Origin of the sequence: Streptomyces sp. NPDC056628, from assembly GCF_042792555.1 — a bacterium.
GTDB lineage: Bacteria > Actinomycetota > Actinomycetes > Streptomycetales > Streptomycetaceae > Streptomyces.
The window spans coordinates 55662-112220 of sequence record NZ_JBHTWG010000003.1; the positions used below are offsets into that span (position 1 = coordinate 55662).

At 73.4% G+C, this 56559-nt stretch carries 51 protein-coding genes and 1 pseudogene (1 of these 52 cut by a window edge); 25 read left to right on the plus strand and 27 right to left on the minus strand.

All coding sequences use genetic code 11. From position 1 onward, the window contains the following. The first annotated feature begins 151 nt into the window (after positions 1-151). Positions 152-1948 (plus strand): S8 family serine peptidase, encoded by a 1797-nt coding sequence (locus ACFRAC_RS05890; RefSeq protein ID WP_382921326.1) that lies wholly within the window; start codon positions 152-154, stop codon positions 1946-1948. Between the two features lie 139 nt (positions 1949-2087). Here ACFRAC_RS05890 and ACFRAC_RS05895 read toward each other — a convergent pair whose 3' ends face one another. Continuing rightward, positions 2088-2750 (minus strand): ScbR family autoregulator-binding transcription factor, encoded by a 663-nt coding sequence (locus tag ACFRAC_RS05895; RefSeq protein WP_382921329.1) that lies wholly within the window; start codon positions 2748-2750, stop codon positions 2088-2090. A 190-nt stretch (positions 2751-2940) separates the two neighbouring features. Between ACFRAC_RS05895 and ACFRAC_RS05900 the strand changes: the two genes are divergently transcribed. The 4 genes from ACFRAC_RS05900 (at position 2941) to cyc2 (ending at position 8158) form a co-directional block, all read left to right on the plus strand. Then, positions 2941-3882 (plus strand): ScbA/BarX family gamma-butyrolactone biosynthesis protein, encoded by a 942-nt coding sequence (locus ACFRAC_RS05900; protein ID WP_382921332.1) that lies wholly within the window; start codon positions 2941-2943, stop codon positions 3880-3882. Positions 3883-3956: 74 nt separating this feature from the next. Further along, complete coding sequence (locus ACFRAC_RS05905) at positions 3957-4604, plus strand: ScbR family autoregulator-binding transcription factor (RefSeq protein WP_361351701.1); 648 nt, start codon at positions 3957-3959, stop codon at positions 4602-4604. A 22-nt stretch (positions 4605-4626) separates the two neighbouring features. Continuing rightward, positions 4627-5814 (plus strand): damage-control phosphatase ARMT1 family protein, encoded by a 1188-nt coding sequence (locus tag ACFRAC_RS05910; protein ID WP_382921336.1) that lies wholly within the window; start codon positions 4627-4629, stop codon positions 5812-5814. A gap of 184 nt (positions 5815-5998) precedes the next feature. After that, positions 5999-8158 carry a germacradienol/geosmin synthase Cyc2 gene (cyc2, locus tag ACFRAC_RS05915; protein ID WP_382921339.1) on the plus strand — a complete coding sequence of 720 codons (2160 nt, stop codon included), beginning with the start codon at positions 5999-6001 and terminating at the stop codon, positions 8156-8158. Between the two features lie 47 nt (positions 8159-8205). On the opposite strand, the gene ACFRAC_RS05920 is transcribed toward cyc2, so the two are convergent. Together ACFRAC_RS05920 and ACFRAC_RS05925 are read right to left on the minus strand one after the other, a co-directional pair. Then, complete coding sequence (locus ACFRAC_RS05920; protein WP_382922135.1) at positions 8206-8505, minus strand: hypothetical protein; 300 nt, start codon at positions 8503-8505, stop codon at positions 8206-8208. Further along, positions 8451-8654 (minus strand): hypothetical protein, encoded by a 204-nt coding sequence (locus tag ACFRAC_RS05925; protein ID WP_382921342.1) that lies wholly within the window; start codon positions 8652-8654, stop codon positions 8451-8453. The genes ACFRAC_RS05920 and ACFRAC_RS05925 overlap by 55 nt, the downstream gene beginning before the upstream one ends. Before the next feature lie 121 nt (positions 8655-8775). Between ACFRAC_RS05925 and ACFRAC_RS05930 the strand changes: the two genes are divergently transcribed. The 3 genes from ACFRAC_RS05930 to ACFRAC_RS05940 all read left to right on the plus strand — a co-directional run bounded on the left by ACFRAC_RS05930 (position 8776) and on the right by ACFRAC_RS05940 (position 11887). Further along, positions 8776-9348 (plus strand): PDZ domain-containing protein, encoded by a 573-nt coding sequence (locus ACFRAC_RS05930; RefSeq protein ID WP_382921345.1) that lies wholly within the window; start codon positions 8776-8778, stop codon positions 9346-9348. Positions 9349-9769: 421 nt separating this feature from the next. After that, positions 9770-10897, plus strand: a complete 1128-nt coding sequence (locus tag ACFRAC_RS05935) for an aminopeptidase P family protein (protein WP_382921348.1) — start codon at positions 9770-9772, stop codon at positions 10895-10897. A gap of 60 nt (positions 10898-10957) precedes the next feature. Continuing rightward, positions 10958-11887 carry a phosphotransferase family protein gene (locus ACFRAC_RS05940; protein WP_382921351.1) on the plus strand — a complete coding sequence of 310 codons (930 nt, stop codon included), beginning with the start codon at positions 10958-10960 and terminating at the stop codon, positions 11885-11887. 8 nt (positions 11888-11895) lie between these two features. Here the strand turns inward: ACFRAC_RS05940 and treZ are convergent, their stop codons facing one another. Continuing rightward, positions 11896-13641: a malto-oligosyltrehalose trehalohydrolase gene (treZ, locus tag ACFRAC_RS05945; RefSeq protein ID WP_382921354.1), complete on the minus strand. Its 1746-nt coding sequence runs from the start codon at positions 13639-13641 to the stop codon at positions 11896-11898. Between the two features lie 183 nt (positions 13642-13824). Between treZ and ACFRAC_RS05950 the strand changes: the two genes are divergently transcribed. The 3 genes from ACFRAC_RS05950 to ACFRAC_RS05960 all read left to right on the plus strand — a co-directional run bounded on the left by ACFRAC_RS05950 (position 13825) and on the right by ACFRAC_RS05960 (position 16285). Next, complete coding sequence (locus ACFRAC_RS05950) at positions 13825-14376, plus strand: FHA domain-containing protein (protein ID WP_382921357.1); 552 nt, start codon at positions 13825-13827, stop codon at positions 14374-14376. A gap of 143 nt (positions 14377-14519) precedes the next feature. Further along, positions 14520-15875, plus strand: a complete 1356-nt coding sequence (locus tag ACFRAC_RS05955; RefSeq protein ID WP_382922104.1) for a M14 family zinc carboxypeptidase — start codon at positions 14520-14522, stop codon at positions 15873-15875. Beyond that, the gene (locus ACFRAC_RS05960) at positions 15872-16285 is read left to right on the plus strand and encodes an SSI family serine proteinase inhibitor (RefSeq protein WP_382921360.1); all 414 of its coding nucleotides are present in this window, start codon (positions 15872-15874) and stop codon (positions 16283-16285) included. Before ACFRAC_RS05955 ends, ACFRAC_RS05960 begins: the two co-directional genes overlap by 4 nt. A gap of 37 nt (positions 16286-16322) precedes the next feature. Here the strand turns inward: ACFRAC_RS05960 and ACFRAC_RS05965 are convergent, their stop codons facing one another. The 3 genes from ACFRAC_RS05965 to glgX all read right to left on the minus strand — a co-directional run bounded on the left by ACFRAC_RS05965 (position 16323) and on the right by glgX (position 22308). After that, the gene (locus tag ACFRAC_RS05965; protein ID WP_382921363.1) at positions 16323-17573 is read right to left on the minus strand and encodes a M14 family zinc carboxypeptidase; all 1251 of its coding nucleotides are present in this window, start codon (positions 17571-17573) and stop codon (positions 16323-16325) included. Positions 17574-17703: 130 nt separating this feature from the next. Beyond that, entirely contained in the window at positions 17704-20055 is a 2352-nt protein-coding gene (gene treY / locus ACFRAC_RS05970) for a malto-oligosyltrehalose synthase (RefSeq protein WP_382921366.1), read from the minus strand. Positions 20056-20163: 108 nt separating this feature from the next. Further along, positions 20164-22308 carry a glycogen debranching protein GlgX gene (gene glgX, locus ACFRAC_RS05975; RefSeq protein WP_382921369.1) on the minus strand — a complete coding sequence of 715 codons (2145 nt, stop codon included), beginning with the start codon at positions 22306-22308 and terminating at the stop codon, positions 20164-20166. A 181-nt stretch (positions 22309-22489) separates the two neighbouring features. On the opposite strand from glgX, the gene ACFRAC_RS05980 reads away from it, so the two are divergent. From ACFRAC_RS05980 to ACFRAC_RS05995, 4 genes are all read left to right on the plus strand, one after another. Continuing rightward, on the plus strand, positions 22490-23311 hold the full coding sequence (locus ACFRAC_RS05980; protein ID WP_382921372.1) for a Tat pathway signal sequence domain protein: 822 nt from the start codon (positions 22490-22492) through the stop codon (positions 23309-23311). A gap of 88 nt (positions 23312-23399) precedes the next feature. Continuing rightward, positions 23400-24743 carry a copper amine oxidase gene (locus ACFRAC_RS05985; protein ID WP_382921375.1) on the plus strand — a complete coding sequence of 448 codons (1344 nt, stop codon included), beginning with the start codon at positions 23400-23402 and terminating at the stop codon, positions 24741-24743. A gap of 102 nt (positions 24744-24845) precedes the next feature. Beyond that, complete coding sequence (locus ACFRAC_RS05990) at positions 24846-26084, plus strand: SAV2148 family HEPN domain-containing protein (RefSeq protein ID WP_382921378.1); 1239 nt, start codon at positions 24846-24848, stop codon at positions 26082-26084. Positions 26085-26202: 118 nt separating this feature from the next. Further along, a complete protein-coding gene (locus ACFRAC_RS05995; RefSeq protein WP_382921381.1) occupies positions 26203-26985 on the plus strand; it encodes a 3'-5' exonuclease in 783 nt (260 codons plus the stop codon). A gap of 172 nt (positions 26986-27157) precedes the next feature. Here ACFRAC_RS05995 and ACFRAC_RS06000 read toward each other — a convergent pair whose 3' ends face one another. Beyond that, positions 27158-28021, minus strand: coding sequence for a phosphotransferase enzyme family protein (locus ACFRAC_RS06000; RefSeq protein ID WP_382921384.1), 864 nt, complete (start codon positions 28019-28021; stop codon positions 27158-27160). Between the two features lie 168 nt (positions 28022-28189). Between ACFRAC_RS06000 and ACFRAC_RS06005 the strand changes: the two genes are divergently transcribed. From ACFRAC_RS06005 to mgt, 4 genes and pseudogenes are all read left to right on the plus strand, one after another. Next, positions 28190-29125: a carbohydrate ABC transporter permease gene (locus ACFRAC_RS06005; RefSeq protein ID WP_382921386.1), complete on the plus strand. Its 936-nt coding sequence runs from the start codon at positions 28190-28192 to the stop codon at positions 29123-29125. Next, positions 29122-29955, plus strand: coding sequence for a carbohydrate ABC transporter permease (locus tag ACFRAC_RS06010; RefSeq protein WP_382921389.1), 834 nt, complete (start codon positions 29122-29124; stop codon positions 29953-29955). The genes ACFRAC_RS06005 and ACFRAC_RS06010 overlap by 4 nt, the downstream gene beginning before the upstream one ends. Further along, positions 29955-31229, plus strand: coding sequence for an ABC transporter substrate-binding protein (locus ACFRAC_RS06015; protein WP_382921392.1), 1275 nt, complete (start codon positions 29955-29957; stop codon positions 31227-31229). Before ACFRAC_RS06010 ends, ACFRAC_RS06015 begins: the two co-directional genes overlap by 1 nt. Positions 31230-31519: 290 nt before the next feature. Next, positions 31520-32819, plus strand: a pseudogene (gene mgt, locus ACFRAC_RS06020) (macrolide-inactivating glycosyltransferase). 60 nt (positions 32820-32879) lie between these two features. Here the strand turns inward: mgt and ACFRAC_RS06025 are convergent. Continuing rightward, entirely contained in the window at positions 32880-35147 is a 2268-nt protein-coding gene (locus ACFRAC_RS06025) for an MMPL family transporter (protein WP_382921396.1), read from the minus strand. A 354-nt stretch (positions 35148-35501) separates the two neighbouring features. Between ACFRAC_RS06025 and ACFRAC_RS06030 the strand changes: the two genes are divergently transcribed. Genes ACFRAC_RS06030 through ACFRAC_RS06040 form a run of 3 tightly spaced genes read left to right on the plus strand, consistent with a single transcriptional unit; the run spans position 35502 to position 37436 of the window. Continuing rightward, complete coding sequence (locus ACFRAC_RS06030) at positions 35502-36050, plus strand: DUF1697 domain-containing protein (protein WP_382921398.1); 549 nt, start codon at positions 35502-35504, stop codon at positions 36048-36050. Beyond that, positions 36043-36414: a DUF4440 domain-containing protein gene (locus tag ACFRAC_RS06035; protein WP_382921401.1), complete on the plus strand. Its 372-nt coding sequence runs from the start codon at positions 36043-36045 to the stop codon at positions 36412-36414. The genes ACFRAC_RS06030 and ACFRAC_RS06035 overlap by 8 nt, the downstream gene beginning before the upstream one ends. A gap of 2 nt (positions 36415-36416) precedes the next feature. Next, positions 36417-37436: a ketopantoate reductase family protein gene (locus tag ACFRAC_RS06040; protein WP_382922106.1), complete on the plus strand. Its 1020-nt coding sequence runs from the start codon at positions 36417-36419 to the stop codon at positions 37434-37436. A gap of 7 nt (positions 37437-37443) precedes the next feature. Here ACFRAC_RS06040 and ACFRAC_RS06045 read toward each other — a convergent pair whose 3' ends face one another. From ACFRAC_RS06045 to ACFRAC_RS06115, 15 genes are all read right to left on the minus strand, one after another. Next, positions 37444-38196 (minus strand): sirohydrochlorin chelatase, encoded by a 753-nt coding sequence (locus ACFRAC_RS06045; protein WP_382921404.1) that lies wholly within the window; start codon positions 38194-38196, stop codon positions 37444-37446. 6 nt (positions 38197-38202) lie between these two features. Continuing rightward, on the minus strand, positions 38203-39096 hold the full coding sequence (locus ACFRAC_RS06050; RefSeq protein ID WP_382921407.1) for an ABC transporter permease: 894 nt from the start codon (positions 39094-39096) through the stop codon (positions 38203-38205). Further along, complete coding sequence (locus ACFRAC_RS06055; RefSeq protein WP_382921410.1) at positions 39083-39871, minus strand: ABC transporter ATP-binding protein; 789 nt, start codon at positions 39869-39871, stop codon at positions 39083-39085. Before ACFRAC_RS06055 ends, ACFRAC_RS06050 begins: the two co-directional genes overlap by 14 nt. A 33-nt stretch (positions 39872-39904) precedes the next feature. Further along, complete coding sequence (locus tag ACFRAC_RS06060; RefSeq protein WP_382921412.1) at positions 39905-41017, minus strand: aliphatic sulfonate ABC transporter substrate-binding protein; 1113 nt, start codon at positions 41015-41017, stop codon at positions 39905-39907. Position 41018: 1 nt separating this feature from the next. Continuing rightward, positions 41019-42353, minus strand: a complete 1335-nt coding sequence (locus tag ACFRAC_RS06065) for a sulfate adenylyltransferase subunit 1 (protein ID WP_382921415.1) — start codon at positions 42351-42353, stop codon at positions 41019-41021. 2 nt (positions 42354-42355) lie between these two features. Then, entirely contained in the window at positions 42356-43294 is a 939-nt protein-coding gene (gene cysD, locus ACFRAC_RS06070) for a sulfate adenylyltransferase subunit CysD (RefSeq protein WP_382921418.1), read from the minus strand. Further along, a complete protein-coding gene (cysC, locus tag ACFRAC_RS06075; protein WP_382922108.1) occupies positions 43291-43827 on the minus strand; it encodes an adenylyl-sulfate kinase in 537 nt (178 codons plus the stop codon). The genes cysD and cysC overlap by 4 nt, the downstream gene beginning before the upstream one ends. A gap of 26 nt (positions 43828-43853) precedes the next feature. After that, a complete protein-coding gene (locus tag ACFRAC_RS06080; RefSeq protein ID WP_382921421.1) occupies positions 43854-44564 on the minus strand; it encodes a phosphoadenylyl-sulfate reductase in 711 nt (236 codons plus the stop codon). Further along, the gene (locus ACFRAC_RS06085) at positions 44561-44740 is read right to left on the minus strand and encodes a hypothetical protein (RefSeq protein WP_055624009.1); all 180 of its coding nucleotides are present in this window, start codon (positions 44738-44740) and stop codon (positions 44561-44563) included. Before ACFRAC_RS06085 ends, ACFRAC_RS06080 begins: the two co-directional genes overlap by 4 nt. Next, a complete protein-coding gene (locus ACFRAC_RS06090; RefSeq protein WP_382921425.1) occupies positions 44737-46437 on the minus strand; it encodes a nitrite/sulfite reductase in 1701 nt (566 codons plus the stop codon). The genes ACFRAC_RS06085 and ACFRAC_RS06090 overlap by 4 nt, the downstream gene beginning before the upstream one ends. Before the next feature lie 129 nt (positions 46438-46566). Then, entirely contained in the window at positions 46567-46650 is an 84-nt protein-coding gene (locus tag ACFRAC_RS06095) for a putative leader peptide (RefSeq protein WP_382922110.1), read from the minus strand. Positions 46651-46776: 126 nt separating this feature from the next. Next, on the minus strand, positions 46777-47349 hold the full coding sequence (locus ACFRAC_RS06100; protein WP_382921429.1) for a GNAT family N-acetyltransferase: 573 nt from the start codon (positions 47347-47349) through the stop codon (positions 46777-46779). 76 nt (positions 47350-47425) lie between these two features. Further along, positions 47426-48706 (minus strand): hypothetical protein, encoded by a 1281-nt coding sequence (locus tag ACFRAC_RS06105; RefSeq protein ID WP_382921432.1) that lies wholly within the window; start codon positions 48704-48706, stop codon positions 47426-47428. Positions 48707-48856: 150 nt separating this feature from the next. Further along, positions 48857-50149 carry a GAF domain-containing protein gene (locus ACFRAC_RS06110; protein WP_382921435.1) on the minus strand — a complete coding sequence of 431 codons (1293 nt, stop codon included), beginning with the start codon at positions 50147-50149 and terminating at the stop codon, positions 48857-48859. 263 nt (positions 50150-50412) lie between these two features. Then, on the minus strand, positions 50413-52047 hold the full coding sequence (locus ACFRAC_RS06115) for an acyl-CoA dehydrogenase family protein (protein WP_382921438.1): 1635 nt from the start codon (positions 52045-52047) through the stop codon (positions 50413-50415). A 113-nt stretch (positions 52048-52160) separates the two neighbouring features. Between ACFRAC_RS06115 and ACFRAC_RS06120 the strand changes: the two genes are divergently transcribed. Next, on the plus strand, positions 52161-53306 hold the full coding sequence (locus tag ACFRAC_RS06120) for a YihY/virulence factor BrkB family protein (RefSeq protein ID WP_382921441.1): 1146 nt from the start codon (positions 52161-52163) through the stop codon (positions 53304-53306). On the opposite strand, the gene ACFRAC_RS06125 is transcribed toward ACFRAC_RS06120, so the two are convergent. Further along, a complete protein-coding gene (locus ACFRAC_RS06125; protein WP_382921443.1) occupies positions 53303-54178 on the minus strand; it encodes an NmrA family transcriptional regulator in 876 nt (291 codons plus the stop codon). The two genes, ACFRAC_RS06120 and ACFRAC_RS06125, sit on opposite strands and share 4 nt — an antisense overlap. Before the next feature lie 80 nt (positions 54179-54258). Here ACFRAC_RS06125 and ACFRAC_RS06130 point away from each other — a divergent pair, with 80 nt between their 5' ends. Together ACFRAC_RS06130 and ACFRAC_RS06135 are read left to right on the plus strand one after the other, a co-directional pair. Continuing rightward, positions 54259-55218 carry a cupin domain-containing protein gene (locus ACFRAC_RS06130; protein ID WP_382921446.1) on the plus strand — a complete coding sequence of 320 codons (960 nt, stop codon included), beginning with the start codon at positions 54259-54261 and terminating at the stop codon, positions 55216-55218. After that, a complete protein-coding gene (locus ACFRAC_RS06135) occupies positions 55211-55894 on the plus strand; it encodes a helix-turn-helix domain-containing protein (RefSeq protein WP_382921449.1) in 684 nt (227 codons plus the stop codon). The genes ACFRAC_RS06130 and ACFRAC_RS06135 overlap by 8 nt, the downstream gene beginning before the upstream one ends. On the opposite strand, the gene ACFRAC_RS06140 is transcribed toward ACFRAC_RS06135, so the two are convergent. Continuing rightward, entirely contained in the window at positions 55880-56278 is a 399-nt protein-coding gene (locus ACFRAC_RS06140) for a VOC family protein (protein ID WP_382921452.1), read from the minus strand. The genes ACFRAC_RS06135 and ACFRAC_RS06140 overlap by 15 nt on opposite strands. A 75-nt stretch (positions 56279-56353) precedes the next feature. Next, positions 56354-56559, minus strand: partial view of a VOC family protein gene (locus tag ACFRAC_RS06145; protein WP_382921455.1) — the 3' end only. 427 nt of this gene lie beyond the right edge of the window; 206 of the gene's 633 nt are visible here — the last part of the coding sequence; the start codon falls outside the window, past its right edge; its stop codon occupies positions 56354-56356.

Sequence of the window (56559 nt, forward strand, 5' to 3'; positions counted from 1 at the left end):
GCTCCGCACGTCGCACCGCCCCCACCCGCGCCTTCCCTGCGCACCCCCCCACCCGCGCCTTCCCTGCGTACCCCCCGCCGCTTCGACGACGAAGCGACTCGACCGCCGCTCCGCGCTGCCCGGAGTACGGCCGGCCACGAAAGGCACTCCCTTGCGCACCTCTGCGTCCCTCAGACGGAAGCTGATATCCGTCGCCGCGGTCTCCGCGACCCTCCTCACGGCCGCCACCACCGTCGCCGCCGCCCAGGAACCCGCTCCGCCCGGCTCCGCCGCCGTCCCCACCGCCCAGACCGAGGCCGCGCCCGGCACCCCGGCCGAGCGCCTGATCGTCGGCTACCGGTCCGGTGCCGCCGAAGCCACGTCGAACGAGGCCGCCAAGGCCGACGCCGCCGCCAAGGGCGACAAGGCGGGCGAGAACCTCGACTTCGAGCGCCGCCTCGGCTCCGGCGCCGCCCTCGTCGGCCTCGGCGACGACGTCACCACGAAGGACGTCGCGGACGTCGTCGCCGCGTACCGGGCCGACCCGCAGGTCGCCTACGTCGTACCGGACCGGCTGAACAGGCCGCAGGCCACACCCGACGACCCCGAGTACGCCAAGCAGTGGGACCTGTTCGAGTCCACCGCGGGCATGCGGGTGCCGGGCGCCTGGGACGTCGCCACCGGCACCGGCGTGACCGTGGCCGTCATCGACACCGGCTACGTCGCCCACTCCGACCTCGCCGCGAACATCGTGCCCGGCTACGACTTCATCTCCGACGCCACCGTCGCCAACGACGGCAACGGCCGCGACGGCGACCCGGCCGACCCGGGCGACTGGACCGCCGCGAACGAGTGCCAGGCGGGCGACCCGGCGTACGGCTCCTCCTGGCACGGCACGCACGTCGCCGGCACCATCGCCGCCGTCACCGGCAACGGCAAGGGCGTCGCGGGCATCGCCCACGGCGCCAAGGTCTCCCCGCTGCGCGTCCTCGGCAAGTGCGGCGGCTACGACTCCGACATCATCGACGCGATCACCTGGGCGTCCGGCGGCACGGTCTCCGGCGTCCCGGCCAACGCCCACGTCGCCAAGGTCATCAACATGAGCCTGGGCGGCGGCGGTTCCTGCACCACCGCGACGCAGAGCGCGATCAACGCCGCCGTGAGCCGCGGCACCACGGTCGTCGTCGCCGCGGGCAACAGCAACGCCGACGCCGCGAACTACTCGCCGGCCTCCTGCGCCAACGTCGTCAGCGTGGCCGCCACGGACCGGCAGGGCAACCGCTCCTCCTACTCCAACTACGGCACGGTCGTCGACATCGCCGCACCCGGCGGCGAGACCAACTCGGTGACCGCGAACGGCATCCTGTCGACGCTGAACTCCGGCGCGCAGGGCCCGTCCGCCGAGAACTACGCCTACTACCAGGGCACCAGCATGGCCGCCCCGCACATCGCGGGCCTCGCCGCCCTGATGAAGTCGGCCGACACGTCGCTGACCCCCGCGCAGATCGAGTCCGCGATCAAGGCCAACGCCCGTGCGCTGCCCGGCACCTGCTCAGGGGGTTGCGGCGCCGGTCTCGCCGACGCGGCGAAGACGCTGCAGGCGGTGAGCGGCTCCACGGGGGGTGCCACCTTCACCAGCACCACCGCGCTGTCCATCCCGGACGCCGGCTCCGCGGTCGAGTCCCCGATCACGGTGACCGGCCGCGGCGGCAACGCCCCCTCGGCGCTGCGGGTCGGTGTGGACATCACCCACACCTACCGCGGTGACCTCGTCGTCGACCTCGTCGCCCCGGACGGGTCGGCGTACCGCCTGAAGTCCGCGAGCGGCTCGGACTCCGCGGACGACGTCAAGGCCACCTACACGGTGAACGCGTCCACCGAGACCGCCGACGGCACCTGGAAGCTGCGGGTCCGTGACACGGCCGCGCAGGACACGGGCCGGCTCAACAGCTGGAGCCTGACCTTCTGAGCCGACGTCCCCCGGGGGACCACATGAGCGGGCGGGCCGGCCGATGCGGATGGGGCATCGGCCGGCCCGCCGTCCGTCCCTGCCGCCCGGCGCCCCGCTCGGAAACCGTCACTCCGGTCCGAAGCGATCACGGTCCGTGTCAGGCGTGGCCCACGCCGACGGCCGTCGCGTCGAGGGCGGCGAGCACCCGCAGCCCGCGGTCGGGCTCCCGGTCGATGCCGGTCAAAAGGCCCGGCACCGCGATGCCCGGCAGCAGATGTCCCCACAACTGCGAGATGCGCTCCGCCAGATCCTCCCGGTCGGTCAGCGCCCGGGACATCAGCTGGATCCCGGTGAACGAGCCGACCAGCAGCTCCACCGTCTGCCGGGGCCGCACGGTGGGCAGCAACTCGCCTTGCGCCAAAGCCTGTTCCAGCACGACGACCAGCAGGTCCGCCCACTGCCGGAACGCTCCGGAGTGGTCGACGCCGGACGGCGCGCTCTGGTCCACGGCGAGCCGCACGCTCCCCTTGAGCAGGGGGTGGTGCCGCAGCCGCTGCCCGAACACGAAGGTCATGTCGACGACTTCCTGCAGCTTGCAGGGCTGCGGTGGCACCGCGCCGAACGAGATCTGCTCGTCCAGCACGGCCTGCGCGAGCGACTCCTTGGAAGGGAAGTGGAAGTACAGGGCGCCCTTGGTCACCGCGGCCCGCTCCAGGACCATCGAGATGGTGGTGGCGGCGTACCCGTGCTGGTCGAAGACCGCCCCGGCCGCATCCAGGATCACCTGCCGCGTTCTGATGGCGCGCTCCTGCCTCGCCATAACAGCCCCTTCGTCACCCCGAGTCGGCCTGTGCGCCCCGCCTCAGCCGGAGCGGTGGGGCACGAGCGAGTGACCCGCGGCCGCATTGAAAACAAACCGGTCGCCTCGTACTCTAACGCTCGCGGCACGGGCACCTCGCCGCCTGTTCAGCGCAACGCACGGGCACATACGGGGGACCCAAGGAGGGGACATGCCGCCTTCGCGGCCACTCGCCACGAGCCTGCTCGCCGGACTCCCCACGACGCCCGGCGGATTGACGGCCACGGTACCCCGCCAGCTCGTCCACCGGGCCTCGGTAGCCGAAACGTTTCTCACCGGGGCGGTCGCCACCGGCGCCGACTCCTTCGACGTCTTCGCCGAGTGGCCGCGCACCCATCAGCTGCTGGTCTCACCCGACCGGTCGGCCTATCAGCCGATGCTCGTCGCGGAGACCGTCCGCCAGGCCGGCACCCTGCTCGCCCACACCGCCTACGACGTCCCCCTCGGACACCACTTCGTGCTGCGGGAGTGGGACATCACCACCCGGCCCGACCTCCTGACCGTGGGGTCCTCACCCGCCGAGCCCCTGCTGCGCGTCACCGTCACCGACGTCACCCGCCGCGGCGGCCGGCCCGCCGGATTCCGCTACGAGGCCGACGTCCTGCTCGGCTCCACGAGCGTCGCGACCGCACGGGTGGCGGCGACCTGGACCAGCGAGGCCGTCTACCGGCGGCTGCGCGGCGGCCGTTCCGCCTCCACCGTCCCCGTCCTTCCCCTCCCGCCGGGCCTGCCGCCCGCCACCGTGGGCCGCGCCTCGGCCGCCGACGTCGTCCTGGCCCCGGCCGCCGCCCCCGGCCGCTGGCAGCTGCGCGTCGATACCGGGCATGCTGTTTTCTTCGATCATCCCCTCGACCACGTCCCCGGGATGCTCCTGCTGGAAGCCGCCTGCCAGGTCGTCGCCGCCGACCCCGCCGGCCGCGGACGGATCCCGGTCTCCTTCTCCTGCGTCTTCCACCGGTACGCCGAACTCGACCTGCCCACCTGGATGGTGCGCACCGGGACGGCAGGTCCGGGCGGCGACGGGGTGCGCGTCACGGCCCGTCAGAAAGACGCCACGGTATTCGAGTGTGGGGTGGGGACCGGGGAGCGCTGAGATATCGTGTGCAGGGACGAAGAAACAAACGGCATGTCCCGTTCTTTTCCGCCCCCTTCAGGAGTGTCCCCCCGATGGCGAGGCAGCTACGCGCCGAACAGACCCGCACCACGATCCTCACAGCCGCCGCCGAACTGTTCGACCGTCATGGCTACGAATCCACCAGTCTGAGCGACATCGTGGAACAGGCCCAGGTCACCAAGGGGGCCCTGTACTTCCACTTCGCGGCGAAGGAGGATCTCGCGCAGGCCATCATGGAGCTCCAGTCGCGGGCGTCCCGGCAGGTCGCCGCAGAGATGGAGGGCCGCGGCCACTCCTCCCTGGAGGCCCTGATACGCACGACGTTCGGCATCACCCGCCTGTCCGTCGAGGGCCCCATCCCGCGCGCCGGGCTGCGCCTGGCCACCGGGGGAGTGGTGATCCGCCCGCCCCTGCGGCACCCGTTCACCGAACTGCTGGACATCACCACCCGCCGGCTCGTGTGCGCCGCCCAGGAGTCCGACCTGCACCCGGACGTCGACGCCGAGGCCGCCGCGCACGCCCTGGTCTGCTTCTACATCGGCACCCGTGTCGTCGGCCGCTCCACGGAGAGCGTCGCCCGCCAGCCCCGCCGGGTGGCCGAGATGTGGCACCTGATGATCCGCGGGCTGGTCCCGGTGCCCCGCCGCGCCCGCTACCTCACCCTCGCGACACAGCTGGAACGGGAGATCAGAGCCGTATGACACGGGCGGTACGGTGAGGCGCATGCCCGCACGGTCCGACGCCCCGCTCCCGCCCGTCCTCCTCGCCGACGAGCCGGGCTCCTTCCCGCACGGCGTCCTCGCCGAACGGCACCCCGCGATCATCCGCCAGGTGCGGGACGCGTCCCCCTACGGACCCGAGCAGCGCCGCGCCCTGGACGCCCTGCTCGCGAACTGCCTCCACGGCGTGATCGAACCGCTGCCCGCCGACGCCCCCGACCGGGACCGCTGGACGGCCTGGGGTGCGGACACCCACACCGGACGGTCCTGGTTCGACGTGCCGTGGCTGTGGTCCGAGAGCTGGTTCTACCGCCGCCTCCTCGACGCCGTCGGCTACTTCACCCCCGGTCCCTGGCAGGGCGTCGACCCGTTCCGCCCGTCCAAGACGGCCGAACTCGACTCGTCCGAGACCGACGAGGAACTGGCCGCCCTCGACGCCCTCGCCGCTCTCCCCCCGGCCGAACAGGACCGGGCGCTGCTGCACGGCTCCCTGTGGGGCAATCGGGCCGACCTCAGTTTCCGGCTGGGGGCCGCGGGCGACCCGTCCGCCTCCGGCACCCCGCCCCTGGTGGCCGACGACAGCGACGTCCTCTGGTCGCTGCTCCCTCCCTCGGGCACGGCCACCCTCTGCCTGATCGCCGACAACGCCGGCCGTGAACTCGTCCCCGACCTGCTGCTCATCGCCCGGCTCCTCACCGAGGGGCGTGCCGCCCGGGTCCTGCTGCACGTGAAGCCGCATCCGTACTACGTCTCCGACGCCACGCACGCCGACGTGCTCGACGCCCTGCGCCGGCTCGTCACCGCGCCGGGTGCCGCCGCCGAGCACGGGCGCGTCCTGTGGGCGGCGCTGACCGACGGCCGCCTGAGCGTGCGCGCCCACCCCTTCTCCTGCGCCCCGCTGCCGTACGCGGACATGCCCGCCGACCTCCGCGGGGAACTGGCCTCGGCGACCCTGACCATCCTCAAGGGCGACCTCAACTACCGCCGTCTCGTGGGGGACCGGCGCTGGCCGCCCACGACCCCGTTCGCCGAGGTGACCGCCCACTTCCCCGGACCGGTCGCGGCCCTGCGGACCCTGAAGTCGGACGTGATCACCGGCCTGGACGCCCGCACGGAGACCGCGCTGGTGGCCGCCGAGGGGCAGAAGTGGCGGACGGCCGGGACGCACGCCCTGATCCAGGTGCGGACCTGACGGAGGCGGCGATCTGACGGAGGCGGCGGATCCGGCGGCCGGCGGGCCCGTCGTGTGCCGGCGACCGCCCCGGAACGCCATGACACCCCGCCCGGGACGCCCGCTTTCGCCCTCGTTTCACGCGATGGTGTGATCATGTGCGGCCCGGAGGATGCCCGCCGAAGGCCCTGGGTAGGGCCGGGCCATGACGCAGCAGCCCTTCGAACTCCCGCACTTCTACATGCCGTATCCCGCGCGGCTCAACCCGCACGTCGACGAGGCCCGCGCCCACTCGACGCGGTGGGCGCGCGAGATGGGCATGCTGGAGGGCTCCGGGATCTGGGAGCAGGCCGACCTCGACGCGCACGACTACGGCCTGCTCTGCGCCTACACCCACCCCGAGTGCGACGGACCCGCGCTGTCCCTCATCACCGACTGGTACGTGTGGGTATTCTTCTTCGACGACCACTTCCTGGAGACCTTCAAACGCACCCAGGACCGGGCCGGCGGCAAGGCGTACCTGGACCGGCTCCCCCTCTTCATGCCCCTGGACCCGGCCACCCCGACGCCGCGGCCGGAGAACCCGGTCGAGGCGGGCCTGGCCGACCTGTGGCAGCGCACCGTCCCCACGATGTCCGCCGGGTGGCGCCGCCGCTTCTCCGTGGCGACGGAGCATCTCCTCAACGAGTCCCTGTGGGAGCTGTCGAACATCAACGAGGGCCGGGTCTCCAACCCGGTCGAGTACATCGAGATGCGCCGCAAGGTGGGCGGGGCGCCCTGGTCCGCGGGGCTCGTCGAGTACGCCACCGCCGAGGTGCCCGCGGCCGTCGCCGGGACCAGGCCGCTGCGGGTCCTCATGGAGACGTTCTCCGACGCCGTGCACCTGCGCAACGACCTGTTCTCCTACCAGCGCGAGGTCGAGGACGAGGGCGAACTCTCCAACGGCGTCCTGGTGCTGGAGACCTTCTTCGGCTGCACCACCCAGGAGGCCGCCGACACCGTCAACGACGTCCTCACCTCCCGGCTCCACCAGTTCGAGCACACCGCCCTCACCGAGGTGCCCGCGGTGGCCCTGGAGAAGGGGCTCACCCCCGACGAGGTCGCCGCCGTCGCCGCGTACGCCCGGGGACTGCAGGACTGGCAGTCCGGCGGCCACGAATGGCACATGCGCTCCAGCCGGTACATGAACAAGCGCGCCGAACCGTCCACGCCCTGGCGGGGGCCGAGCGGTCCCGGCACCTCCGCCGCCGACGTTCGGGCGCTGCTCGCCTCGGCCGGCGCGGAGCGGCTGCGCGCCTCCACGCATGTGCCGTACCAGCGGGTCGGCCCGTCCCGGCTCCCCGACTTCTCCATGCCCTTCCCCCTGGAGCTGAGCCCGCACCTCGACGCGAGCCGGGTGCGGCTCGCCGAGTGGACGCGGGAGATGGGGATCCTGTCGGAGGGGGTCTGGGACGAGGACAGGCTGCGCTCCTGCGACCTGCCGCTGTGTGCGGCCGGACTCGACCCCGACGCCACCCCCGAGGCCCTGGACCTCAGTTCGTCGTGGCTGGCCTGGGGCACCTACGGCGACGACTACTACCCGCTCGTCTTCGGCCACCGCCGGGACCTCGCGGCCGCCCGGGCCACCACCCACCGGCTGTCGGCGTGCATGCCCCTGGAGGGCGAGCAGGCCGTCGTCCCGGTCAACGCCATGGAGCGCGCGCTGATCGACCTGTGGGCCCGCACGACCGCCGGGATGACGCCGGAGCAGCGGCGGTTCCTCAAGGACGCGGTGGACCTCATGACCGAGAGCTGGGTGTGGGAGCTGTCCAACCAGCTCCAGAACCGCGTCCCCGACCCGGTCGACTACCTGGAGATGCGCCGCGCCACCTTCGGCTCCGACCTCACCCTCAGCATGTGCCGGATGGGCCACGGGCCCGCCGTACCGCCGGAGGTGTACCGCAGCGGTCCGGTGCGCTCCCTGGAGAACGCGGCCGTCGACTACGCGTGCCTGCTCAACGACATCTTCTCGTATCAGAAGGAGGTCGAGTACGAGGGCGAGATCCACAACGCCGTCCTGGTCGTGCAGAATTTCTTCGGCATCGGCTACCCGGCCGCGCTGGACGTCGTCCATGACCTGATGACCCAGCGCATGCGGCAGTTCGAGCACGTCGCCGCGCACGAACTGCCTATCGTGTACGACGACTTCGGGCTGTCGGACGAGGCGCGGGACATCATGCGGGCCTATGTGACCGACCTGCAGAACTGGATGGCGGGCATCCTCAACTGGCACCGCCACGTGGACCGTTACAAGGCCGAGTACCTGGCCCGGCGCGCCCACGGCTTCCTGCCGGACCGGCCGCCCGCCGTGCCCGCCCTCGGCTGACCCTGCCTCCCCCTGCCCGGCCGCGTGCCGGGCAGGGGTGTCCGGCCTCAGTACTCCTCCCGATGGGGTGCGTCCCGCCACGCGTCGAACGGCCGTGTGCGGTCCGGCACTTCCAGCCGCTCCAGCGACAGCGGCCAGGGCATGCCGTCCCGCCGGGCGAACAGCTCGTGCGGGGCCGCGTCGTCGAAGCCGGCCGCCGCGGCGTCGTGCCGGCCGGCGCAGTGCACGACCCCTTCCGGGCGCGCCCGCAGGGCCGCGGTCAGGCACATCGGGCACGGCCCGCACGACACGATCAGCGCACAGCCCTCCGGCGAGGCGCTGCCCAGCTTCTCCCACGCGGCGCGCACACCTCGGCGTGCGCGCCGCGGTCGAGGGCGGTGGTGACACGGTTGGTGCCGGTGGCGACCACCTCACCGTCCCGGACGACCAGCGCGCCCAACGGGCCGCCGCCCTCGGCCACGCTCTCCGTGACCGGCGTGACGCCCGCCGCATCCACTCACGCGCGGCTCGCGTCGTCACGGTCACTCCTGGGGGTGAGGAGACGGCAGGTCAGTCTCACTCGATCGTGGCTCGTGGTGCGCCGGTGCGCCGGGTAGGCACCTGCCGGAGGCGATCCGATGGAACAGACTGCGTTGCGACCCAAGCCCATGCCTGGTCAGGGGCCCACCGACAAGGACCGGGCGGACGGAGGCGCCCGGCGCCCGCACGCCGCGCCCCTCCGGCGCGGGCGGCGCCTGGCGAACCTCGCCGCCGCGGTCCTCGCGGCCCTGGTTCTCGTCCTGGCGGGCGTCGGGCTCGGCACGCTCGGCAGCACGGTGATCGGCATGAGGGAGCTCGCCGCACTCCAGCGCCGGAGCGGCCCCGGCCCCACCGCCACCCGGCCCGCCGCCCCGGCACCGGCCACCGCGTCGCCCGCGCCGGCCACCGGCGCGACGCTCGGAGTGGAGGCCGTCGACACACGGGGGCCGGGGGCCCTGGTCGTCGCCGTCCATGTCCCCGGCCCCGGCTACACGGCCGGCCTGGTCCGCGGGGACGTCGTCCTCGCCCTCGGCCGGTCCCGCGTCGACGACGCGGCATCCCTCGCCCGAGCGGTCTCGCGCGCCCGCCCCGGCCGCGAGATCACGCTGACGGTCCGCCACGGCAACGGCACCCGCCAGCGCCTGACGGCCGTCCCGGGCATCACGACCTGACCACCCACACGGCGGACCCACGCGGCGCCACCGGACGCGTGACGCCATGTCCGCGCGGCGTCCGCGCCCGGCTCCCCGCGTCCCGCCCCCGGTGCGGGGTTCACGGTCTCCGGGAGCGCCGTGCGGCCCGAGCCGTGCTCGCCGGACGGGCGGACACCCGGCCCACGGCCGTGCGGGCGTCACGCTGGGGCCGTCCGCGCCCGCGGGGTTCCGGCGCCGCCGCCCGTGCGACGGGACGGGGCGTACGCCGTGTCCCCGTGGCGTCCGCACCCGCGCCGGCCTCCCCGGCACCCCCGCGTCCCGCCCCCGGTGTGCGGCGTCCGTGAACCGGTGACAGGGGTTCCCCTGACCGGCTCGCGTCCGTCCTCCCGGGCGGGCAGGATGCTGCCCGTACTCCTTTCACGTGACCTGGGAGGCCCGGATGAGCGGCACCGCGCCCGCGCCCTTCACCGCCGACGACTACCGGGCCCGGATGGAGCGCGCCGTCGGCGCGGCCTCCGGCGCCGGTCTCGCCGGGCTCCTGGTGGCCCCCGGCCCCGACATGGTGTGGCTCACCGGGTACTCCCCGCCCGCCGACACCGAGCGGCTCACCCTGCTGGTCCTCACCGCGGACCACGGGCCCGTCCTCGTCGTCCCCGCCCTGGAGGCCCCGGACGCCGCGAAGGCCACCGGCGCGCCCGCGCTGACCCTGCGTGACTGGACCGACGGCCAGGACCCCTACGCCGCCACCGCCGCCCTCCTGGACGCGAGCGGCCGGTTCGGCATCAGCGACAACGCCTGGGCGATGCACCTGCTCGCCCTCCAGCGGGCCCTGCTTGGCACCTCGTACGCCTCCCTCACCGACGCCCTGCCGATGCTGCGGGCCGTCAAGGACGCGGCCGAGCTGGAGCTGCTGGCCGCCGCGGCCGCCGCCGCGGACGCGGCGTTCGAGGAGATCCGCAAGGTGCCCTTCGGCGGGCGCCGGGAGTCCGAGGTGGCCGCCGACCTCGCCGGGCTGCTGCGGCGCTTCGGGCACTCCCAGGTCGACTTCACCATCGTCGCCTCCGGCCCGAACGGCGCCGACCCGCACCACGAGGCCGGTGACCGGCGGATCGAGCGGGGCGACATGGTCGTCCTCGACTTCGGCGGCCTGAAGGACGGCTACGGCTCCGACACCTCCCGCACGGTCCACGTCGGACCGCCCACCGACGAGGAGCGCCGCGTCCACGACCTGGTGCGGGCGGCCCAGGAGGCCGGGTACCGGGCCGTCCGGCCGGGCGCGGCCTGCCAGGACGTCGACCGGGCCGCCCGCGCCGTCATCGAGGAGGCCGGCTACGGCGACCGCTTCATCCACCGCACCGGCCACGGCATCGGCGTCACCACGCACGAGCCGCCGTACATGATCGAGGGCGAGGAACGGCCCCTGGTGCCCGGCATGTGCTTCTCCGTCGAGCCGGGTGTCTACCTGCCCGGCCGCTTCGGTGTGCGCATCGAGGACATCGTCACCGTCACCGAGGACGGCGCCCGGCGCCTGAACGACACCACCCGGCAGATGGTCATGGTCGACTGACCGGTGACCCGCCCCGGAGCACGGAGCCCCCGTCCACCCCCGAGCGACAACGGCGCGACCATGACCCAGGCACCGACACCCACCGAGGACACCGTCCGCCGGCTGGTCCGTTCCCTGCTCAAGGACGGCACCGGCGACGCGGCCGGCCCCGAGATCCGGCCCGCCTCCCCGGGCGCCGACCCCATCACCTGGCTGGTCGGGACCCGCCATGTGCTGCGGCTCGCCCCCGACCGGGAGGCGGCCGTCCGCCAGCGCCGCGAACTGCGGCTGCGCGAGCTGGTGCGCCCGCACGTGCCCGTCGCCGTGCCGACGAGCGTCGCCCACGGCGAGTGGGCCCCCGGTCTGACCTACACCCTCGACACCCGGATGCCCGGCGCCCCGGGCACCGAGAACAAGGTGTCCGCCATCGGTGAGGCCGACCTGTCCGGGCTGCTCACCGGGCTGCACCAGATCTCCGTACGGCAGGCCGAGACGCTCGGCGTGCCGCGCGCCGCCCCCCGCTCGCTGGAGGCCCTGCGCCGCACCGCCGAGGGGGCCGCGGCCCGGCTGGCCGCCGCCGAGGAGTTCGACGCCGGGCGTCTGCGCCAGCTGACCCGGCCCGCGGCCGTGCAGCTCGGGGCGCAGCCGGGCGCGGCCGTCCTCGTCCATCACGCCCTCACCGGCGACCACCTCGTCGTCAGCGCCGACGGCCGGGTGCGCGGCGTCCTCGGCTGGGACGGCACCGTGGTCGGCGACCCCGCCGAGGACATCGCGGGGCTCGCGCTCGCCGTGGGCTCACCGGCCGCCGTCCGCGCCGCCACCCTCGCCGGGTACGGCGCCCGCCCCTGCCTGCGCGGCCTCTGGCTGGCCCGCTGCGACGCGATCGTCCGCCTGGCGGCCCGCCTGGACGGGCAGGGCACGACGCCCCTGCCCGTGCTGCGCTCCTGGCTGCGCAACGCCTGGGAGGCGATCCTGCTGGAGCGGGTCACGGACGACGCCCCCGAGCCGTGAGATCCGGTTCAGGACTGGAGCAGGACCACTGCCGACTCGCCCGGCACGTGCAGCACCCCGTCCGCCCCCGGTGACTCCACCGGCTCCCACGCGGCCAGGACCTCCGCCTCGCGCGGGCCCAGCGGGATCGCCGCGGGGCGGTCGGAGAGGTTCACCGCCACCCGGACGTCCCCGCGCCGGAAGGCGAGCCAGCGGGCCTGCTCGTCGTAGGCGACCTTGGTGTCGGCGAGGTCGGGGTCGGTGAGGTCGGGTTGTTCGTGGCGCAGGGCGATCAGGCGCCGGTACCAGGCGAGCACGCGCGCGTGCGGCTCGCGGCCGGGTTCGGACCAGTCCAGGCAGGAGCGCTCCCGGGTCGCCGGGTCCTGCGGGTCCGGCACGTCCTCCTCGGCCCAGCCGTGCGGCGCGAACTCCCGCCGCCTGCCCCGCCGTACCGCCTCGGCGAGCTCGGGGTCGGTGTGGTCGGTGAAGAACTGCCAGGGCGTGCCCGCCGCCCACTCCTCGCCCTGGAACAGCATCGGCGTGAACGGCGCCGTCAGCGTCAGTGTGGCCGCGCAGGCCAGCAGGCCGGGGGAGAGGGAGGCGGCGAGCCGGTCGCCCTGGGCGCGGTTGCCGACCTGGTCGTGGGTCTGGCTGTAGCCGAGCAGCCGGTGCCCGCCCACGCGCGTACGGTCCAGGGGGCGTCCGTGACCGCGGCCCCGGAAGCTGGAGTAGGTGCCGTCGTGGAAGTAGCCGCCGGTCAGGGTCTTGGCCACGGCGGCGAGGGGCGCCCGCGCGAAGTCGGCGTAGTAGCCCTGGGACTCGCCGGTCACGGCCGTGTGCAGGGCGTGGTGGAAGTCGTCGTTCCACTGGGCGTGCAGCCCGAGCCCGCCGTCCTCGCGCGCGGTGATCAGCCGCGGGTCGTTCAGGTCCGTCTCCGCGATCAGCGACAGCGGCCGGCCCAACTCGGCGGCGAGGGCGTCGACGGCCGTCGACAGCTCCTCCAGGAAGTGGCACGCGCGCGTGTCCACCAGCGCGTGCACCGCGTCGAGGCGCAGCCCGTCGAGCCGGTGGTCCCGCAGCCAGGCCAGGGCGCTGCCGACGAGGTAGGCGCGCACCTCGTCCGAGCCGGGCGCGTCCAGGTTGACGGCGGCGCCCCAGGGCGTCTGGTGCCGGTCGGTCAGGTACGGCCCGAAGGCGGGCAGGTGGTTGCCGGACGGGCCGAAGTGGTTGTGGACCACGTCCAGCACCACGCCGAGCCCCAGCGCGTGCGCCCGGTCGACGAAGCGTTTCAGCGCCTCGGGGCCGCCGTACGGCTCGTGCACGGCCCACAGCGAGACCCCCTCGTATCCCCAGCCGTGCCGGCCGGGGAAGGGGGTCAGGGGCATCAACTCGACGTGTGTGACGCCCAGTTCGGCGAGGTGCCCGAGCCGGTCGGCGGCGGCGTCCAGGGTGCCCTCGCGGGTGTACGTGCCCACGTGCAGCTCGTACAGGACCGCGCCGGGCAGCGGCCTGCCCGCCCACTCGGTGCGCCACTCGTAGCGGGCGTGGTCGACGACCGCGCTCAGCCCGTCCGGGCCGTCCGGCTGCCGCCGCGACCGCGGATCGGGCAGCACCGGCCCGTCGTCCAGTGCGAAGCCGTACCGGCTGCCGTCCCGCGCGTCCGCATCCCCCCGCCACCATCCCGCACGCTCCGGATCGGGCTCCAACGCGCTTGTGGCGCCGTCGCAATGGAGCGTGACCCGGTCGGCCTGTGGTGCCCACACCTCGAACTGCACGGACGGTTCCCCTTCGTCTGTCCACGGTGACGTAGCCCGTCCCATGGTGCTCCACCAGAGATCGATCCGCTGGGGGATCCACCCTTTCGCGGTGGGCGGCGTGCCGCACGGCACGCCGCCCACCCCGGCGGCCGTTTCCCCGTTTTCTGGACAGCCGGGACGCCCTGACCGACAATCAGCACCGTGACGTCGTCCTTCGAGTTCCACACGTACCCCGCGCGGCTGTCCGACGCGGAGCGCGACAAGGCGCTGAAGGTGCTCCGCGACGGCGTCGCCATGGGCCGGCTGTCGCACGACACGTTCGTCCGGCGCATGGAGCTGGCCCTCGCCGCCCGCCGCGCGGACGAACTCCTCGCGCTCACCGCGGACCTGCCCTCGCAAGGGCGGCTGTCCCGCGTGGTGTTCGGCACCGTGGAGGCGGTCTCCGGCTTCACCGTGCGGCTGCGCCGCGCCTGGCAGGCCGAGCGGCTGCCCAAGCTGCTGCTGCCCCACCCCGCGACCGGGCATCCGCTGCGCATAGGCCGCGATCCCGCCAACGGGCTGCGGCTCACGCACGAGACGGTGTCCCGCGTGCACGCCGAACTGAGCCACCAGGCCGGTCTGTGGGTGCTGCGCGACCTCGGCTCCACCAACGGCACCACGGTCAACGGCCGTCGTGTCATCGGTGCCGTCGTCGTCCGGGAGGGCGACCAGATCGGCTTCGGGCGGATGGCGTTCCGTCTCGCCGCGCACTGACGGGAAACCGCCTCCGGCCCGGGCGGGGTGACTCAAGTCGGCTTGGCCGTCGCGGTGTTGACGTACATCCCAAGTCGTGACTGACTGTGCGTACACCATGCACATCAGGTGAACCGACGGCACCAGATTCGTGGAGGTGTGCCCTGCCGCCCCTCCTGCGCTATCCGACCGTCGACGAGCTCGGGGCGCGAGCGGCCTCGCTCGTCGCCCGCCATCCCCGGCAGACGCGGCTGCGCCGGGTCGGGACCTCACGGGCAGGTACGCCCCTGTGGTTGCTGTCCGTCGGCCACGGCGGCCGCCAGGCCCTCGTCGTGGCCGGGCCGCACGCCAACGAGCCGGTGGGCGGCGCCACCGTCCTGCGGCTCGCCGAGCGGGTGCTGGCCGACCCCCGGCTCCACGAGGGCGCCGACGCCACGTGGAACCTCCTGCTCTGCCTCGACCCCGACGGCCTGCGCCGCAACGAGGGCTGGCTGCGGGGCCCGTACGCCCTCGGCGACTACTTCCGGCGGTTCTTCCGGCCCGGCTTCCTGGAGCAGCCCGAGTGGCTGCCCGACGGCGCCGAGGCTGTGACGCTCCCCGAGACCCGCGCCCTGCTCGCGCTCCAGGACGAACTGCGGCCCTTCCTGCAGTGCTCGCTGCACGGCGTCGACGTCGGCGGCGGCTTCGTCGAGCTGACCCACGACCTGCCCGGCCTCGCCCAGCGCGTCGCGAGCAGCGCCGCCCGCCTGGGCATCCCGCGCGAGCTCGGGCCCTACGACACCCTGTACTGGCCGGAGCTGGGCCCCGCCGTCTACCGGATCCCGCGGCCCCGGCGCGGCGACCTGGCCGCCGCCATCACCGAGGCGGCCGTGGAGTCGACCTGGTTCCACCCGCACCGGTACGGCACCGTCACGGCGGTCGTCGAGGCGCCCATGTGGGGTGTCGCGGCGGTGGAGGACGGTGCCCCGCCCACCGACGAGGAAACGGTTTTGCGCCGGGTGAGCCACACCCTGCGCGACGACACCCGGGTCCTGGAACGGCTGCTGGACCGCCTGCGCCCCCATCTGCCGGCCGGCCCCGAGACGGCCCGTCTGCTCGCCCCCGTCGACGACTACTTACTGGTCTGCCCGGGCCTCGCCGACACCTGGGACCCCGACGTCCCGGACCCCGTGGGCACCCACCCGCTGCCCCTGCTCAGCACCGCCCATCTGGCCGCCCTGCGCATCGCCGGACGGCGTCTCGCCCTGCGCACCGCCGGACTGCTGCACCAGCTCGTCACCGGCGCGGGCCACGATCCGGCGGGCGTGCTGCCCGAGCTGGAGCGGTGGCTCGACACCTGGTGCGACGACTACCGCGACGGGTGCGGGGCCCGCTGGATACCGGTCGCCCGCCAGGTCGAGTACCAGTCGCGCGTGGTGCTCTCCGCGTTCGAACTCGCCCACCGGCACGCGTCCGGACGCTCCCGTTCGGGTGAGTCGGGCTGGAACACCGGGGCCACCGTGCCGATGCATCGGGAATGACCCGACGCACCACACTCGTACGAGGCGGTCTGCTCGCGGCCGCCGCCGCCCTGGCCCTCGGCGCCGCCGCACCCCACGCGACGGCCCGGCAGGCGGACTCCGGCAACTGGCTCTTCGTCACCGTCACCCATGGCGACGGCCGGCACGGCGAACGGCCCGGCCGGCTCCTGCTCTGCGACCCGCCGCAGGGCCACGCCAAGGCGGCCGAGGCCTGCGCACAGCTGGACGCGGTGGACGGCGACATCCGCAGACTCGAACGGCGCGACACCTACTGCCCCATGGTCTACGCGCCCGTCACCGCCCACGCGCGCGGCGAGTGGAACGGCCACCCTGTGGACTACCGCGAGACCTTCGCCAACGGCTGCGGGATGGCGGCCCGCACCGGCGCGGTCTTCGCCGTGGACGACTGACCTGACGGCCCGCGCGGCACGCGCGCGTACCGGCGGCTCAGTCCGGCCGGTCGCGCGCGTGCCGCGCCGCCGCCAGGACCGTGCGGGACTGGTGCTCGACCTGGTGCTCCAACGGCACCCAGCGGGCCTGGAACCGCTCGGCGAACGCCTCGCTCCAGGCCGCCACCAGCTGGTCCAGACGCTGCGCCCCCGGGTCCTCGGTCTCCCGCAGGACCCGCAGCAGCATAGCGGCCGCCCGCAGCGGCAGCCGGCGCCCGAACGCGTCCACGCTCCCGATGTACGCCATGGTGCCGTCGGCGGGCGGGGTGCGCGTCCAGTCCGCCGCCAGCCCCGGCACCAGCTCCAGCGCCCACTGCGCCGCCCGCAGCAGCGGCCCGTCGACGCCCGCCAGCCGGGGCCGCGCCTGCGCCAGCACCCGCTCCACCTCCCGCGCGTCCCGCAGCAGCCGGGCCGCTAGACGCCGCATCGCCCGGTCCGGCGCCGGGTGCGGGGCCGGGTCGTCCACCAGGTCGCTGGCCCACATCGGCACCTCCACCACGGCGGTCAGCCCGCCGTAGCGGTGCACGTGGTACCAGGTGCTGCTGCGCGCGTCGTCCGGCATGCTCGGATACGCCGCCCGCGCGTCCGGCGCCGGCATCACATGCACCCCGGGACCGGACGCCGGCCAGCCCACCGCGTCCGACGCGCCGGTCTCCACCGGGATGTGCAGCTCGGCCGCCGACTTCGCGAACGGCTCGGCGAGCCCGGGGACGTCCCGGGTCAGCTGCACCCAGCTGCCGCCCAGATCGGTGCCGTGCAGGGTCACCTGGAGGTAGGGCCGCAGCTCGTCGATGACCGCGGTCAGCACCCGGGTCTCGGGGGGCAGCAGGCCGGGCGGCAGCGTCGCCGGCGCCCACTCCGGCTGCTCCGGGGCCGCGGGCCGGAAGAACCCGCGGTGGTAGTCGTACAGGCTCCGCGGGGCCGGGGTGACGTGCAGGCTCGCCCCGTCGGGGTCCGCGCACAGCAGGAAGTGCCAGGAGACGTCCGCCCGCAACTCCCGCTCCATCAGCACCCGTTCGGCGACCGCGAGCACCGCGGGGCCGCCGGAGGGCTCGTTGGCGTGGGCGCCCGCGACCACCAGGACGGCCCGCGCCGCGTGGCCGATCGACAGCAGGTGCAGGGGTCTGCCCGCCCGGGAGGCCCCCACCTGCCGCAGCCTGCACAGTGCGGGGCGGTGGGCGGCCAGCGAGCGGGCCGACCGCACCAGCTCGGCAGGAGTGGGGTAGCGCAGCTCCGTCAGGGAACTCACCCCCGTCACGTCCGCCCGGCGTCGCCTTCCGCAGTACCCCACGGACTCATTGAGCTGTCAAGGAGCACACGGGGAGTCCGCCGGGGGCGCCCGGAGGCACCGCCGGCCGGCGGCGCCCCGGGCCCGCCCGTCACTCCCCGGCGCGTTCCAGCAGCGCCACCGGCAGCCGCTCGAAAAGCTGCTCCACACGCGCGTGCCCGGTGTACTCCCGCTCCGGGTCCAGCACGTCGACCCAGCGGCCCGGCGGCAGTTCGAGCTTGGTGTCCCGCCAGCCGCCGTCCCGCGTCAGCCGCAGCGACAGCCGGGTGGCGGCGGTCAGCACCTCACCGGACCGCACGAACGCCACACAGTGCTCCGCCGCCGGGCCCTCGGCGGCGAGCGGCTCGTACGACGCCGCGTCGCCGAAGACCTCCGGGCGCCGCCGGCGCAGCCGCAGCGCCGCCGCCGTCACCCGGCCCTTGTCGCCCGGGTCGGCGGGCGGGAACGCCGCGGCCCGGCGGTTGTCCGGGTCCACCAGCGCCCGGTACTCGCCCTCGGTGCCCTGGTAGACGTCCGGCACGCCCGGCATCGTCAGCTGCGTCAGGGCCATGCCGAGCACATTGGCCCGGACATGGGGCTCCAGGCCGCGTCGGAAGGCCGTCACGCGCTCTCCCGGCACCCCGCACGGCCCCGCGGCCACGAAGGCGGCCACCGCCTCCTCGTACGGCGGCTCCTGCTCCGTCCAGCTGGTGAAGAGGCCCGCCTCCCGGACGTGCTTGAGCAGGGCCCCCTGGACGCGGTCGGTGTCCGCCTCGCCCAGTCCGAACACCGTCTGCCAGGCCGCCCACGCCAGCTGCGCGTCCGGGACGCCCTCGCCGTCCCGGGTCACCTCCGCCACGACGTCCGCCCAGTCCCGCGGGCACTCGGTGAGCACGGCCAGCGCGGCCCGCACGTCGGCGCTGCGCTTGGTGTCGTGCGTGGAGACCACCGTCCCGGTCAGCGGCCAGTCCCGCTGCAGGCGCGCGCAGTAGGCGTGGAACCGGTCCGGCGACACGGAGGGGCTGCCCGGGTCGCCGCCCACCTCCGTCGCCGACAGCAGCGCCACATGCCGGTAGAACGCCGTGTCCTCCACCGACTTGGCCCGCAGCGCCGACGACGTCTGCGCGAACCGCGTCCGGAACTCGACGGCGGCCGGCCCGTCCCCGGCGCGCCCGAGCACCAGGTCGCGCACCACGTCCACGGCGTCCGCCTCCTCGGGCACGGCGAAGGCCCGCCGCGCCTCGGCGGCGGCCTCCTCGGTGAGCACGAGGGAGGCGTCGGCCGAGGCGTACGGCCGGTAGACGTCCATCCGGACCAGCAGCTCCTGGAGGGCGGTGCGCAGCGCCCAGGGCGCCCGGTCGCGCAGCGCGGGGTCGGGAGAGGTGTCGCAGACCCGGTGCGCCGCCCGCGTCAGCCGGTCGACCTCCGCGGCCAGCTCATGGGTGAGCACCTTGTACCCGGCCCGCCGCACCGTGGCGTCCCAGTCGCCGCCCCGGTCGGTCTGCGGGGCCGCGAACCGCCGGTAGGCGCCCAGCAGTTCCCCGTACCCGGCCGGGTCGGTGAACAGGCCGTCGACGTGCCGCAGGGCGTCGTAGCCGGTGGTGCCGGCGACCGGCCAGGCGGCCGGCAGATGCTCCCGGTCGGACAGGATCTTCTCCACCACGGTCCAGCGCCCGCCGGTCGCCTCGTGCAGCCGCCGCAGGTATCCGTCGGGGTCGGCGAGGCCGTCGGGGTGGTCGACGCGCAGCCCGTCGACCACGCCCTCGTGGAGCAGCTGGAGGATCTTGCCGTGGGTGGCCTCGAACACCTCGGGGTCCTCTACCCGCACCCCGATCAGCTCCGAGATGGAGAAGAACCGCCGGTAGTTCAGCTCGGTCCGGGCCAGCCGCCACCATGCCAGCCGGTACCACTGGGCGTCGAGCAGCCGGGGCAGCGGCAGGTCCCCGGTGCCCTCGCGCAGCGGGAACACATGGTCGTGGTAGCGCAGGACGTCGCCGTCCACGACCAGGTCGTCCAGCTCCTGACCGAGCGGGCCGCCGAGCACCGGGAGCAGCACCCGGCCGTCCTGCGCCTCCCAGTCGATGTCGAACCAGCGCGCGTACCGGGACGCGGAGCCCTCGCGCAGCACCTCCCACAGGGCGCGGTTGTGGCGCGGGGCCATCGCCATGTGGTTCGGCACGATGTCCAGCACCAGACCCAGGCCGTGCTTCCGGGCGGTGCGCGAAAGGGCCCGCAGCCCGTCCTCGCCGCCCAGTTCCTCGCGCACGCGCGCGTGGTCCACGACGTCGTAGCCGTGCCCCGACCCCGCAACCGCCTCCAGGACGGGGGACAGGTGCAGATGCGAGACGCCGAGCGAGGACAGGTACGGCACGGCCTCGGCCGCGGCCGAGAACGGGAACGAGGGCTGCAGCTGCAGCCGGTAGGTGGCAGTCGGCACCATGGGGTCGGATCGCTCAGGTGTCATGCAGACCTACGTACCCCCTTTTGCCGCCCTTCGTGTCATCACCCGCCGCCACGTGGGCCCACGCGCGGGTGCGGCCCCGGTCGCCGCGGACCGCACCCGCGCCGCGGCCTACACCGGCCGCTGCAGCACCGTCAGGCTGCGGTCCACCAGCGTCAGCCGTTCCCCGGCCTGCACCTTGGGCCCCGTGCCGGGCGGCACCCCGTCCGGGCGCGCGGTGTCCACCACCACCTGCCACTGCCGGCCGTGGTCGACCGGTACGACGAAGTCCAGTGTCTTCGGCGAGGCGTTGAACATCAGCAGGAACGAGTCGTCCGCGATCCGCTCCCCGCGCGGACCGGGCTCGGAGATCGCGTTGCCGTTGAGGAACACCGTCAGCGCCGACGCCTGCGCCCGGTCCCAGTCCCGCTGGGCCATCTCCTTGCCCTCCGGGGTGAACCAGGCGATGTCCGACAGGTCGTCGTGGGTGCCCTCCACGGGCCGCCCGTGGAAGAAGCGGCGCCTGCGGAAGACGGGGTGGTCCCGGCGCATGCCCACCATCGCGCGCGTGAAGGCGAGAAGCTCCCGCGACGGGCTTCCTCCGGCCCCGTCCCCCTCTTCCTCACCGGGCTGCGGCCACCGCACCCACGAGAGCTCGCTGTCCTGGCAATAGGCGTTGTTGTTGCCCTGCTGGGTGCGGGCGAACTCGTCGCCGTGACTGATCATCGGCACGCCCTGGGACAGCATGAGCGTGGCGATGAAGTTGCGCATCTGCCGGGCCCGCAGCGCCAGCACGTCCGGGTCGTCGGTCTCGCCCTCCGCGCCGCAGTTCCAGGACCGGTTGTGGCTCTCGCCGTCGCGGTTGTCCTCGCCGTTGGCGTCGTTGTGCTTGTCGTTGTACGCCACGAGGTCGTGGAGGGAGAAACCGTCGTGGCAGGTCACGAAGTTGATCGAGGCCAGCGGGCGGCGCCCGTCGTCCTGGTACAGGTCGGAGGAACCGGTCAGCCGGGAGGCGAACTCCGCGAGCGTGCGCGGCTCGCCCCGCCACAGGTCCCGCACGGTGTCGCGGTACTTGCCGTTCCACTCGGTCCACAGGGGCGGGAAGTTGCCCACCTGGTAGCCGCCCTCGCCGACGTCCCAGGGCTCGGCGATCAGCTTCACCTGGGAGACCACCGGGTCCTGCTGCACCAGGTCGAAGAACGACGACAACCGGTCCACCTCGTGGAACTGGCGTGCGAGCGTCGCCGCGAGGTCGAAGCGGAATCCGTCGACGTGCATCTCGGTGACCCAGTACCGCAGCGAGTCCATGATCAGCTGGAGCACGTGCGGGGACCGCATGAGCAGCGAGTTCCCGGTGCCGGTGGTGTCCATGTAGTACCGCGGGTCGTCCGTCAGCCGGTAGTACTGGGGGTTGTCCAGGCCCCGGAACGACAGTGTCGGCCCCAGGTGGTTCCCCTCGGCCGTGTGGTTGTAGACGACGTCGAGGATGACCTCGATACCGGCCTCGTGCAGCGCCCGCACCGCCGACTTGAACTCCAGGACCTGCTGGCCGCGGTCGCCCCAGGAGGCGTACGCGTTGTGCGGGGCGAAGAAGCCGATCGTGTTGTAGCCCCAGTAGTTGTTGAGCCCCATGTCGACCAGCCGGTGGTCGTTGACGAACTGGTGGACCGGCATCAGCTCCAGCGCCGTCACGCCCAGCTCGGTCAGGTGCTCGATCACCGCGGGGTGCGCGAGGCCCGCGTAGGTGCCGCGCAGCTCCTCCGGCAGCCCCGGGTGGCGCATCGTCAGGCCCTTCACATGGGCCTCGTAGATCACGGTGTGGTGGTACTCGGTGCGCGGGCGCCGGTCGTCGCCCCAGTCGAAGTACGGGTTCACCACGACGGACGACATCGTGTGCGGCGCCGAGTCGAGGTCGTTGCGCCGGTCGGGTTCGCCGAAGTGGTAGCCGTAGACCTCCTCGCCCCAGCGGATCGAGCCGCTGACCGCCTTCGCGTACGGGTCGAGGAGCAGCTTGGCGGAGTTGCAGCGCACCCCCCGCTCCGGGGCGTACGGTCCGTGCACCCGGAATCCGTACCGCTGTCCCGGCATGACGCCCGGCACGTACGCGTGGCGTACGAAGGCGTCGCTCTCCCGCAGTTCCACCGCCGTCTCCGAGCCGTCGTCGTGCAGCAGACACAGCTCTACTCGGTCCGCGGCCTCCGTGAAGACCGCGAAGTTGGTCCCGGCGCCGTCGTACGTGGCACCGAGTGGATATGCCTCTCCAGGCCAGACCTGCATGGACACGACTCTTTCAGCTCGACCCCGCCGACGGGGGCGCCTTGACGTCGAGTCTCCCCGAAAGTCATGGAACCACCCCCGACTTACGTCCCTCTTACCGGTCGACCAGTGCATACACCGTATGCCGAACGTGTGGGGCAATCACATACTCCCGATGACCTAGGGGGAGTAGGGGGAAGATGTGCGCGAGATAGTGCACCGCCATCTGGGGAAGGTGGTGGCCGGTGCGGCCATCGCGGTGGCGGGTACCGCCGTGATGGTCGGGATCACCCTGCCGGGCACGGCCGGGGCCGGCGAACAGGCGGGTGACACCGCGGGGCAGACCGCGGCCCGGCAGCAAGGGGCCGCGGGACAGGGCGCCGGCGCGGTGGCGCCGGGCGTCGTGGAGGAGGCCCCGGAAGAGGGCGACAAGGGCGTCGGCGACGACCCGCTGACCGACGACGAGACGGAGCGCGCGGCAGGGCTCGCGGCGAGCGGGCAGCTGCGCACCGCCGGGGAGAACGTGGCCGGGGACCGCGGCGCGCAGCGCCTCGGCGTCGAGCTCGCCGAGCCGGACGGCGACGGGACGGACCGCGCGGACGGGCCGCGCCGGGCCGAGGTGACGCTTTACGACTACAAGACGGACACGCTCGTCACCCGGACCGTCGACCTCGACACCGGCAAGGTCGAGCGGACCGTCACCGAGCACGGCGTCCAGCCGCCCCTGAGCCGGGCCGAGTACGCCGAGGCCGCGAAGCTGCTCATCGCCCACCCGCTGGGCGCGGGCATGAAGGCGGACTACAAGGACGCCACCGGCAAGGCGCTCACCTCACCGGACCAGCTGCTGCTCAACGGCGCCGTGTACCGGGCCACGCCGGGCGGGCAGCCCGCCGCGCTCGGCGAGTGCGGCGAGCACCGCTGCGTGCGGCTGTTCCCGAAGGTGAGGAACGGGCCCTGGATCGACGCCCGGTCCTTCGTGATCGACCTCAGCGCCCGCCAGATCGCCCGGCTCGACCCGCGCTGAGCCCGGCCAGGCCGCTCCACCTCTCCACCGGGCCCGACCCGCCCGGACACCACGTACTCGCATCTCCTGCAAGAGGAGTCACCTCGTCATGCGTGCAAACAGTTCGACCAGCGGTTCCCGCCCGAGGAGAAGGGGCCGGGCCCGCAGGGGCGCCGCCGTCGGCGTGTCCCTGGCCGCCCTGGCGGCCGGCGCCACGACCGGCGCGGGCACCGCCACCGCCCAGCCGCGGGCCGCCGCCGCGGCCGCCGCCGACTGCAGCGCCGCCTACCGCATCGAGCAGAAGCTCGGCAGCGGCACCACCTGGCGCATGTGCTGGCGCTACGACGGCAAGGCCGGGCTCGTCCTGGAGAAGATCTCCTACCAGCCCAAGGGCGAGACCAAGCCCATCAAGGTCCTCAACAGCGCCCGGCTCGGGCAGATCCACGTCCCGTACGACGACGGCAGCGTCGAGTACGACGACCTGACGGGCTTCGGCTTCGCGCAGGGCCTGATGCCCCTGAAGGCCACCGAGTGCCCCGGCGGCACGATCAAGACCGTCAAGGTCCCCGAGGCGTGGGACCCGCAGAACCCCGACGTCAAGGGCCTGTGCACCACGACCCGCGCGCGGGGCCACGCCTACCGGATGCAGGGCGACAGCGCGAACAAGGTCTACGCCGCGCAGGGCGAGGACCTGCTCGTGTACACCGTCAACCAGGTCGGCTGGTACGAGTACATGACCGAGTGGCGCTTCCAGGACGACGGCACCGTCACCATGAACGTCGGTGCCACCGGCAGCCTGTCGTACGACGACTACGACGCCGGGGACGGCCGGGGCTGGCCCATCGGCAAGGGCGACCGCGCCAAGGCCACCAGCCACAGCCACAACGTGTTCTGGCGCCTGGACTTCGCTTTGGACGGCTCCACCAAGAACCGCGTCGAGCAGTACGACTCGACGGTGACCGCGCCCGCTTCCGGCGACCACGCGCCGAAGACGAAGACCAGCGTCACCAAGGTCACCAAGGAGCTGGCCGGCGACGCCAAGGCGTACCGCTGGTGGCGGATGGTCAGCGCGACCGGCAAGAACGCGGACGGCCACGCCCGTTCGTACGAGATCGTCCCCGGCGTCAGCACCAAGTACCCGGGCCGCAGCTACACCAAGCACGACGTGTACGTCACCGAGTACGACAAGTGCGAGAAGTTCGCGACCCACAACACCGGTTGCGGCACCGGGCACCCCAAGTCCGTGGACAAGTGGGTGAGCGGGCAGACCCTCAAGCACCCGATCACCTGGATGAACGTCGGCTTCCACCACATCGCCCGCGACGAGGACCAGCAGCCCATGCCGGTCCACTGGCAGGGATTCTCCATCGTGCCGCGCGATGTGACGGCCATGAACCCGCTCACGCCGAGCGAGCTCGCGTGGCAGAACGGCCACTGGCAGCCGCGCAGTTGAGAAACGACCTGTCCATCCGGCTGCACCGCCCGCCGCTCCCGGAGTACCCTTCCTTGATCGTTGGGACGGGGAGTGCTCGGGGGAGCGGAAGGCGGTGCGCGGGTGGGCTCGGGAGGGCTGGAGTTGCCCCCTGGTGACGAGGGTCACGAGGGGAACTCCCCGGACGTCCCGCCCGGCACGGTGTCCCTGGCCCGGCCGATGGAGACCAGTTCCATCGGCCCGGAGCTGGACTGGGACCCCGAGGCGTGGCGCGAGGTGCGCACCCGCGCCCAGCGGGCCGGGCGCGCCTACATCTGGCTGAACCTCGTCGAACAGCGGCTGCGGGCCGTCGTGGCCGCCGTGCTGCGGCCCGTGTACGAACCCGTCCACGGGGACGACTGGGTGGTGGCGGCCGCCGGACCGGCCGGTCAGGAGTGGGTCCAGCGCGCGGTCGCCGTACGCGAGGTCAGCCGCCGCAAGGGCTACCTGCTCGACCCGGCCGACGACAACGTCCTGAGCTTCCTCACGCTGCCGCAGCTGCGCGAGCTGATGGTGCAGCACTGGCCGTGCTTCGAGCCGTATCTCGACGACCGGCGGGACGTCGAACTCGCCCTGGACGAGCTCGAGGTGACCCGGAACGTGGTCTCGCGCAACCGCGCCCTGTCCGAGGCCGTCCTCAACCAGGCCGAGCGGGCCTCCGCCCGCCTCCTGGAGGCGCTCGGCACGGGCGGGGACGTGCCGTCGGCCCGCCGGCTGCCCATCGACGCCGTCGAGGACCTGATCGGCGACCGCTACTCCGACGTCGTCGCCGTCCACTCCGACCGGGTGCGGCTGCTGCGCCGGTTCCCCGCCGAGGACATCTTCGGCGGCGCGCGCCGGCTCGACGCCCTCGGCATCGGCCTCAACCTGCTGGTGCAGAACTTCTCCGGGCGGCGGCTGGTCCGGCTCGCCGAGGCCGGCTGCCGGGTGCGGCTGCTGTTCCTCAACCCGGCCTCCAGCGCGGTCAAACGGCGCGAGCGCGAACTGGGCATCAGGCGGGGCGAGCTGAGCCGCGCGGTGGAGATGAACATCCTGCACATGCGCCGGGTGCGGTCGCGACTGCGCGACCCGGGCGCCTTCGAGATCCAGGTCTTCGACGAGACGCCCCGCTTCACGGCCTACCTCGTGGACGGCGACGGCGCCGACGGCATAGCGGTCGTGCAGAACTATCTGCGGCGCACCCGCGGCATGGAGGCGCCGGTCCTGGTGCTGCGCAACGGCAGCAGGGTCGTCAAGTCGGACGAGATCGACGAGGGCGGACTCTTCCCCACCTATCGCGAGGAGTTCGAGCTGATGTGGGCGGATTCGCGCCCTGTGTCCTGAACTGCCCCGCTGGGCGGGAAGTGTCCTGCCGGATCAGCGGAACGCGGTCGTCGGATTGTCAGTGGCCCATGGGAAGGTGGAGACCACTGGGGGACGCACCACAAGAAGGGGGACCGCCATGGGCTGGCACCGTGAGCTGCTGATCGGCTTCGACCTGGAGACGACCGGGACCGATCCGCGCGAGGCGCGCATCGTCACGGCCGCCGTCATCGAGGTCAGGGACGGCGAGCTCCTGGGGCACCGGCAGTGGCTGGCCGACCCGGGCGTCCCGATCCCGGCGGAGGCGGTCGCCGTCCACGGCATCAGCAACGAGCGCGCGGCCGCCGAGGGCCGCCCCGCCGACCAGGTCGCCGACGCCATCGCCGGCGTACTGGTGTCGTACTGGAAGGCGGGCGTCCCGGTCGTCGCCTACAACGCGGCGTTCGACCTGAGCCTGCTCTCCGCCGAGCTGCGCCGGCACGGCCTGCCGTCCCTGCGCGAGCGCCTCGGCGGCCTCGACCCGGCGCCGGTCGTCGACCCCTACACCATCGACCGCCGGGTCGACCGCTACCGACGCGGCAAGCGCACCCTCGAAGCGGTCTGCCGGGAGTACGGCGTGCAGCTCGCCTCCGCCCACGACGCCTTCGCCGACGCGCTCGCCGCCGCCCGCCTGGCCGGCGCGATAGCCGCCCGCCACCCCAAGATCGCCTCCCTCGGCCCGGCGGAGCTGCACCGCCGCCAGATCGAGTGGTACGCCGAGTGGGCGGCCGACTTCCAGACCTTCCTGCGCGGCAAGGGCGACCCGACGGCGGTCGTCGACGGCACCTGGCCGGTGCGGGAGCCGGAGACCCCGGTGGCGGGACCGGCCGTGGTCGGCCGCTCGGCCTCCGGCGAAGTCCAGATCCCGGCGGACCGGGCCTAGGTCTGGAACTGACAGACGTTATCGACAGGGGGTCTCCCGTCCCTAAAAGACCCCCATGACGGAACGCGAGCCCGCAGGACGGGCCCGGCACCGGCTCGCTGTGCTGTGCTGTGCCACGCGGAAGAGATGAGCGGGGCGCCCCCGCCCTGACGCCGGCGGGTCCGGCGAACCCTCAGAACGGGTACCAGCGCACCGTCTCGTCGCCGTCCCGCAGGGACGCCACCCGCCGCCGGAACTCCTCCAGCGCCTTCGGGTTGCCCGGCGCGTGCTGCGCCACCCACGCGCAGCTCGCCGTCTCCCGCGCCCCACGCAGCACCGCGCACCCGTCCCACTCGCGCACGTCCCAGCCGTACGTCTCCACGAACGCCGCGTAGGCCGCCGCGGGCAGCCCGTACCGGTCGCGGGAGAGCGCCATGACCACCAGGTCGTGCTCGCGCAGATCGGCGGAGAAGGTCTCCAGGTCGACCAGGACCGGCCCGTCCGGGCCCACGTGCACATTGCGCGGCAGCGCGTCCCCGTGGATCGGCCCCGGCGTCAGACGGGGCGTCAGACGCGCCGCGGCGTCGGCGAAGCCGTCCCGCCGCTCGCGCAGATACGCGGCGTCCGCCGGGTCGATCGCGTCGCCCGCCAGCCGCAGCCAGCGCTCCACACCGCCCAGCAGCTCACGCGGCGGCAGGGCGAACGGCGGTGCGGGCAGGGCGTGCACGACCCGCAGCAGCGCGGCCAGGTCCCGGGGCTCGGCGGGCCGTACCGCGTCGGCCAGCCGGTGCCACACCGTCACGGGGTGCCCCTCCACCAGCAGCGCCTCGGAGGCGGCGGCCCGGACGGCGGGGACCCCGGCCTCCGCCAGCCACACCGCGATCCGCAGTTCGCGCCGCGCCCGCTCCAGCAGCTCGGCGTCCCGGCCCACCTTGACGACCAGGTCGTCCGCGGCGAACACCGCGTTCTCCCCGAGGGACAGCAGCCGCGCGTCCCCGGCCGGGACGGGCAGGACCCCCGCCACCGCCAGTACCTCGCGCGCCCGTGCCTCGTCCATCGCCCGCCTCCGTGGGGTCGTACGCCTTCGTGAACGGCAGGCGCATACCCGCCATTCGCGCCCAGTCTCGCATTTCCACAGGTCGGCCGCGTGCGGGCGGTCTTGACGGGGTACCGCGCCTTCACGACCATGACGGGGCCGTCCGAGCCGTGCGAAGGGGCTGATGCCGTGACCTCGGTGACCGAGGCCGAGAGGCCGGCCGCCCGCGCGCCCCGCGTCGGCGGGGACCGGCGGGTCACGGACCGCGGCGCGTGGTTCCTGGTGCTGCCCGCGCTCATCCCCATCCTGATCCTCAGCGTCGGCCCGCTCCTGTACGGCATCCTGCTGTCCTTCACCGACGCCCAGTCCGGACGCACCGAGGCCACCCGGTGGATCGGCGCGCTCAACTTCCGGGACCTGCTGCACGACACGCTGTTCTGGGAGTCGTTCCGCATCGGCCTGGTCTGGGCGGTCGCCGTCACCGTGCCGCAGTTCCTGCTGGCCCTGGGCCTCGCCCTGCTGCTGAACCAGGACCTGCGGCTGCGCTGGCTGGCCCGCGCCCTCGCGATCGTCCCGTGGGCCATGCCCGAGGTCGTCGTCGGCGTCATGTGGCGGCTGGTCTACGCCCCCGACGCCGGCATCCTCAACGAGACCCTGCGCGACCTGGGCCTCGGCGACGGCCGGGACTGGCTGAGCGGACTCGGCACGGCCCTGCCCGCGGTGGTCGTGGTCGGCGTCTGGGCCGGGATGCCCACCACCACGGTCGCCCTGCTCGCCGGCCTGCAGAACACCCCGCGCGAACTGCACGAGGCGGCCGCCGTGGACGGCGCCGGCGCCTGGCGCCGCTTCCGCACGGTCACCTGGCCCGCGCTGAGACCGGTGGCCCTGTCCGTCACCGCGCTCAACCTGATCTGGAACTTCAACTCCTTCGCCCTGGTCTACGTCCTCACCAGCGGAGGGCCGGGCGGCCGCACCCGGCTGCCGATGCTGTTCGCCTACGAAGAGGCGTTCCGCTACGGGCAGTTCGGCTACGCGGCGGCGATGGGATGCGTGATGGTCGCGGCGGTCTCGGTCCTGCTCGCGGTCTTCCTCGCCGGTCGGCTCCGGGGCGGTGACACGGCATGAGGACCAGCCGGACCGGCCGCGCCGGCCAGTACGCCGCCCTGCTCGCCTATCTCGTCTTCCTGGCGTTCCCCTTCCTGTGGCTGGTCTCCACCGCCTTCAAACCCCCGCGGGAGCTGGGCAGTCTGCACCCCACCTGGATCCCGAGGGACCCGACGCTCGCGAACTTCCGGCAGGCGTTCGACGAACAGCCCCTGCTGGACGCGGCCCTGAACTCCCTGGCCGCCGCGCTCGGCACCGCCGTGGTCGCCGTGCTCCTCGCGACCCCGATGGCGTACGTCATGGCGCGCCGCAGGACGCGCCTCGCGCGGGCCGCGACCGGCTGGGTGGTCGTCAGCCAGGCGTTCCCGCTGGTCCTGGTGATCATCCCGCTGTTCCTGGTGCTGAAGAACCTGCGGCTGATCGACTCGATGGCGGGGCTGGTCATGGTGTACGTGGTGTGGGCGCTGCCGTTCGCGCTGTGGATGCTCGTGGGATACGTCCGCGCGGTGCCGCGCGAGCTGGAGGAGGCGGCGGCGGTCGACGGGGCCGGGCGGCTGCGGACCCTGGTCTCGGTGACCGCGCCGCTGCTCGCGCCCGGCCTGGTGGCGACGGCCCTGTTCGCGTTCGTCACCGCGTGGAACGAGTTCTTCTTCGCGCTGGTGCTGCTGAAGACGCCGGAGAAGCAGACCCTCCCGGTCGTCCTCACCCACTTCATCGGCGCGGAGGGCGTCGCGGACCTCGGGCCGCTGGCCGCCGCCGCGTTCCTCGCGACGCTGCCGTCCCTGGTGGTGTTCGCGCTCATCCAGCGGCGGATCACGGGCGGCATGCTCACCGGGGCGGTGAAGAGCTGATGCGCGCGCGACTGCTGTGGGTGCTCGTCCTGGTCCTGCTGGCCGCCGGATGCGGCGGGGACGGCGACCCGGACGGACCGGTCACCCTGCGCTTCCAGTCCCTGGCCTGGCAGGAGGAGTCCGTCCGGGTCAACAAGGAGCTGGTGGCCGAGTGGAACGCCACCCACCCCGACGTCGAGGTCGAGTATGTCCAGGGCAGTTGGGACAGCGTCCACGACCAGCTCCTGACCTCCTTCGAGGGCGGTGAGGCGCCGGACATCATCCACGACGCCTCCGACGATCTCGCCGACTTCGCCTACGGCGGCTACCTCGCCGATCTGACCGGCCTCCTGCCCGAACGGCTCACCAAGGACATCCCGCGGCACAGCTGGGAGACGACGACCTTCGGGGACGGCGTCTACGGCGTGCCCTTCCTCCAGGAACCGCGGGTGCTCATCGCCAACGCCACCTGGCTCGACGAGGCGGGCGTGCGCATCCCCACCCCCGAACACCCCTGGACCTGGCGGGAGTTCCGCGAGATCACCGACCGGCTGAGCGGCGACGGCCGGTACGGGGTCGCCTGGCCGCTGAAGGAACCCGTCTCCGTCAGCCTCAACCTGTCGCTGTCGGCCGGCGGGCAGCTCTTCCACCGCGGCCCGGACGGCAAGGTGACCGTGCGCTTCGAGGCGGGCGACGCGGTGATGCCCCGCACCGTCCACGACCAGATCGCCACCGACCGCAGCGCCGCCCCGACCACCCTGGGCAGCGGCGGCTCCGACACCCTGCCGGGCTTCTTCGGCGGCCGGTACGCGATGGTGCCGCTGGGCTTCTCCTACCGGCAGCAGATCGTGCAGCAGGCGCCGGAGGGCTTCGACTGGCGGGTGCTGCCCGCCCCGGCCGGAGCCGACGGCCTCACCCAGGGCGTCAGCCCGCAGACGCTGTCCATCGCCGAGGACAGCCCGCACCGACGGGAGGCCGCCGCGTTCATCGACTTCCTGCTGCGGCCGGAGAACATGGTGCGGCTTGCGCTCGGCGACTGGATGCTGCCGACCGGCACCGAGGCCCTGAAGGACCCCGCTCTGCGCACCGCCGAGCACGACTGGGCCACCGGCACCGCCCTCGCCGGCCGACTGCGCCCGGCGCCCGCCCAGTCCGTGCGGGGCTACCCGGAGTTCAAGGACAAGGTCGCCACCCCGGCCTTCCAGGAGTACTACAGCGGCGCCATCGGCCTCGCGGAGTTGCGGACCCGCCTCGAACGCGACGGGAACCTGGTCCTCGCCCGCTACCAGCGCTGACGACATCCGGTGGGGCCCGCCGCACGACCCGGCTGACCGCGCCGACCTGGCCGCGGCACGAGCGGGGGCCGGCCGGACGGACGGGCCGGGCGCCGCGGCTTCCGGCCCGTACCCCGGGCGGACGCCGGGAGCGTCCGCGTCCAGCGGCGCCGGACCCCGCTCCCCGCTCCCGGCGCGTACGCGGGCCGGCGGGAGCCGGTCGAGCTCCGCTTCTCCTGGGCCGGCCGAGGCGGCGCGTGGACGCGGCCTTCCGCGCGGCGGGGTTCGACCGGGACGTCCTCGTGGGGGAGGTGCCGCCGTGGCATGGCTGCGGCTGCACGAGGTGCCGGCGCCATGAAAGGAGGTTGCACGAGACGTATCGTCTCGCCTAGGGTCGGGTCCATGACCAGTCCCGCGCACATCGCCATGTTCTCCATCGCCGCCCACGGCCATGTGAACCCCAGCCTCGAGGTGATCCGCGAACTCGTGGCGCGCGGGCACCGTGTCACCTACGCCGTCCCGCCGGTCTTCGCCGAGAAGGTCGCCGCGACCGGCGCCGAACCGAAGCGGTGGAACTCCACCCTGCCCGGCCCCGACGCCGACCCGGAGGCGTGGGGGAGCACCCTGCTGGACAACGTCGAGCCGTTCCTGGCCGACGCGATCCAGGCCCTCCCGCAGCTGACCGAGGCGTACGAGGGCGACGAGCCCGAACTCGTCCTGCACGACATCACCTCGTACCCGGCCCGCGTCCTCGCCCACCGCTGGGGCGTGCCCGCCGTCTCGCTGTCCCCGAACCTGGTCGCCTGGGAGGGCTACGAGGAGGAGGTCGCCGAACCCCTGTGGGCCGAACCGAAGAGGACCGAGCGCGGACAGGCGTACTACCGGCGCTTCGAGAACTGGCTGAAGGAGAACGGCGTCGAGCTGCACCCCGATCCGTTCGTCGGCCGGCCCGACCGCTCGATCGTCCTCATCCCGCGTGCCCTGCAGCCGCACGCCGACCGGGTCGACGAGCGGGTGCACTCCTTCGTCGGCTCCTGCCAGGGCGACCGCGGCGCCGAGGGCGACTGGCGGCGGCCCGCCGGCGCGGACAAGGTCGCGCTCGTCTCCCTCGGCTCGGCCTTCACCAAGCAGCCCGCGTTCTACCGGGAGTGCGTGCGGGCCTTCGCCGGACTGCCGGGCTGGCACCTGGTGCTCCAGGTCGGCCGGCACGTCGACCCCGCCGAACTCGGGGAGATCCCCGCGAACGTCGAGGTGCGCGACTGGGTCCCGCAGCTGACGATCCTGCGGCAGGCCGACCTGTTCGTCACCCACGCCGGCGCGGGCGGCAGCCAGGAAGGCCTGGCCACGGCCACCCCGATGATCGCCGTACCGCAGGCCGTGGACCAGTTCGGCAACGCCGACATGCTCCAGGCGCTCGGCGTCGCCCGGCACCTCCCGACCGGGGAGGCCACCGCAGAGGTGCTCCGCGAGACCGCCCTCGCGCTCACCGGCGACCCCGAGGTCGCCCGGCGCCTGAAGGACATCCAGGCCGAGATGGCCCAGGAGGGCGGCACCCGGCGGGCCGCCGACCTGATCGAGGCCGAACTGGACGCCGCCCGCGCCGGGGCCTGACGCGGCGGGGCCCGCCGGCTCCTGGGGGAGTCGGCGGGCCCCGGTGTCCGGCGGGCGGGGTCAGACGGGCACCCGCTCGCCCCGGTCGTCGTGCGACGCGTCCCGCGTCACGGCCTCCGGCGCCTCGTCGTGGGTCAGGTCCGGCAGCCGGTGCAGCCACTTCGGCAAGTACCAGTTGCGCTCGCCCAGCAGCGCCATCACCGCCGGGAGCAGCACGCCCCGGATGATCGTGGCGTCGATCAGGACCGCCGCCGCGAGGCCCACGCCCATCTGCTTCATGGACTGCATCGACAGGGTGCCGAAGATCGCGAAGACGGCGACCATGATGACCGCGGCGCTGGTGACGACGCCGGCCGTGGTGACCACGCCGTGCTCGATCGCGTCCTTCGTCGTCCGGCCGCGCAGCCGCGCCTCACGGATCCGCGAGACCACGAACACGTGGTAGTCCATCGACAGGCCGAACAGGATCACGAAGAGGAACAGCGGCAGCCAGGTGATGATGGCGCCCACGCCCTCCGCGCCCACCAGCGAGGCGCCCCAGCCGTGCTGGAAGACGGCGACGAGGATGCCGTACGCCGCGCCCACCGACAGCAGGTTGAGCACGATCGACGTGGCGGCGATCGTCAGGGACCGGAAGGACAGCAGCATCAGGCCGAAGGCGAAGACCACGACGAACGCGAAGACCGGGACGACCGCTCCGGCCAGCTGGTCGTTGAAGTCCTTCGACCCCGCGACCTGACCCGTGATCGGCGCCTCGAGACCGTCGACCTTGCCGAGCGTGGCCGGGCGGACCTCGTCGCGCAGCTTGTCCAGGCTCGCGCCCGCCTTGTCCAGGTCGGAGCCGCCGACCAGCGGGACGTACACGAAGGCGACGTTCCGCGCGTCGTGCAGCCGGATGTCGACCGGGCCGCGCGAGGCGCCCGAGCTGACCGCCCGCTCACGGAAGGCGGCGAGCGCGGACTTCACCTCGGGAGCGTTGATGTCGTCCGCCTTGACGACGACCTCGGCCGGCTCGGAACCGCCGGGGAAGGCCTCGTTGACCCGGTTGTACGTCTGCACGATGGGCAGCGAGTCGCCGAACTCCTGGTCCAGCGTGAGGTTCTGGGTCTTCATGCCGACCGCGGGCGCGGCGACGGCGAGCAGCGCGCCGGCGGCCACGACGACCGAGACGACCGGACGGGCCAGCACCGCCTTGAGCACGGCCGACCAGAAGCGGCTCTCCCGGTTCACCCGGCCCCGGTCGCGGCGCAGCCGGCTCTGCGGGTGCAGGAACGGGATCTTGCCCTTCTCGACGCGCTCGCCCAGCAGCGACAGCAGTGCCGGCAGCACGGTCACCGAGCCGACCATGGCGACCGCCACGACCATGAGCGAGGCCAGGCCCATCGCCTCGAACTCGGCGAGCCCGGTGAACAGCATGCCCGCCATCGCCACGCACACCGTGACACCCGAGACGATGATCGCGCGGCCGCTGGTGGCGGCGGCGACCCGCAGGGCCGTCTGCGGGTCCCGGCCGGCTTCCCGCTCCTCGCGCTCCCGGCGCAGGTAGAACAGGCAGTAGTCGACGCCGACGGCCAGACCGACCAGCAGCATCACGGAGTTGGCGGTGTCGGACATCGGCATGACGTGGCTGACGAGGCCCATCAGGCCCATCGTCGCCATGATCGCGGTGATGGCCAGCAGCACGGGCAGCAGGGCCGCCACGAGCGCGCCGAAGGCGATGAGCAGAATGCCGAGGGCCACCGGAACCGCGGAGTACTCGGCCTTCTGGAAGTCGTCCCCGAACGCGTCGTCGAACGTCTTCATCATGCTGGCGCCGCCGATCTCCTCGATCCGCAGCGAGCCGTGGTCCTTCTGGACCTCCTCGACGGCTTTCAGCACGGGCTCGACGCGCTCGCCGGCGGTGTCGGAGTCCCCGCGCATGTCGAACTGCACCAGGGCGCTGCGACCGTCCTCGGAGATGGTCTTCGTGTCGTACGGGGATGTCACGTCCCGGACCTCGCCGGTGCGTTCCACCGCCTTCACGACCGCGTCGACCGCGCCGCGGAACGCCGGGTCGGTGGCCTTCAGCGAGCCGTCCTTCGCCTGGATCAGGATGGTCTCACCGGCCGGCTCCTCGATGCCGGCGTCCTCGATGATCCGGGCGGCGGTGTGCGTCTCCCCCTTGAGCTGGTCGCTGTCCGTCACGTCGACCCGGCCCGCCGCGGAACCGAGGCCCATCGCCAGGACGACGAACAGCACCCAGATCCCGACGGCGGTCCATCGATGGCGGGCGCTCCAGCCGCCGGCGCGAGCGGCGAGCCCCCGCACTCGCGTCTTCGTGTTCCCCATGAGGGCCTGCCCCTTGTGGTCGCGGCGACGGCCCCCTGCCGTCACCTTTCGTCTCTCGACGGTATGAGCCGGGCGGAACAGTCTCGTCGTGCTGCCCGGTGAGGTGCGGCGGGCGGAACTCATCCCCGCGTACGCCGCGTTCTCCGCTCAGGGGAGGACGGCGGCCCCTTACATCTATCCCGGGCGGTCGGGGACACCGATCAGGGATGAGGTTCCGGGACGAGTGGGGACGACCGGGACGCCCGAGCTTGTGCTTCGTGCTGACCCGTAAGTAACTTACGGTTGCGGCCTTCGTGCCCACCCCCACGGGGCACGACGGCCGCCCACACGCCCGCACCGCCATAAGGTGGCCGGATGACGACGACGTACGCGGCGCTGCTGCGCGGAATCAACGTGGGCGGCAGCCGCAAGGTCCCCATGGCCGAGCTGCGCACCCTGCTGACCGGCCTCGGACTCGGCGGCGTCCGCACCCATCTCCAGAGCGGGCAGGCCGTGTTCAGCGCCGCCCACGGCGACGAGGACTCCCTCGCCGCGGACGTCACCCAGGCGATCGAGAAGCGCTTCGGCTTCCCGGTGGACGTGATCGTCCGCGACCACGCCTACCTGAAGGCCGTCGCCGACGCCTGCCCGTTCCCCGCGGACACGCTGGAGGGCAGACAGCTCCACGTCACCTACTTCTCCGCGCCCGTGGGCGCCGCGCGCTTCGCGGAGATCGACCCGGCCGCGTACCTGCCGGAGGAGTTCCGGCTCGGCGACCGCGCGCTGTACCTGTACGTCCCGGACGGCCTCGGCCGCTCCAAGCTCGCCGAAGCCCTGGCGCGCCCCCGGCTCACCAAGGGGCTGGTCGCCACCAGCCGGAACTGGAACACCGTGGTGAAACTCGTGGAGATGACCGGTGCCTGAGCGCGACCCCGCCGTCCAGGCGGCCATCGAGGGCGAGTTGCGACTGCTGGACCCCGAGGTCCGCCGCTCCCCGGAGATCCTCGGGGCGCTGCTGCACCCCGAGTTCCACGAGGTCGGCTCCTCCGGCCGGCGCTGGGACCGGGCGTCGACGATGGCCCGCGTGCCCCTGGACGCCGACCCGCACCGGTACGTCGTGAGCTCGCCCATCCACGGCGTCCGGCTCGCCCCCGACGTCGTCCACCTCGTCTTCGACACCGAGCGCGACGGGGTCCGCGCCCACCGCAGCTCGCTGTGGCGGCGGACGGACACCGGCTGGCAGATGTACTTCCACCAAGGGACGCCGTACGGCGAGGAAGGGGCATGAGAGTGCGCTACGTCATCATCGGGGCCGGAGCCGTCGGAGGCGTCGTCGGCGGGCGGCTCGCGGAGGCGGGACACGAGGTCGTCCTCGTGGCGCGCGGCGCCCACCACGACGCCCTGCGCGACCACGGTCTGCGGCTCAGGGTCCCCGAGGGGGAACTGACCCTGCCCGTACCCGTCGTCGACGGCCCGGACGCCCTCGGCGAACTCCTCCCCGACGACGTCCTCGTCCTCGCCGTGAAGACCCAGGACACCGAGGCGGCGCTGCGCGCCTGGGGCCCGATACCGGTCGCCGGCGGCGGTACGGCCGCCGAGCGGCTGCCCCTGGTCTGCGCGCAGAACGGCGTCGAGAGCCAGCGCCTGGCCCTGCGCCTGTTCCGGCGCGTGTACGGCGTCTGCGTCTGGCTGCCCTGCACCTACGTCGAACCCGGCGTGGTCTCCGCGGCCGGCACCCCCCTCACCGGCATCCTGCACCTCGGCCGCCATCCGCACGGCACCGACGAGACCGCCCGCCTCATCGCCGCCGACCTGGAGAAGTCCCACTTCGAGGCGCCGGTCGTGCCCGACGTGGCGCGCTGGCAGTACGCCAAGCTGCTGGCCAACCTCGTCAACGCGGTCGAGGCGCTGACCGGTCCCGTCGCCGGGGAGGAGGCGCGGGCCCTGCTGCGGCGCGTGCAGGAGGAGGGCACGGCCGTCCTGCGGGCCGCCGGGATCGCGTACACCACCCCCGAGGAACAGCGGGCCGCCCGCGGCGACAAGGTCACCCTCGTCCCCCTCGACGGCGTCCCGCGCGTCGGCGGCTCCTCCTGGCAGTCCCTCGCCCGGGGCACCGGCACGATCGAGTCCGACTACCTCAACGGCGAGATCGTCCTCCTGGGCCGTCTGCACGGCGTGCCGACGCCGCTGAACGAACTCCTCCAGCACCTCGCCGGCACCTTCGCGCGCGAGCGCAGGGAGCCGGGTTCGATGCCGGTGGCGGAACTGGTGCGGCGCGCGGACGAGGCGGTGGCCCGCACGGACCTCTGACCCGGCCTCAGGCGCCCAGCGCCGTCAGCACCGGCCTGCGGGCCGCGTCGTACCGGTGCAGCAGCAGCCGCGCCACCTCGGGCGCCGCCCCCAGCACGTCCGCCAGGACGTCCGCGCCGGCCGCGCCCCGCGCGATCCGGTCCGGCAGCCGGCCCGGCGCCAGCACGTACGGCGCCACGGCCACCCGCGCACAGCCGAGGGCCCGCAGCTCACGGACGGCGTCCTCGGTGCGCGGGACCCCTCCGGGAAACACGGCGGAGGCGAACGCAGGCCGCACGGCGCACCAACCGGTGTGCCGCCACTCCCGCGCGATGTCTGCGATCACTGCGATCGCCTCCGGGTCGGTGGACCCCGCCGAGGCCAGCACGACCCCGGTCGAGGACTTGTCGGCGGGCGTGAGACCCGCCTCGTACAGCCGCCGCTCCAGGGCCGCGAGGAGCAGCGGCGACGGGCCGAGCACCTCCGCCTGCCGGATCCGCAGCCTCGCCGGCGCCTCCCGCAGCACCGCCGGGATGTCGGCCTTCGCGTGGAAGGCGCGCGTCAGCAGCAGCGGCAGGGCCACGACGTCCCGGACGCCCTCGGCGGCCAGCGACTCCAGCACACCCCGCACGGACGGCACGTTGAAGTCCAGGAAGCCGGTCTCCACGCGCAGGTCCGGGCGCAGCGCGCGCACCCGCCGGACGAGGGCGTGCACGGTCGCGGCATGCCGCGGGTCACGGCTGCCGTGGGCGATGACGAGGAGGACCGGCTGGGTGGTCACGGGAGTTCAGCTCCTTGCCAGCAGACCGCGGCCGCGCAGCACCCGGCGCTCCAGCGGACTGAAGATCAGCAGGTCGATGGCGATGCCGACGACCAGGATGAGCAGGATGGCGAAGAAGACCATGGACATGGAGCTGGTGTTGCGGCCGTTCTCCAGGAGCTGGCCGAGGCCCACGCCCAGGTCGGGGGAGGAGGCGATGATCTCCGCGGCCATCAGCGACCGCCAGGAGAACGCCCAGCCCTGCTTCAGACCCGCCAGATAGCCGGGCAGCGCGGCCGGCATCACGACGTGCCAGGTGCCCTTCAGACCCGTCGCGCCCAGGGTGCGGCCGGCCCGCAGGAACAGCGGTGGCACCTGGTCGACGCCCGAGACCAGCCCGTTGGCGATCGACGGAACCGCGCCCAGCAGGATGACCGCGAACATCATCCGGTCGTTCAGGCCCAGCCAGATCACGGCCGGCGGGACCCAGGCCACGGACGGCAGCGACTGCAGTCCGGACAGGATCGGGCCGATCGCCGCGCGCACGAACCGCACCCGCGCCACCAGCAGTCCGAGCGGGGTGCCGATCGCGAGCGCCAGCAGGAAGCCGAGCAGACCGCGCGAGACCGATGTCCAGATGTACTGGTGGAGGGTGCCCTCCAGCCACGACGCGCGCAGCTCGTCCCACACGGCGGACGGCGGCGGCAGCTTGGTGGGGTCGGCGGCGATCCCGGAGGACACCAGGAACTGCCAGAGCGCCAGCACCAGCAGGACGGCGACGACCGGTGGCAGGACCTTCTGCGTCAGGGTCCTGCGGAACGGCGTACGGCCGCTGTCCACCGTCTCCAGGGCGTCCAGGCCCGCCTCGAGTCCGGCGAGATCGGTGCCGTCCTTGGCGGCGGTCGTCTCAGTGCTGGCCATGGCGGCGGATCTCCCCACGCAGTTCTTCGGTGATCTCCCGGGACAGTTCGGCGACCGCGGTGTCCTCGATGCGGCGGGGCTGCGGGATGTCGACCGTCCACTCCCGGGCGACGCGGCCGGGGCGGGAGGACAGCAGTACGACGCGCTGGGCGAGCCGTACGGCCTCACGGACGTTGTGCGTCACGAACAGCACGGACACGCCGGTCTCCCGCCAGATGCGGGTGAGTTCGTCGTGCAGGACGTCCCGGGTGATGGCGTCCAGCGCGGCGAACGGCTCGTCCATCAGGAGCAGGCGGCTGTCCTGGGCGAGGGCCCGTGCCAGGGCGACGCGCTGGCGCATGCCGCCGGACAGCTCGTGCACGCGCTTGCCGTACGCGCCCTTCAGGCGGACCAGCTCCAGCAGTTCCTCGGCGCGTTCGCGCCGCTGGGCCTTGGCCACGCCGCGGAGTTTGAGGGCGAGTTCGATGTTCTTGCCCGCGGTGAGCCAGGGGAACAGGGCGTGTTCCTGGAACATCAGGGCGGGGCGGCCGTCGGTGGTGAGGGTGCCCGCGCTGGGCCGGTCGAGGCCGGCGACCAGGTTGAGCAGGGTGGACTTGCCGCAGCCGGAGGCCCCGAGAAGCGTGACGAACTCGCCGGGGGCGACGTCGAGGGTGATGTCGTCGAGGACGAGCTGCTGCCCGGCCGGGCCGGCGAAGGACTTCGAGACGTGCTCGATCCGGGCGGCGTGCTCGACGGACGCGTCCGTGCCGGCGGCCGCGGCGAGGGCGGTGGCCATGGTCGTCACCTCCTGGGAACTCGATGGATGGGCTTACTCGGCGCCGAGACCGGCGTCGTCGACCGCGGGTGCGCCCTCGGCCTTCAGGACCTTGTTCAGCGGTCCCAGGTCGTAGATGCCGGTCAGGTCGGGCCGGTGGAGCAGGCCCGCCTGGACCGCGTGACCGGCCTGGGTGCGCAGGGTGGCCGCCAGCGGGTCGTCGGTGACCGCGAGGGACCGCCACGCCGGGTCCAGGACGGCGGCGGGCAGCGGCTTGCCCGTGTCGGCCTCCAGCTGGGCGTTGGCCGCGGCCTTCGCCCGCCCCTCGTGGGCGGTGATCCAGCGGTTCGCCTTCACGGAGGCGCGCAGGACGGCCTCGACGGCCTTCGGGTGCTCCTTCAAAAAGCGCTGCGACACCACGACGTTCGTGATCACGAACTTCTTGCCGGGCCACAGGCCGGACTCGTCGAGCAGCACCTTGCCGCCCTCGGCGACCAGCTTCGAAGCGGTCGGCTCCGGCACCCAGGCGCCGTCGACCGAACCGGACCTGTAGGCGTCCGGGGTGATCTTGTTGTCGGTGCGGACGACGGACACGTCACCCTTGCCGCTCTCGGCGTCGACCTTCCAGCCCTGCTCCGCAGCCCAGTTGAGGAACGCGACGTCCTGGGTGTTGCCGAGCTGCGGGGTCGCGATCCGCTTCCCCTTGACGTCCTTCAGGGACTTGATCTTCTTCGGGTCCACGACGAGCTTCACCCCGCCCGACGCCGAACCGGAGACGATCCGCAGATTCCCGCCCCGCGCCTTGACATAGCCGTTGACGGCGGGGGAGGGGCCGATCCAGCCGATGTCGACGGAACCGGAGTTCAGCGCCTCGATCTCCGACGGACCGGCGCTGAACGTGGCGTACTCCGCCCGCGTGCCGCCCAGCTCCTTCTGGAACAGGCCCTCGTGCCGGCCGACCAGGGCCGTGGCGTGGGTCAGGTTCCCGAAGTAGCCGATGCGCACCGCGTCCAGGCCGTCCACCTTGGCCGCCCCGGCGACGGCGTGCTCGCCGGAGTCCTTGGCCTGCGAGCCGTAGCCGCACGCCGCGAGGGCGAGCAGCGGCAGCGCGGCCAGGACGGCGAGCGTCCGGCGCGGGGCGCGGCGGGCGGACACGGAACGTGTCACGTCAGAAATCCCACCCGTCGTCCTCGGGCTCCTCCTTGACCGGCTCCGGGGAGGCGAAGGACTCGCCGACCATGCCCGCGGTGAGCGTGGTGCCGTCGCTCGGGTCGATCAGGATGAACGAGCCCGTGCGGCGGGAGTCGGCGTAGGAGTCGACCGGCAGCGGCTCGGCGGTGCGCACCTTGACGCGGCCGATGTCGTTGGCGACGAGCTGCCCGGGGTGCGGGTGCAGGGACAGGTCGGCGAGCGTGAGCCGGGACGGGATGTCCTTGACGATCGCCTTGACCGTCCGGGTGCCGTGCTTGAGCAGCACCCGGTGGCCGACCGTCAGCGGGGCGTCGGCGACGTGGCAGACCGTGGCCTCGATGTCCTGCGAGGTCGGGGGCGCGTCCGCGGTCGGCACGATCAGGTCGCCGCGCGAGACGTCGATGTCGTCCTCCAGCAGGACGGTCACCGACTGGGTGGTCCACGCGACGTCGACGGGCTCGCCGAGCAGGTCGATCCCCGAGATCCGCGACGTACGGCCGGAGGGCAGCACGGTCACCGGCTCGCCGACGCGGAACGAACCGGCGGCGATCTGGCCGGCGTAGCCCCGGTAGTCGGGGTGCTCGGCGCTCTGCGGCCGGATCACGTACTGCACGGGCAGCCGGGCGTGGCAGTGGCTCAGGTCGTGGCTGACCGGGACCGTCTCCAGGTGCTCCAGGAACGTCGGCCCGCCGTACCAGTCCATGTGCGCGGACGGGTCCACCACGTTGTCGCCGGCCAGCGCCGAGATGGGGATGGCGGTGATCTCCGGGACGCCCAGCTCCAGCGCGTACGCCGTGAACTCCTCGGCGATCGCGGCGAACACGGACTCCTGGTAGTCCACCAGGTCCATCTTGTTCACGGCGAGCACCACGTGCGGGACCCGCAGCAGGGCGGCGATGGCCGCGTGCCGCCGGGTCTGCTCGACCACGCCGTTGCGGGCGTCGACGAGGACCACGGTCAGCTCGGCGGTGGAGGCGCCGGTCACCATGTTGCGGGTGTACTGCACATGGCCCGGGGTGTCGGCGAGGATGAACCGGCGGCGCGGCGTGGCGAAGTAACGGTACGCCACGTCGATGGTGATGCCCTGCTCGCGCTCGGCGCGCAGGCCGTCGGTGAGCAGCGCGAGGTCGGGGGCGTCCTGACCGCGGTTGCGCGAGGCGTGCTCGACGGCCTCCAGCTGGTCGGCGAGCACCGACTTGGAGTCGTGCAGCAGCCGCCCGACCAGGGTGGACTTGCCGTCGTCGACGGAGCCCGCGGTGGCGAACCGCAGCAGGGTGGTGGCCGAGAGTTCCTCGGTCGTCGTGGTGCTCATGCTTAGAAGTACCCCTCGCGCTTGCGGTCTTCCATCGCGGCCTCGGAGAGCTTGTCGTCGGCGCGGGTGGCGCCGCGTTCGGTGAGCCGGGACGCGGCGATCTCGGTGATGACCTGCTCCAGGGTCACCGCGTCGGACTCCACGGCCCCGGTGCAGGACATGTCGCCGACGGTGCGGTAGCGCACGAGGCGCTTCTCGACGGTCTCGTCGTCCTTGGGGCCGCCCCACTCGCCGGCCGTCAGCCACATGCCGGCGCGCAGGAACACCTCGCGCTCGTGTGCGAAGTAGATCTGCGGCAGCTCGATGCCCTCGCGGGCGATGTACTGCCAGACGTCCAGCTCGGTCCAGTTGGACAGCGGGAAGACGCGGACGTGCTCGCCGGGCGCGTGCCGGCCGTTGTACAGGTTCCACAGCTCGGGGCGCTGGCGGCGCGGGTCCCACTGCGAGAACTCGTCGCGGAGGCTGAACACCCGCTCCTTGGCGCGGGCCTTCTCCTCGTCGCGGCGCCCGCCGCCGAAGACCGCGTCGAACTTCTCCGCCTGGATCCTCTCCGTCAGCGGCAGCGTCTGCAGCGGGTTGCGGGTGCCGTCCGGGCGCTCCTTGAGCGCACCCCGGTCGATGTATTCCTGTACCGAGGCGACGTGCAGCCGCAGCCGGTGCCGGTCGACCGTGCGGTCCCGGTACTCGATGACCTCGGGGAAGTTGTGGCCCGTGTCCACGTGCAGCAGCGAGAAGGGCACCGGCGCGGGCGCGAACGCCTTCAGCGCCAGATGCAGCATGACGATGGAGTCCTTGCCGCCGGAGAAGAGGATCACCGGCCGCTCGAACTCCCCGGCCACCTCACGGAAGATGTGGACGGCCTCGGACTCCAGGGAGTCCAGGTGCGACAGGGCGTACGGGCTGTCCGTACCCTCCTGCGGCGTCGCGACGGTCGTCGTCATGCCAGTCCCCTTTCGGTGAGCAGTGCGTACACGGACGCCGCGGACTCCTGCACGGTCTGGTGCTGCGACTCGATCCGCAGATCCGGCGACTCGGGCTCCTCGTACGGGTCGTCGACCCCGGTGAGCCCGGTCAGCTCACCCGCGGCCTGCTTGGCGTACAGACCCTTCACATCGCGGACGGAGCACACGTCGACCGGCGTGGCCACGTGCACCTCCAGATAGGGCGCCCCGCCCTCCTGGTGGCGCTTGCGGACCGCCTCGCGGCTGTCGGCGTAGGGCGCGATCACCGGGACGAGCGCCTTGACGCCGTTGCGGGCGAGCAGTTCGGCGACGAAGCCGATGCGCTGCACGTTGGTGTGCCGGTCCTCGCGGCCGAAGCCGAGGCCCGCCGAGATGAACTCGCGGATCTCGTCGCCGTCGAGGACCTCGACCCGGTGGCCCTCGGCCCGCAGCCGGCCGGCCAGTTCGTGGGCGATGGTGGTCTTGCCGGCGCTCGGCAGACCCGTGAGCCAGACGGTGGCTCCGGTCGTCACGTGGTTCTCCTGGGTCTGGGGGGTCGTCATCCGTGCAGTCCGCACTCGGTCTTGGAGCGGCCCGCCCAGCGGCCGGCGCGCGCGTCCTCGCCCGCGAGGACCCGGCGGGTGCACGGGGCGCAGCCCACGGAGGCGTAGCCGTCCGTCAGCAGCGGATTGGTCAGCACGCCGTGTTCGGCGACGTAGGCGTCCACGTCGTCCTGGGTCCAGCGGGCAATGGGGGAGACCTTCACCTTGCGCCGCTTCTCGTCCCAGCCGACCACCGGGGTGTTCGCCCGGGTCGGGGACTCGTCGCGGCGCAGCCCGGTCGCCCAGGCCACGTAGTCCGTGAGGCCCCGCTCCAGCGGCTCGACCTTGCGCAGAGCGCAGCACAGATCGGGGTCGCGGTCGTGCAGCTTCGGGCCGTACTCGGCGTCCTGCTCGGCGACCGTCTGCCGGGGGGTGAGGGTGATGACGTTGACGTCCATCACGGCCTCGACGGCGTCACGGGTGCCGATGGTCTCCTCGAAGTGGTAGCCGGTGTCGAGGAACACCACGTCGACGCCGGGCATCGCACGGGAGGCGAGGTGGGCGACGACCGCGTCCTCCATCGAGGAGGTTACGCAGAACCGCTCGCCGAAGGTCCCGGCCGCCCACTGGAGGATCTCCAGCGCGGAGGCGTCCTCCAGGTCGCGGCCCGCCTGCTCGGCGAGCGCCCGCAGCTCGTCCGTCGTGTGCTCGTGCCGAGTCGCCGTCATATCTCGTCTCCCCCGGTGTCGTCGTGCCGAAGGCCCCGTGCGAGCAGCCCGAGGAACTTCAGCCGGAAGGCGCGGTTGCACGCGGCGCACTCCCAGGCGCCGTGGCCCTCCTCGCTCGGGCGCAGGTCCTCGTCGCCGCAGTAGGGGCAGTAGAAGGGCGCGGCCCGCTCGCTCATGACAGGGCCTCCTGCGAAGCGCGCGCGGCCCAGGTCGCGAACCGCTCGCCCTCCTCACGCTCCGCCTGGAACCGCTTGAGGACCCGCTCGATGTAGTCGGGCAGTTCCTCGGAGGTGACCTTCAGGCCGCGGACCTTGCGGCCGAACCCGGCCTCCAGGCCGAGCGCGCCGCCGAGGTGCACCTGGTAGCCCTCGACCTGCTCGCCCCGGTCGTTCAGGACCAGCTGCCCCTTGAGACCGATGTCCGCCACCTGGATACGGGCGCAGGCGTTCGGGCAGCCGTTGAGGTTGATGGTCAGCGGCTCGGCGAAGTCGGGCAGGCGGCGCTCCAGTTCGTCGATCAGCTGGGAGCCGCGCTGCTTGGTCTCGACGATCGCGAGCTTGCAGAACTCGATGCCGGTGCAGGCCATGGTGCCGCGCCGGAAGGTGGACGGCCGCGCGGTCAGGTCCAGCGCCTCCAGGCCCTCGACCAGCGAGTCGACCCGGTCCTGCTCGACGTCGAGCACGATCATCTTCTGCTCGACGGTGGTGCGCACCCGGCCCGAGCCATGGGCCTCGGCCAGGTCGGCGATCTTCGTGAGCGTGCCGCCGTCGACGCGTCCCACGCGCGGGGCGAAGCCGACGTAGAAGCGGCCGTCCTGCTGCCGGTGCACGCCGATGTGGTCGCGCCACTGCTGGACGGGCTGCTCGGGCGCGGGCCCGTCGATCAGCTTGCGCCCGCCCAGGTACTCGTCCTCCAGCACCTGGCGGAACTTCTCCGCGCCCCAGTCGGCGACGAGGAACTTCAGCCGGGCCCGGTTGCGCAGCCGGCGGTAGCCGTAGTCGCGGAAGATCGAGATGACGCCCTCGTAGACGTCCGGCACCTCGTCGATCGGCACCCAGGCGCCGAGGCGGACACCCAGCTTGGGGTTGGTGGACAGGCCGCCGCCGACCCAGACGTCGAAGCCGGGACCGTGCTCGGGGTGCCGTACGCCGACGAACGCGACGTCGTTGATCTCGTGCACCACGTCCAGCACCGGGGATCCCGAGATGGCCGTCTTGAACTTGCGGGGCAGGTTCGAGTACGCCTTGTTGTTCAGGACGCGGCGCTTCATCTCCTCCAGCGCGGGGGTGGCGTCGATGATCTCGTCCTCGGCGATCCCGGCGACCGGCGAGCCGATCATCACGCGCGGGGTGTCGCCGCAGGCGGTGATCGTGGACAGCCCCACGCCCTCCAGCCGCTCCCAGATCGCGGGGACGTCCTCGATCCGGATCCAGTGGTACTGGATGTTCTGCCGGTCGGTGATGTCCGCGGTCCCGCGCGCGTACTCCTGCGAGATCTCGCCGATCACCCGCAGCTGCTGGGTGGTGAGCGCACCGCCGTCGATGCGGACGCGCAGCATGAAGTAGGAGTCGTCCAGCTCCTCCGGCTCCAGGACGGCCGTCTTGCCGCCGTCGATCCCGGGCTTGCGCTGGGTGTACAGACCCCACCAGCGCATGCGTCCGCGCAGGTCGTTGGGGTCGATGGAGTCGAAGCCGCGCTTGGAGTAGATCGTCTCAATGCGTGTCCGCACATTGAGACCGTCGTCGTCCTTCTTGAACTGCTCGTTGCCGTTCAGCGGGGTGTGGTGGCCCACGGCCCACTGACCCTCACCGCGGTGACGGCTCACCTTGCGGCGCGGAGTCGCGGCAGCAGGCTTCTGCGGGGTGGCGGCCATGGTTGATACGTCCTTCGGGACAGGCGGGAATGCGGCTCGACCTGCGCATACGGGCGCACGGGCAGAGGTGCGCGGCATCGCGCGGGACGGAAGCGGGAACGGAGAGCGGAGTCGGGCGCCGCAGGGCGGTCAGCGCACCGGACAGATGGCGCTGGACACGCGGCCCAGGTCGACGTGCCGCCGACTCACCAAGGCAATTCCAGTTCCAGGCATGACAGAAGCGTGTCACGACGATCTGAGACCAGTCCAGCTTCGTCCGAGATGCGGACACCCTTGTCCCGTAGAGTGAGACAAGGGTGTCGTCGGTCACATGACCCGATCGGGTCGTTTCCGGCCAGGTCAGCCAGGGTACGCCCCGGGCCACGGGCCGGGCGTCGCCACCTCGGCCTCCTCCTCGACCTTCGTGTCGAACAGCGTGAAGCCCCGGCGCTGGTAGTTCGCCATCGCGTGCTCCCCGTCCTTGCTGCACGTGTGCAGCCACACCCGCTTGGTCGGCGGCAGCTCCGGCCAGCGCTCGGCCAGGTCCCAGGCGCGGGCGGTGCCGTACGCCAGCAGGTGGCCGCCGATCCGCCGTCCGCGGAAGGCCGGGATCAGGCCGAAGTAGACGAGCTCCACGACCCCGCCGTCCTGCGCCTCGAGCTCCACATAGCCCGCCGGCGTCCCGCGGTCGTACGCCACCCAGGTCTCGACACCCGGACGCGCCAGCTGCTCCTGCCACCGCGCGAAGCTCCAGCCGAGCCGGTCCACCCAGCGGATGTCACCGCCGACGGACGCGTACAGGAAACGGCTGAACTCGGGCGAGGGGACCTCGGCGCGGACGACCCGCACGTCCCCGTCCGGCGCGGCGGCCGGGAGGAGATCGGCGGGGGAGGTCTGTTCCAGGGACCAGGTGGTCACGGCGATGTCGGGCATGCCGTCAGGCAATCATCCCGACGGCGGATCTGTCGATCGGCCCCCTGCCCCGGCCACCCCGGCCGGGGCCCGCCCCTCAGTCCAGGGCGGCGTCGATCGACCGCAGCGGCACCGCGAACAGCGTCCGCCCCGACTGCGACCACACCTCGCCGGTCGCCTCCCAGTACGACAGGGAACCGGCTCCCACGCCCCAGCACCTCGGGGCGCCCTCCGTGCCGCACCGCGTCGCCTCGGCGCCGTCGGTGTCCTGGCGCCACAGGCTGCCGTGCCGGTCCGTACGGGCCGGAGCGCGCCCCACGTACCAGCCGGCCCGGTCCGTCCCCGGTGCCCGGCGCGACAGCACGCCTTCGACGCCGGACGCCTCCGTCTCGTACGCCTCGACGGCGCGGACCACTCCGGTGCCGTCCGTGGCCAGCAGACCGGTGCGGGCCGGGTCCTTGCTGAACGCGTACCGCCACAGCCGGGCGTGCCCGTCGCCGTCCGCCGCGGTCCGCTCGCTCGCGACCAGGCTGTCCGGCGCCGTGCTGCGGTCCAGCGACACCGCCCCCAGCCGGGGCGCGTCCCGGCCGGTCAGCCGGTACGAGCCGACGGCCGGCAGCACGAAACCGAGGCCGTGCGCCGACCAGCCCGCGCCCACCCGGCCCACGGCGGCACTGTCGACCGTGGTGCGCTGGACGCGGTCCAGGTCGTACACGTACAGCCCGTCGCCCGCGGTGACCAGCAGCTTGTCCTGGTACCAGACCATGCCCGACAGACGGGACGTCATCGGGCGGTAGTCCCGTCCGCCGTCCACCGGGACGACGAGCAGCACCGAGGTGTACAGCAGCTGGTCCATGTCGGTGGCGTCCACGAACGACACCCGGGCCGGCCGGCCGGCGCCCTGGCTCCAGCCGGACAGGATCACCCGGTGGTCGTTCCACCAGCCGTCGTCGTCGGCGTCGCCCGAGGTGGTCACCGCTCCCGCCCGCCAGGACCGGGTGTCCCCGGCGTCCCAGCAGTACGCGCGGGTGGCCGCCGGGGCCACCGGCAGCCCGGTGCGCTCCCCGGCCGTGCAGTCGTCCGCGGCACGCAGCGTGTGCTCGGCGCCCTCCAGGACGGCGCCCACCCCGACCGGCTTCCCCATCGCGGAGGACAGCCTGTCGAGCGTCGCCTCGGGGACCAACTGCTCGCGCAGCCGCAGCGCGTCCGTCCCGGCGGCCCCCGAGAGCGGCTTCAAGGCCCCGGGATCGTCACCCACCGTGGCCTGCGAGGCACTGATCATCGTGGCGGCGGCGGTGAGCGCCAGGGCGGTTCCCGCGAGGAACGCGCGCAGCGCACGGCCCTGTTTGCGTCGACGGTGTCTGCCGCGGTGCTTCATCAAACCTCCCGAGGCGAGCCAACTGCGCCCATGGGTCCGAGCGTTGACCGAAGGAGCAGGTGGGGCGGCCCGTATCAGGGATGCTACGGCAGAAAGGCACTCTCGCGGACGAAGACCCTGCAAATATGCGCCAGAAGGTTGTGGACCGGGTCATCCCGGCCGGGACCCCGCTCCCCGCGCGCGGACGATCCCGGGCGCCGTCGAGTGCGGCAGCAGGGCGCCCGCGTCCCGCGGCAGCAGCATCTCCACCTCGGCGTCCTCCCGGAACCGGTACGGCCGGTGCTCCAGATGCGCCCCGAGGTAGCGGCGCACCCGCGACATCTCGGCACGCACCGTCACCGTGCGCCGCGCGTCCCCGAACATGTCCTCCGCCAGGCCCGCCGCGCTGCGCCCCTCCCGGTCCATCGCCAGCAGGCACAGTAACTCGGCGTGCCGGGGACTCAGTTCGTGACTCCACGTCCCGGCACCGCCGGACACCGTCACCGACCACCGGCGCGGCTCGCCCAGATCCAGCGTGATCCGGGTCGCCCCGGGCGTCCCGGGACCGTCGCAGGCCCGCAGCAGCCAGCCCCCGGCCAGCGGCTCCATCGTGCACAGCCCGAGCGGCGGCAGCCATCTGCGCCCCGGCACCGCCGACTTGGGCAGCGCGATCCGGTGCGTGTACGGCATCCCGGTCACCACCGCGGTCCAGCCGTCCCGGTCCACGACGACGGCCCGCCCGGTCAGCCGGGCCAGCGCCGGCGCCGCCACCGCCCGTAACCGCTCCAGCGACGCCGTGTGCAACTCCCGCAGCCGGGCCTCGGCCAGCTTGGCCACCGAGCCGACCCAGGGGAGCGTCGCCGGATGCATCGTCTCCAGCGGCCCGCTGACGTCCACCACACCGATCAGCCGGCCGTCCCGCGGGTCCGTGATCGGCGCGCCCGAGCACGTCCAGGAGGCCAGCGAACGCCGGAAGTGCTCGGCGGCGAAGACCTGCACCGGCCGGCGCACCACCGCCGGGGTGCCCACGCCGTTCGTGCCGACGACGCTCTCCCGCCAGTCCGCGCCGACTTCGAAGCCGAGGCCGTCGGCCTTGCGCAGCACCGAGGGGCTGCCCTCCCGCCACAGCACCCGGCCCTCCTCGTCGGCGACGACCATGATGTGGTGGGCGACGTCCGCGACCGACAGCAGGCTCTCGCGCAGCACCGGCAGCACATGCCGCAGCGCGGTCTCCTCCCGGCGCCGCTGCACCTCCTCCCGGGACAGCAGACCCGCGCGGACGTCGTGCTCCGGGTCCACGCCGCTGCGCAGCATGCGTTCCCAGGACTGCTCGATCACCGGGCGCGGCGCGACGGGCGCGCGCCGCCCGGAGAGCGTGGCGGAGCGGACGTCGCTGAGCACGCGCGCGGCCCGTGCCGAGTCCACGGCGGCCAGCTGCGTCACGTCCGTCGGCGAGAGCGCCAAGGGTCCTGCCGGCAGAAGAGGTCTCAACCTGACTGTGCGTCTCATAGTGTGCGTCTCCTAGTGCCGGTCCGGCGCATACGGAAGGACACGGTCCGCACACAGACGCCAACAAGTTGCAACCCCCTGCAACCCTGGCGGACGGCTCTGGCCTGATCGAGACTGTACCGACGCCGTCCCGAGCGGCGTCAGCCGTCTCGAATGGGTCGGCAGCGGGGGTGGTGCCGTGTCGGCGCAGCACCACCCCCGCCTCGCGTCCGCGCAGGTCAGGAGAGTGGCCGGGCCCGCTCCACGAGCGCGGCACGGGCCAGGCCGTGCGGCAGCGTCCCGAACGCCGCGCCCGCGTCGCCGCCGAGCCGCGACGCGCAGAACGCGTCGGCGACGTCCGATGGCGCGAAACGCACCAGCAGCGACCCCTGGAGCACCAGCGCGAGCCGCTCGGTCACGCGCCGGGCACGCGCCTCGGCACCCTCGAGATCGGCCAGTTCCGTCAACAGCCCCCTGATGGCCGTATCCAGCCGGTGATCGGCGCCCCGGGCCAGGCCGACCTCCCGCAGATACGCGTCCAGCGCCGCCGGCTCCCGCCGCAGCACCCGCAGGACGTCCAGCGCCTGGACGTTGCCCGCGCCCTCCCAGATCGAGTTCAGCGGCGACTCGCGGACCAGCCGAGGCAGCTGCGACTCCTCGACGTACCCGTTGCCGCCCAGGCACTCCGCGGCCTCCACGGCCACCGGCGCGCACCGCTTGGTCACCCAGTACTTGGCGGCCGGCACGGCGATCCGCAGCAGCGCCCGCTCCTGCTCGCCCCCGTCGTCGTAGCAGGCCGCCAGCCGCAGGGCGACGGTGGTCGCCGCCTCCGACTCGACGGCCAGGTCCGCCAGGACGTTGCGCATGAGCGGCTGGTCGACCAGCTTCGCCCCGAACACCTCGCGGTGGGCGCAGTGGTGGATCGCCTGCGCCACCGCCTGCCGCATCAGCCCGGCCGAGCCGAGCACACAGTCCAGGCGGGTCGCCGCGACCATCCCGATGATGGTGCGCACCCCGCGCCCCTCCTCACCGACCCGGCGCGCCCACGTCCCGTCGAACTCGACCTCCGCGGACGCGTTGGACCGGTTGCCCAGCTTGTTCTTGAGCCGCTGGATGAGGAACACGTTGCGGCTGCCGTCCTCCAGCACCCGCGGCACCAGGAAGCAGGTCAGCCCCCCGGGCGCCTGCGCGAGCACCAGGAACGCGTCCGACATCGGCGCCGAGCAGAACCACTTGTGCCCGGTCAGCGCGTAGGTGCCGGACTCGGCGAGCGGGTCCGCTCGCGTCGTGGTGGCGCGGACGTCGCTGCCGCCCTGCTTCTCCGTCATGCCCATCCCGAACAGCACGCCCGCCTTCCGCGCCGCGGGCCGCAGCTCGCGGTCGTAGACGACGGACGTCAGCCGCGGCTCCCACTCGGCGGCCTGACCGGGATCGGTGCGCAGGGCCGGGACCGCCGCGTGGGTCATGGACAGCGGACAGGTGTTGCCCGCCTCCACCTGCGTCCACAGGACGAACGCGGCCGCCCGCCGCACATGGCCGCCGGGCCGCGTCCAGGCCGCCGTCAGACCCGCCGAGACGCCCTTGCCGAGCAGCCGGTGCCAGGACGGATGGAAGTCGACCTCGTCCACGCGATGGCCGTAGCGGTCGTGGGTCCGCAGCCGCGGAGGGTTGTCGTTCGCCAGCACCCCCCACTCCTGCACCTGCGCCGACCCGCACGTCCGCCCCAGGGCCGAGAGCTCACCGGCGGCCTCGTCCCGCAGCTCCGGCGGCAGATGCCGTTCGACGGCCGAGACCAGGGCCCGGTCGGCGGTGTACACGTCGTACCCGGTCAGGGGCGGGGGCTGGTTGGTCACGCTGTGAGTGCTGCCTGCCATGCCGGTGAACCTATCCCTCCAGAACGCCGTGCCGCCCAGCCTGACACGGCCGGCCGCGCCTCGCGGCGGGCGCCCCGATGAGAGCGCCCGCGCGCGGCGGATACCTTTGGTTCGTGCAGCCAGCAAGTGAATCCCCCGAGCAGCCCTCCGGCCGTCTCCACCGGGCGCGTGCCCTCTACCGGAACGTGTCGAAGCGCAGGACCGCCTGGCTGCTGCTGAAGGACACGGTCAACTCGTGCATCGAGTACCGCATCCTGGGGCTCGCGGCGGAGGCGGCCTTCTTCACGCTGCTGTCCGTCCCCCCGCTGCTGCTCAGCCTCATCGGCCTCCTCGGCTACGTCGACGACTGGACCGGCACCGACACCATCACCAGCCTGGAGACCAACCTCCTGCAGGCCTCCCGTACCGTCCTGTCCGACAAGGGCGTGCGCCAGATCGCCCAGCCGATCCTGGACGACGTCATGAAGGGCGGCCGCCCCGACGTGATCTCGGTCGGCTTCCTGTTCGCCCTGTGGTCGGGGTCGCGCGCGGTGAACGTCTTCATAGACACGATCACCGTGATGTACGGCCTCGACGGGGTGCGCGGCATCGTCAAGACCCGGCTGGTGGCCTTCCTGCTGTTCCTCGCCGCCCTGCTGATCGGCTCGGTGGCGCTGCCGCTGATGGTGGCGGGCCCGGACGCCGTGGTACGGATCCTGCCCTGGTCGGAGACCGTGGTGCAGATCCTGTACTGGCCCGTCGTCACCGTCCTGTCCATCGCGTTCCTGACGACGCTGTACCACGTGTCCGTGCCGGTGCGCTCCCCGTGGATCGAGGACGTGCCCGGCGCCCTGGTCGCCCTCGCCATGTGGGTGCTCGGCAGCTTCCTGCTGCGCATCTACCTCACCAGCACCATCGAGGGCGCCACGATCTACGGCTCCCTCGCCGCGGCCGTCGCCGTCCTGCTGTGGATCGGCGTGTCCGCCTTCGCCGTGCTCGTCGGGGCCGCGGTCAACGCCGCGATCGACCGGGTCTGGCCGGCCGCCGCGACCGCCGCGGCCCGCGAGGCCAACGAGCGGGCGCGCGAGGCCCAGGTCGCCGAGTACGTGGCGCGCGCCGCCGCCGGCCTGGAACACGACCCCGACGACCCGGACATGCCTTCCGAGTTCCCCGAGCGCTGGTCCCGCTTCCTGCCGCCGGAGGACGTCACGTCCCGGTTGCGGACCCATGTGAAGAACCCGCACCACCACCACCCGCACAAGAAGAACGGCGACTCCTAGGCGACGGGGGGCCCGACCGTCCACGCCCCCGCCGCCGCGGCCTCCCGCACGAACGTGGAGAAGTCGCGCGGGGCGCGTCCGAGCACGTCGCGCACATCGTCCGTGAGGTGCGCGTTGCGCCCGTCCAGCAGGGTCTCGAAGACCTCCACCAGGAGCTCCGCCTGCTCGGCCGGCACCCCGAACCCGGTCAGCGCCTCCCCGTAGGCCCGGGCCGGGAACGGGGTGTACGCGACCGGGCGTCCCGTCGCCGCGGCGATCTCCGCGACCGCCTCCCGCCAGGCGAGCAGCCGCGGCCCGGTCAGCCGCAGCGTCCGCCCCGCGTACCGGTCACCGTCCGCCAGCACCGCCGTCACCACGTCCGCGATGTCCCGGACGTCGACGAACGGCTCGCGCACCTCACCGGCGGGGAACACCAGCTCCCCGTGGGAGATCCCCTCCACCAGCGGCCCCTCGCTGAAGTTCTGCGCGAACCACGCGGCCCGCACGACCGTCCAGTCCGCGCCGGACGCCTTCAGCGCCTCCTCAGCCGGCAGCGCCTGGTCCTCACCACGGGCCGACAGCAGCACCAGCCGCCGCACCCCGAGCCCCACCGCCTCCCGGGCCAGCGCGCCGACGCCCTCGGCAGCCGCCGGGTCGCCGATGTCGGTCGGGTACATCAGATACGCCGCGTCCGCGCCCCGCAGGGTCCGCCCCCACGTCGAGGGGTCCGCCCAGTCGAAGCCCGTCGCGCGGGACGCCGCCCGTACGGCGAAGCCCGCCGCGCCCGCCGCGCGGGCCACCCGGCTCCCGGTGCGTCCCGACGCACCGGTCACCACCACCGTCGTGCCGTTCCCGCCGGCCGTCACGGCCCCGTGTTCCTCGTTCCGTGTCATGCCCCCAGTCAACGACCGCACGGTCCGGCCGCCCATCGCGGAACGGCTCCCTCCCATACGCGGGCGTCTACCCTGACGGCATGGACGCCCTCGCCGGTCTGCTCGACGGCCCCCGCGCACGCGGTGCCTTCATGATCCGCGCGTGTTTCGAGCCGCCGTGGTCCGTCCGCGTCGAGGACCGCGCCCCGCTCACCGTCATGGTCATGGTCCGCGGCGAGGCGTGGGTGACGCCCGACCGGGGCGAGCCGGTCCGGCTGCGCGCCGGCGACCTCGCCATCGCCCGCGGCCCGGACCCCTACACCTGCGCCGACGACCCGGGCACCGCTCCGCAGGCCCTGATCCTGCCGGGCGCCGAGTGCCGTCACCCCGACGGACGGTCCCTCAACGGCTCGATGGACCTGGGCGTGCGCACCTGGGGCGACCGGCCCGACGGCTCGGCCGTCCTGCTGATCGGCACCTACCTCGGGGAGGGCGAGATCAGCGGGCGGTTGCTGAACTGCCTGCCCCCGCTGCTGTCCCTCACCGCGGACGTGGGGGACTGCCCGCTCACCCCCTACCTGATGACGGAGGTCGTCCGGGACGCGCCAGGCCAGGAGGTCGTCCTGGACCGGCTGCTCGACCTGCTGGTCATCGCCGCGCTCCGGTCCTGGTTCGCCCGCCCCGAGGCCGAACCCCCGGCCTGGTACCGGGCGCTGGCCGACCCGGTCGTCGGACGGGCGCTGCGGCTCCTCCAGGACGACCCCGCCCACCCGTGGACCGTGGCCTCGCTGGCCGCGAAGGCCGGGGTGTCCCGGGCCGCGCTGTCGCGGCGGTTCACCGGCCTGGTGGGGGAGGCGCCGATGACCTACCTCACGGGATGGCGGCTGGCGCTCGCGGCGGACGCGCTGCGTGACACCGACGACACCCTGGAGGCCATCGCGCGGCGTGTCGGCTACGGCAGCCCGTTCGCGCTGTCCAGCGCCTTCAAACGGGTGTACGGGGTGAGCCCGCAGGAGCACCGGCGGCGCCCGGCCACGGCCCGGGAGGACACCCGTGTATGAGGAGCGGGCGTCCCGGCTGCCGGGGGCCGTCGTCTGGGCGAACACCCCGGACGCGTCCGACAGCGGGCGGGTCCTGCCCGACGGCTGCATGGACCTGCTGTGGAACGAGGGACGGCTGCTGGTCGCCGGGCCCGACACCCGCGCCCAGGTCACCGGGGGCACGGCGGGAGTCTGGAGCGGCGTCCGGTTCCTCCCGGGGACCGCACCCGCCCTCCTGGGCGTCCCCGCGCACGAACTGCGCGACCGGCGGGTCGACCTCGCCGACCTGTGGCCCGCGTCCCGGGTACGCCGGCTCGGCGCCCGCGTCGGGGCCGCGGCCGACCCGCGGACCGCCCTGGAGGACGCCGCACTCACCCTGGCCGCCGCCGCGCAGCCCCCCGACCCGCTGCTGCGGCACCTCGTCAGCGCTCTCGACGCCGGCCGGCCCGTCGCCGCCGTCGCCGGTCAACTGGAGCTCGGTGCTCGGCAGTTGCACCGCCTCTCGCTGGCCGCCTTCGGGTACGGCCCCAAGACCCTGGCCCGCGTCCTGCGGCTGCAGCGCGCCCTGCGGCTGGCGCGCGCCGGTGTGCCCTTCGCGGAGACCGCGGCCCGAGCCGGCTTCGCCGACCAGGCCCATCTCGCCCGTGACGTCAAGGACCTGACGGGTGTGCCCCTGCGAGCGCTACTCGCCGGCTAGCGGCGCGAACAGGTCCACGCCGTTGCCGTCCGGGTCCTGGACGACGGCGTAGCGCTGCCCCCAGAAGGCGTCCCACGGCTTGAGTTCGCCGTGGTACCCGGCGGCCATCAGGTCCTCGTACAGCGCGTCCACCTCGGCCGGGCCGTCGCACCGCAGGGCCAGCGCCGCGCGGCCGCCCCCGGTGGGCGGCCGCCATCCCGGGTGGAAGGACCGGATCGTGTCCTCGGTGTCGAGCAGCAGCCGCACCCCGCCGGGTGGCGCGGCCTCGGCGTGCGGCTGGTCCTCGGCGCCCTCGGGGAAGGGGAACCCGAGACGCCGGTAGAAGGCGACGGAGGCGGCCATGTCGGAGACGACGAGTCCGACGGCATCGAATCGTGGAGTCATGGGGCCACCGTAGGCACCGGGGGAGAGCCCGGTCTTGAAGGAAACGGACACGGAGGGCGGGGCCGCGGCCCGCGCTCAGCCGAAGGTCACCGGCCCCCTGGGCGTGTCCACTGTGAACGACAGGCCGACCGGGCCCGTCGTGAGGGCGAGCTCCGTGCCGAGCGACCGCACCAGGGGCCGGATCCCGTCCGGGTCGGGCGCGCTCCCCGACATCGTCAGCAGGGGGGTGCGGGGCAGGTCCGCGGCCGTGGGGTGCGGTGCGTCGCCCCAGTCGATGAGGA

Bases quoted from the DNA above. Each gene is read 5' to 3' on its own strand.
- ACFRAC_RS05895 (WP_382921329.1), bottom strand. From the start codon at position 2,750: ATGGCGAGGCAGGAGCGCGCCATCAGAACGCGGCAGGTGATCCTGGAT.
- ACFRAC_RS05985 (WP_382921375.1), top strand. From the start codon at position 23,400: ATGCGTGCAAACAGTTCGACCAGCGGTTCCCGCCCGAGGAGAAGGGGC.
- ACFRAC_RS05960 (WP_382921360.1), top strand. From the start codon at position 15,872: ATGACCCGACGCACCACACTCGTACGAGGCGGTCTGCTCGCGGCCGCC.
- ACFRAC_RS06105 (WP_382921432.1), bottom strand. From the start codon at position 48,706: ATGAAGCACCGCGGCAGACACCGTCGACGCAAACAGGGCCGTGCGCTG.
- glgX (WP_382921369.1), bottom strand. From the start codon at position 22,308: ATGCAGGTCTGGCCTGGAGAGGCATATCCACTCGGTGCCACGTACGAC.
- ACFRAC_RS05940 (WP_382921351.1), top strand. From the start codon at position 10,958: ATGACCCAGGCACCGACACCCACCGAGGACACCGTCCGCCGGCTGGTC.
- ACFRAC_RS05935 (WP_382921348.1), top strand. From the start codon at position 9,770: ATGAGCGGCACCGCGCCCGCGCCCTTCACCGCCGACGACTACCGGGCC.
- ACFRAC_RS05995 (WP_382921381.1), top strand. From the start codon at position 26,203: ATGGGCTGGCACCGTGAGCTGCTGATCGGCTTCGACCTGGAGACGACC.
- ACFRAC_RS06010 (WP_382921389.1), top strand. From the start codon at position 29,122: ATGAGGACCAGCCGGACCGGCCGCGCCGGCCAGTACGCCGCCCTGCTC.
- ACFRAC_RS05930 (WP_382921345.1), top strand. From the start codon at position 8,776: ATGGAACAGACTGCGTTGCGACCCAAGCCCATGCCTGGTCAGGGGCCC.
- ACFRAC_RS06100 (WP_382921429.1), bottom strand. From the start codon at position 47,349: ATGCCCGACATCGCCGTGACCACCTGGTCCCTGGAACAGACCTCCCCC.
- ACFRAC_RS05900 (WP_382921332.1), top strand. From the start codon at position 2,941: ATGCCGCCTTCGCGGCCACTCGCCACGAGCCTGCTCGCCGGACTCCCC.
- ACFRAC_RS06130 (WP_382921446.1), top strand. From the start codon at position 54,259: ATGGACGCCCTCGCCGGTCTGCTCGACGGCCCCCGCGCACGCGGTGCC.
- ACFRAC_RS05905 (WP_361351701.1), top strand. From the start codon at position 3,957: ATGGCGAGGCAGCTACGCGCCGAACAGACCCGCACCACGATCCTCACA.
- ACFRAC_RS06025 (WP_382921396.1), bottom strand. From the start codon at position 35,147: ATGGGGAACACGAAGACGCGAGTGCGGGGGCTCGCCGCTCGCGCCGGC.
- ACFRAC_RS06015 (WP_382921392.1), top strand. From the start codon at position 29,955: ATGCGCGCGCGACTGCTGTGGGTGCTCGTCCTGGTCCTGCTGGCCGCC.
- ACFRAC_RS06030 (WP_382921398.1), top strand. From the start codon at position 35,502: ATGACGACGACGTACGCGGCGCTGCTGCGCGGAATCAACGTGGGCGGC.
- ACFRAC_RS05910 (WP_382921336.1), top strand. From the start codon at position 4,627: ATGCCCGCACGGTCCGACGCCCCGCTCCCGCCCGTCCTCCTCGCCGAC.
- ACFRAC_RS06080 (WP_382921421.1), bottom strand. From the start codon at position 44,564: ATGACGGCGACTCGGCACGAGCACACGACGGACGAGCTGCGGGCGCTC.
- ACFRAC_RS06140 (WP_382921452.1), bottom strand. From the start codon at position 56,278: ATGACTCCACGATTCGATGCCGTCGGACTCGTCGTCTCCGACATGGCC.
- ACFRAC_RS06050 (WP_382921407.1), bottom strand. From the start codon at position 39,096: ATGGCCAGCACTGAGACGACCGCCGCCAAGGACGGCACCGATCTCGCC.
- cyc2 (WP_382921339.1), top strand. From the start codon at position 5,999: ATGACGCAGCAGCCCTTCGAACTCCCGCACTTCTACATGCCGTATCCC.
- ACFRAC_RS06065 (WP_382921415.1), bottom strand. From the start codon at position 42,353: ATGAGCACCACGACGACCGAGGAACTCTCGGCCACCACCCTGCTGCGG.
- ACFRAC_RS06000 (WP_382921384.1), bottom strand. From the start codon at position 28,021: ATGGACGAGGCACGGGCGCGCGAGGTACTGGCGGTGGCGGGGGTCCTG.
- ACFRAC_RS06085 (WP_055624009.1), bottom strand. From the start codon at position 44,740: ATGAGCGAGCGGGCCGCGCCCTTCTACTGCCCCTACTGCGGCGACGAG.
- ACFRAC_RS06055 (WP_382921410.1), bottom strand. From the start codon at position 39,871: ATGGCCACCGCCCTCGCCGCGGCCGCCGGCACGGACGCGTCCGTCGAG.
- ACFRAC_RS06090 (WP_382921425.1), bottom strand. From the start codon at position 46,437: ATGGCCGCCACCCCGCAGAAGCCTGCTGCCGCGACTCCGCGCCGCAAG.
- cysD (WP_382921418.1), bottom strand. From the start codon at position 43,294: ATGACGACGACCGTCGCGACGCCGCAGGAGGGTACGGACAGCCCGTAC.
- ACFRAC_RS06125 (WP_382921443.1), bottom strand. From the start codon at position 54,178: ATGACACGGAACGAGGAACACGGGGCCGTGACGGCCGGCGGGAACGGC.
- ACFRAC_RS06115 (WP_382921438.1), bottom strand. From the start codon at position 52,047: ATGGCAGGCAGCACTCACAGCGTGACCAACCAGCCCCCGCCCCTGACC.
- treY (WP_382921366.1), bottom strand. From the start codon at position 20,055: ATGACACCTGAGCGATCCGACCCCATGGTGCCGACTGCCACCTACCGG.
- ACFRAC_RS06095 (WP_382922110.1), bottom strand. From the start codon at position 46,650: ATGCCTGGAACTGGAATTGCCTTGGTGAGTCGGCGGCACGTCGACCTG.